Genomic DNA, 57,271 nt, shown 5'->3' with positions numbered 1-57,271 from the left:
CGAACGGCGCGCCGATCTCCACCAGGGCCTGCTCGAACTGGCCTGCAGCCTCATATGCCTCCGCCGCCTTCGGACCTCATTCTGAAACGAGCAGTTAGGAAGAACAGCGCGAAGGCCTGGAACAGCCCGCCGGGGAGGATGAGTCCGGCGAAGGTGTCGGTGAGTCCCAGGTCCTTCACGAGGACGAAGTTGGGCAACAGCGTGAACACAGTGGGCACCATCAGGGCGCTGATCAGGATGTTGAACACCAGGTCGCGGCCACGCCAGTGCAGCCGGGAGAACGCGTAGGCGGCGGCTGCCGAGAGCAGCACGATGAGCGCCGTCTGCACGGACGCGTAGATCAGCGAGTTGCGCAGGTAGATCGCGATGTCGAGAGTGGCGCCGGAACCGCCCTGGGCCTGTGCCTCGGCGGTGGAGGCGATACCGAGGACGCGTTCGAAGGCGCCCCACGTGAAGCCCACCGGCAGGGGCGACGAAGGGTTGGTCGCGAGCTGGTAGTTGTTCGACAGCGCGGTGCGCAGGATCCAGTAGAAGGGGAAGAGGGTGACGAGGACGATGCCGCCGAGGTAGGTCCAGGCCACGGCCCTGCCGGGCGACAACCTGCGGGTGTCCTTCCGGGTCGGGCGACGCGGGACGGCCGCCGGGCCGGGTGCGATGGTGACAGCCACGATGGCGGCCTCCTTCAGTTCAGGTCGGATTCATTGGCTCGGGCGAGCCGCAGCTGGGTGAAGGTGACCGCGATGAGCAGGGCGAACAGGGCCAGCGACATGGTGCCGGCGTACCCGAAGTCGAACTGCCGGAAGGCCTTGCGGTAGATGTACATCTGCAGCACGTTCGAGGCGTTGGCCGGGCCGCCTTCGGTGGTGACCTGGACGATGTCGAACACCTGGAAGGAGTTGATCACCGTCAGGACGACCACCATGACGAGGATCGGCCGCAGCAGGGGCACCGTGAGGCGGCGGAACATCTGCACTTCGCTCGCGCCGTCGACCCGGCCGGCCTCGTAGATGGTCGAGGGGATGGTCTGCAGGCCGGCGAAGATCAGCAGGGCGTAGTAGCCCATCCACTTCCACACGCTGATCGCGGCGAGCGAGGGGATCGCCCATCCCCCGCTGCCGAAGAACAGGATGGAGTGACCGGTCAGGTGTTTGAGGGCGATGTTGACGATGCCTAGTGTCGGGTCGAGCATCCACTGCCACACCAGGGCGGCGATGACGTTGGAGATCAGGAACGGCAACAGGATCACGCCACGCAGTACCGACGATCGGGTCACCCGGTGCAGCACCACCGCCGTCACCAGTGAGATCACCGTGCCGAAGGCGACGGACAGCAGGACGAAGTAGGCGGTGACGAGCAGCGAGTTCCAGAAGACGTCGTCCCCGAACAGCTCCCGGAAGTTGGCCAGTCCGACCCACTGCGGCGGGCTCAGGACGTGGAAGTCGGTGAAGCTGAGGTAGATGCCGCGCAGGGTCGGATAGGCGTAGAAGGTCGCGAAGCCGACCACGGCGGGCAGGATGAGCAGCAGGGCGACCGGCAGGTCCCGGCGTCGTGCCGCCGCCGACCTGGTGGCGGTGGTGCGCCGCCCCTTCCTGAGCGGACTCTTCTTCTTGACCGGTGAGGTGGCCGTGGTGGCCACCGCGCCCGGCTCACCGGACCGCGGCTTCACCGACGTTGCGTGGTTGCCCTGTGATGTGACCACCACAGCACCCTCCTTCGTGTGTTGCGTGTCCAACTGGCGGAGCGACGGGCGTGGTTCAGACGGTGATCTTGTCGATGTCGGGCGCGTAGTCGGTGGCGTTGCCGAAGCCGATCGTGTTGTCTCCGGCCTTCAGCGGTACCGGGACGGTGACCGACTGCGGGGCACCCCAGTTGTTGTCGTTGGTGCCGGGCACCGGGATCTGGAGGGTGGTGTCGCCGACGGTGAGGTCGATGACGCGACTTGAGTCGCCGTCCACGTAGTCCAGCTTCAGCAGGTACGTGCCGTCCTTCGGGGCGGTGACGTGGGTGATGGCCACCTCGCCGCCGCCAAGGTTGCCGATCTTCTGTCCGCCGGAGCAGCTGTCGCAGCCGGCGACGGCGGCGTTGCCGGTGAGGGTGTTGCCGGGCGCCTCGGCCTCGTAGGCGCTGGGACCACCGGACGAGGGCGTGGTGATCTGGACGGCCTTGCTCGGAGCCGACGTTCGGCCCTTGGCGTCTCGGGCGACGACGGTGAAGGTGTGGGCGGAGGCGGCGCGCAGGCCGCTGACGGTGGCCGCGGTGCCGGTGCTGGTGGTCACCGGCCGGCCGTCGGCGTAGACGGTGTAGCGGGTGACCGGTGAGGTGCCGGTGGTCACCTTGTCCCAGGCCAGCGCGATGCTCGTGGACGTGGCTGCCGTGCCGTGCACGCCCAGCGGAGTACCGGGGTCGGCACCCTGTCGGCTCGGCGTGAAGGTGAAGAGCCGTGAGCCGTGCGGCGGCAGGTTCTCCGTCAGGTGCCCGGAGACTCGGCCGAGGTTCTTGTGCTGCCACAGGTCACGGACCGCTGCTGTGCCGGTGATGCCCAGGTCGGCGAAGTCCGCGGTGACGTCCGCGTCACCGGAGCCCAGGTTGAACAGTGCGACGGTGTAACTGCCGTCGGGATTGCGGGTGTACCAGGTCTGCTGATCCGTGGTCTGGCTGACCGGACGCGCGGGGCGGCCGGCCTGATCGACGGCGATCACCTCGTCGTTGGCGAGCAGCTTCAGCCCGTACGGGTCAAGCTTGGTGAGGTCGTCACCCGTATACAGCGGCGCCGACTCGATGGCCCACAGCGTCATGTAGCTCTGCCGCTCGGCCTCGGTGAGGCCGTCCATGGCGCCGGCTCCCACGTCCAGGGAGTCGAGGTTGTTCCAGTGCCCCGGCCCCGCGTCGTCGATCCACTGCACGACGTCGTTCCAGCGCACCTTCACGGAGTTGTTCCACGTCACGAGCGTGTTGCAGTAGCACTCGACGTCGGTGTCGACCCGCCAGCCATGGGAGTTGGCCTTCCAGGTCGCGGCCTGGGCGTGACTGAGCGACCAGGACAGCGTCAACTGGATCGGCCGGCCGGTCTGCTGGAGCGCGGTGTGCCAGGCCTTCACGTCCGAGGTGTTGTCGTGGTCCGCGTCGCCCTGCCAGGAGCCGGGCCCCACCCCGTCGACCTTGAGGAAGTCCACTCCCCAGCCTGCCAGTTGGTCGGCGAGAGAGTCGATGTACTTCTGCGCGCAGGGGTTGGCGAAGTCCATCTTGTACGCGGAGTTCCATCCGTTGGTCTTGCGCAGGTCGGGGTAGACGATGTCCGAGGTGGTGCAGCCGGGCGCGCCGTGGATCGCGGTCCTCCCGTCGCCGTACGCGGCGGGGTCGAGGCCCACGGCCAAGTACAGTCCGAACTTGAGACCCTTGTGGTGGAGGTAGTCACCCAGGGACTTCATACCGTGCGGGAAAGTGGTGGAGTTCGACGTGGGCCGGGCGTACTGGTCGAAGCCTTTCGACCACCCGGCGTCCACGTTGATGTACTCGTATCCATGGGACTTGAGCTTCGAGGCCACCACGTCGGCCTGCTGTTTGACATGAGCCTCGGTGAGCCAGTTCACCCCGCCGTAGCCGGGGAAGCCGGTGGATTCCAGACTCCAGCTGCTCCAGCCCATGTACGGCTTGGCGGCCAGCAGGGCTTGCTGGTGGCCGGTGCTCGTCGGCGACGGGGAGGAGTCCGCCGCGGATGCGGCGGTCGGTACCGCGAGGGACATCACGAGAGCGGTGGCGGCCAGGACGGGCAGCTGACGCAGCCGTACGCCGCCCGTTCGAAGTCTGTGACGTGTGGATGACGCGGGTCCAACTGGACGAGCCATGTTTACTCCATCTCGGCGCGAAAGGGCACGGCGGGGCTCTTGGAAGCCCCGGAAGTGCCCATGCACGGTCAGCCGCATGGGGAATTGGTAGCGCGGGCGTTCGGTCCGCCCTGGTGGCCGTAAGGCGACGCCCGTTCAGGAGCGCAGCCACGGAGGACTTGCGCGGCCGGTTGGGGAGGAAACCGGCCGCCACCTGCATCGGTGGACGTCCCATCCACCTGACGTGAGGTGCCGCGAATGTAGCCACGCTTTTCTTCCAGCGTCAACATATTGCGCTGCCCGAATCATCGACATTCGCGGAAGGAATGGAATCAAGAATCGGGCGAGGAGCGCAAAGACGGGCGCTGACCGGCGGGAGACTTCTTCTTCCTTCTTTTCCAATGGAAATGTATGGTCGCCGCATGACGCTCGCCGATCAGCCACCCGCGGCCGCTCTGCTGTTCCAGACCCTGCTCGCGCACGGCCCGCTCACCCGCGCTGAGATCGGGCGTCGCACCGGCCTGTCGCCGGGCGCGATCACGAAGGTCGCCACTCCCCTGCTGACCGACGGATGGATCACCGAGCTGGGCCGCTCGACCGAGCGCACTCATGGCCGGCCGGCCACTCTCATCGCGGTGCGTGCCGAGCGCGCCCGCTTCGTGGGCGTGAAGATCACCGGTGACGAACTCATCGGTGTGCTGGCCGACCTCACCGCACGGACCCTGGCCACCGCCCGGGCCGACATCGCCTCCCGCGACGTCGGTACCGTCGTCCTGGCCATCGCCCGGCTCGTCGATCGGCTGAACGCGGAGGCGGCACCTCGTGCACCGGGTGCTCTGCGCGGCATCGGCGTCACGATCTCCGGAGACGTCGATGGTCACACCGGTACCGTCCAGTACTCCCCCTTCCTCAACTGGCGTCGTGTTCCTCTCGCTCAACTCGTCCAGACGGCCACGGACACACCGACCGTCATCGAGAACGACGTCCGCGCCCTGACCGTCGCGGAACAGTGGTTCGGCGCGGGGGTCGGACTGTCGTCCTTCGCCCTGGTCACCGTCGGCGCGGGCATCGGCTGCGGCATCTCCATCGGCGGCCGGGTCGTCTCCGGTGCCCACGGAGTCTCGGGAGAGGTGGGCCACCTTCCCGTCGGCGATACCGAACGCGTGTGCACCTGCGGCAACACCGGCTGCGTCGAAGCCGTCGCCTCCACCCAGGCCATCACGGAGCAGGCTCGCCAGGCGACGGGCGATCCGGTGCTGACGATGGACGAGGCCGTCCGCCTCGCCCATGCCGGCAACCCCGAGGTACGCGCCGTCTTCGCACGGGCCGGCCGCGCCATGGGCCTGGCGCTGGCCTCCGTGGCCAACCTCATCGGGCCCGAACGCATCATCATCTCGGGCGAGGGCGTGGCTACTTACGACCTCTACGAGGACCAGATCCGTGCCACCTTCGCCGCCCGCGCCTTCGGCGCCGCGGCCGACTGCGACCTCATCGTCAGACCCCTGCCCTTCGAGGAATGGGCCCGTGGCGGCGCCGCCGTCGCCGCGCAGCACGTCTTCGCCCCCGCCAAGTAGCCCGCGAGCACCTCTCGTCCGCAGCCTGCGTCACTCCTGTGTCCGCCCCGCGTGAGCCGCCCTCCGCCCCACCGTCTCGAAAGTGCAAGCCATGCTGAAACCTCTCTCCGGCCAGGACTTCCGCGATGTCCGCGTCCAGCCCGGCATGCTCTGGTACGACCGTCCCGCGACTCGTTGGTTCGAAGCGCTGCCCATCGGCAACGGCCGCCTGGGAGGCATGGTCCACGGCGGCACCGACCGGGAGCGGATCCAGCTCTCCGAGTCGACCGCATGGTCGGGCGGTCCGTCGGCAACGGACCTGAGTCCGACCGCTCGGCAGCAGGTTCCGCGCATCCGCGAGCTCCTCTTCGCGGGAGACCACGCCGAAGCGCAGCGGCTCGCCACCGAGCATCTGCTGGGCGGACCGCGGTCGTTCGGGACCAACCTGCCCCTGCCCGAGGTACAACTGAACTTCCCCGAGGGCCCTTCGGCCCGGGACTACCGGCGGGCTCTGGACCTGGACACGGGCCTCGTCTCGGTCACCTACGAGCAGGACGGAGTCCGCGTCAGTCGCGAGGTGTTCGCCACGAACCCGCATGGACTGATCGCGATCCGCCTCACTTCGGACCGGCCCGGATCGCTCGGCTTTGCCCTGTCGATACAGAACGGCGTGCTTCCCGGGGACTCGACCGCCACGGACTCGTGTGTCGTGTTCAGCGGCCACGCTTACGAGAGCCTGCACAGCGACGGGCGTCAGGGCGTCGCGCTGGAGATCCGCGCCCACCTCGAGGCCGAAGGGGGCACCGTCCACCGCGTGGGCGACGCGCTTCGTCTGGAAGGCGCCGATCGCGCGATCGTCTACGTCGCCGTCGGGACCGACTGGGCCGGGCAGGACCCACGGGCACAGGCCCGGTCACTGCTGTCTGCGGCGCTGGAAGCCGGGTACTCCGCTGTCCGGGCGGCGCACGTCACAGACCATCAGGCGCTGATGCGGCGGGTCTCTCTGGATCTCGGAGCAGCACCGCCCGACATCGCGGCCCTGCCCACCGACGCACGCCGCGAGCGGCTCGCCTCCGGGAAGGCCGACAACGAACTCACAGCCCTCTACTTCCAGTACGGCCGGTACCTGACGGTGGCCGGCTCCCGCCACAACTCCCCCCTGCCGCTGGCGTTGCAGGGCCTGTGGAACGACGGCCTGGCCAGCAGCGCGCCATGGACGAACGACTTCCACCTGGACATGAACACCCAGCAGAACTACTGGGCCGCGGAGCCGACGAATCTGGCCGAGTGCCAGGAGCCGCTGTTCGGTCTTCTCGAGAACTTGGCCACCCATGGCCGGGCGACCGCCGAGCAGATGTACGGCGCACCGGGCTGGGTCGCCCACACGGTGACCAACGCATGGGGATACACCGCACCCGGATCCGGCATCGGCTGGGGCATGAACGTGACCGGCGGGGCCTGGCTCGCCCTCCAGCTCTGGGAGCACTTCGAGTACGGCCGCGACGAGACGTTCCTCCGGGAGCGTGCGTACCCGGTCCTGCGCGGGGCCGCCGAGTTCCTCCTCGCCTACGCGGTCGAGGAACCGGAGCACGGCCTGCTCGTCACGGGACCGTCGGAGTCACCGGAGAACTGGTACCTCGCACCCGACGGCAGCCGGTGTTCCGTGTCCATGGGAGCCACCGCGGACCGGGTCTTCATGGAGGCCGTGCTGCGTATCTGCGCGGAGAGCGCCGAGCTGCTCGATGTCGACGCCGGCCTCCGGACCAGGATCGCCGCCGCGCGCGGACGGCTGCCGCCGTTGCGGATCGGGCGTCACGGGCAGTTGCAGGAGTGGCTGCACGACTACGAGGAGGCCGAGCCGAGCCACCGGCACACGTCCCATCTCAGTGCCTTGTTCCCCGAGCGCCAGATCACCCCACGCGACACACCGGACCTCGCACGCGCCGCGGAAGTCACGATCGAGCGCAGGCAACAGGCCCCGGGCTGGGAGCAGACGGAGTGGGTCGAAGCCAACTTCACGGTCTACTTCGCGCGTCTGCTCAACGGCGAGTCGGCTCTCGAGCACCTCACCAGCCTGATCGCGGACGCCAGCGAGGCGAACCTGATGACGTTCTCCGCCGGCGGGGTGGCCGGCGCGGCGCAGAACATCTACTCCTTCGACGGCAATGCCGGAGGCACCGCGGGAGTCGCCGAGATGCTGCTGCAGTCCGACGGCCGGGACATCGAACTGCTGCCCGCACTGCCTGACGGCTGGCCCGACGGGAGCGTGCTCGGACTGCGCGCCCGTGGCGGTCTCACCGTGGACATCCGGTGGCACGACGGGCGGCTGGCTGCCGCGCGGATCCGCGCTTCCCGAGCCGCGACCGTCAGACTCCGCTACGGCGCCGACCTCCTCGAAGTGCGACTCCTCGACGGAGAGACGCTTGCCCTCGGCCTGGGCTGAGGGCAAGCACCGGTCACGCGGTCACTGCGCGATCTGACCGCCGTCGACGAGAAGGGTCTGCCCGGTCACCGCGGTCGCGTCGAGCGCCACGAACGTCACGGCTGCCGCGATCTCCTCGGCCTGCAGCAGCCGGCGCATCGGGATCTGGTCGATCCACTGCGCCATCCGCTGCGGATCGTCCATCCCGACCGTGTCGAGGATGGGAGTGCGGGTCCTTCCCGGCGCGATGGCGTTGACCCGGACCCCGTACTGTGCCCACTCGACCGCGAGTGACCTCGCCATCTGGGCCACCCCAGCCTTCGCCACGTCGTAGGCGACGTGATACTCGGGATTGGAGCCGATGAAGCCGGCAATGGAGGATATGTTCACGATCGATCCGGACCGTCGGCGCACAAAGTGCCTGCCGAACTCGCGGCAGGCCACGAAGGTGCCGGTCAGGTCGACGCCGAGAATGCGGTTCCACACCTCGTCCGACACATCGAGGGCGGCGTCCTCGTGGGCGATACCCGCGTTGTTGACCAGAACATCGACACGGCCGAAGCGCCGCACGACCTCGTCCGCCGCCGCCGCGACGGCACGGGGATCGGACACGTCCAGGGGCAGGAATTCACCGCCCAGCTCCTTGGCCGCCACCGTGCCGGTCTCCGTGTTGCGGTCGGTGACGACGACCCGTACACCACGGGCCGCGAGAGCCGTGGCAATGGCGCGCCCGATCCCCTGGCCCGCGCCGGTGACGACAGCCACTCTCTCGTCGGTGTGCCTCTGGTGCGACTCGGACATCTCGTTCCCTCCGTCGGTGGATCCGTGGGCGGCCTTCGCGGGCCGCCGGGCTCATCTCATGGGGTGCGCGCCGCGCAAGGGCACTGCGTGCACCGGCCGTCACAGCGTCTTGGCGGACCCGACTCCGGGGATCTGCCAACGCACACGCGCGGCCGGCTCGATCGCGGTCGAGGCACCTGGACTGTGCGGACGCTCCATGAGCCCCTCGCGTACGACGCTGCGCTCGACGAAGGCTTCTTGCGTCCATGGAATGAACTCGACGAGTGGAGGTACCTCGGACAGGACCGTGCCCACCAAGTGCTGGTGCACCTGCATCATGTCGCCGGCGTGCGGTGCCAGGCGCAAGCCCCGCGCCGCCGCATGCCCCGCGATCTGCAGCCACTCGGTCACACCGCCGACTCGGGTGACGTCGACCTGCACGACCCGGATGGCGTCGGCCGCCATGAAGGAGGCGAACTGGTGGTAGGAGTAGATGCTTTCACCGGCCGCCACGTCCAGCCTCGTCGACGACTGGAGGCGGACGTGGGCCTGAAGGTCGTCGGCGTGGAACGGCTCTTCGACCCAGTCCATCGCCGCGTCCTCCAGGGCCGGCATGATCTGGTTCGCCGTCGACAAGTCCCAGCGTTGATTGGCGTCGCACATCAAGGTCACGTCATCTCCGAGCGCCCGGCGGACAGCGCGCACTCGTCGGGCGTCCTCCCGCCAGTCGGGACGCCCCACCTTGATCTTCACCCGAGACCAGCCGTGGTCGACCAGCGAGGTGAGGTCCCGCACCAGTTCACTGTCGGAGAGGTTGAGCCAGCCCGCGTCGGTGTTGTACGCCTCGACGCTCTCCTGCGTGCCGCCCAGAAGCCGCCACAGGGGCATGCCCGCCCGCTGTGCTGCGAGGTCCCACAGAGCGATGTCGACCATGGCCAAAGCCATGTGGACGACGCCGGCGCGGCCCATCCAGTGGGTGGGGAGCCAATACAGGCGTTTCCACGTGCCCAGGATGTCCTCCGACGAGGTGTCCAGCAGGGCGTCGGCATAGTAGGAGAGGATCACGTCGGAGAGGAGCTCGGGCGCGCAGTGAACACCGGAGATCCCTGTCCCGACGCGGCCGTCGGCGGTGCGGATCTCGACCACGGGCACCGTCCAATGCGCCATGGCGGCGGTGGAGTCCGCGATGGGGCGCTTCAGGGGCACGGCGAGGGCATAGGTCTCAACGGAGGTGATCACCGCGCCGTCGTCGCCGCGAAGGAGGTCCGCTCCGTGCGCGGACAGCAGTCCTCGGGCGGTGCCGAAGGAAGTTTGATCGGTCATTGTTCCAGTCGGCCATGGCCGTCGGAACTCGTCAACCGCGAAATGCGAATACGGATGATCTGCCGCGCAGATGGAACGCTGTCCGAAGGAATAGTTCACCGGCAGTGGTCCCACTGTGGAGCGAGGAGGTTCGGCCAATGACTCTCGAACTGGCCTGGTTGCGTACGTGGATCGAGGTCGTGGATGCCGGCGGCTTTACCCGAGCTGCCGAAAAGATGCATTTGTCGCAGCCGCGCGTGTCGGCGCACATTGCGAACCTGGAACGTGAACTCGGCTGCCTGCTGATCGAACGTCGCATAAGACCGCTCACCCTCACCGACGACGGACGTGCCCTGCTGGCCCGGGCGCGGGCGGTTCTCGCGGCCGCCGACGAATTGGTCACCGCGCGCCAGACCGACCTGGGCAACATCACGGGAACCGTCACGGTCGCGAGTTTCGCCAGCGGAAGTTCGGAATTTCTCCCGGCGGTCATCACGGCACTGCAGAAGGCGCACCCGCAGATCCGCGTCGCGGTCCTGGACGGAGACGTTGGCTTCATCGAGGCGGCCCTGTCCGAGCGTCAGGTCTCAGTGGCGCTGCGCCCGATCCGGCCCGAACCCCACGATCATGCGTTCACCATGCGTCCGTTGTGGCGTGAGCCCTTCGTCGTGCTCGCTCCTACCGGACATCCCTTGCTCGAGAAGAACGAGGTCGATCTGGGAGACTTCTCGGACCAGCGCGTCATCACGATCGGTAATCCGCTCGCCAATACGGTCGTCGGTTACGAGGCCGAGGTCGAGTTGAGCATCAAGGACCTGGTCGCGCCGTACGGAACCGTGTCCCATCAGCCGACCACACTCGGCGCCATGGTGCGCGCCGGACACGGACTCGGCATCATCAACTACCTGGGTGCGGTGATGATCCAGCGCGAGGGGATGGAGATGCGTCCCATTCGCAACCTCAACCGATATCGGGACGTGGGAATTTGGTGGCACTCGGAGCGCCCCCTCGGCGCAGCCGCACAGGCGTTCATTCGAGCGGTGGTACAGGCGCCGAGACCTGAAGGCACGACCGCTGTCCCACCGGTTTAGTGGGCTCGGATCCATTCGCGGAACGAATGCCCCTCATCCGTGAATCGCCATTGACGATCACAGGTGACCGGGGTGAGGTTGGTCGGAAGTCGCCTGCCACGGGACGGCAGTCGGGTTCTTGGCTGTGGAAGGTAACGAGCGGAGTCGCAATGGCCAATGTCCGAACGTACTCGAATGTTGATGTGGCAGTGCGCAGCGAGACGTCAGACGTAGGTGAGGGGCCGGTGTTCGATCCCCGCACCGGACATCTCCTCTGGGTCGACATCTACGGCCGCAAGGTGTTCGAAGACGATCTGTCCACCGGCCGTCAGACCGTCACGGATGTCGGCATGATGGTCGGCGCGGTCGCGCCCCGCGACGCACACGACGGCTTCGCCGTCGCGGTGGCGGATGGGTTCGGTTTCGTCTCCGGCACCGGGCTGACGCTGGTGGATCGTGTGCTGCCCGAACCGAACCTTCGGATGAACGACGGCAAGGTGGACTCCCACGGCAGATTCTGGGCCGGCAGCAACGACATGGAGTTCGCGCCGGGCCAGGGTCGGCTGCACCGTTGGGACGGTGACGCGCCCAGCGTAGTGGTCGCGGACGGTCTCGTGCTGCCGAACGGGTTGGGCTGGAACTCCGAGGACACCGTCATGTACCTCGCCGACAGCTACGCCAATCTGCTGTACCGGGCGGACTTTCACGCCGAGTCGGGAGAACTGGGCCGGCTGGAGGTGCTGGCGAAGACCGAGGGAACCGGCGTTCCCGATGGTCTTGCCGTTGACGTGGAGGGGTGCTTCTGGATAGCCATGCACGGGGGGCGCGAAGTGCGCCGGTACGACCCGACGGGGCGTGTCGTCGGAGTCGTTCCGGTGCCCGTCCTGCAACCGACCAGTTGCGCTTTCGGTTCGGACGGCCGCTTGTTCATCACCTCCGCCCGCAACGGGCTGTCCGCAGAGGAGTTGGAGAGGTCCCCGCTGTCCGGGTCCGTGTTCGTCGTCGAGGCCGGTACGGCGGGAGTCCCGGTCCGGCCGTTCCGATCCTGACGGAACCATCGGTGGCACGGGTACTGACAACCACCTGGGGAGACTGTCGGCGTGGTCCGGCAAGTCGCGAGCCATTGCCGTTTCATGGCACCCAGAGGTCGTGATCGCGGAATGGGTGGAAGACGTCTCGGCGGTCCTGGCGTACGCACACAACCGGGAGCAGTTGGAACACGCGACACGGCCTCAAAACCTCACTGGTCATACATATTCCGAATGATTCACCATCGATAACCGTCTTTCCCTCAGGCGGCATCGGAGTCATACGGTCGATGACGTGAACAGTGAAGTTCGTGATCCAGTGGAGCCGGAACCAGTGGCAGCCGTCCGGCCGCTGGTGCCCCGACCCGGCCTGGACGACATAGGACTGCTCCTCCGAGATGTACCGCGGGGAACTCCCATCGAGATCGCCGACGGCACGACACCAGCAGTCGAGGACATCGGCGCCGGACACAAGGTTGCGCTGCACGACATTCCGAAGGACGCTCCGGTCAACAAATACGGCGAAGTGATTGGCGTGGCCCTGGCCGACATCCCCGCGGGCGCGCACGTCCATGTACACAACCTGGGAGTCGGCCGGTGGGAAGAGCCGGTTGTGTACGCGTCGCCGACGCGCACGCAGCCGGCCGGTGCAGCCCCTACTCCTACACGGGACCACTTTCTCGGATACCGCCGGGTGGACGGCCGTGCGGCCACCCGGAACTACATCGTCGTGGTCCCGACCGTGAACTGCTCCGCCACGGTGGCCCGGATGATTGCACAGCGGGCCGACGACACGCACAGGGGGACACCTGGCCTCGACGGCATCATCGCGCTCCCCCACGACCTGGGCTGCGGAATGGCGAAAAATACTCCGGGTGACGATATCCTGCGGCGCACTCTGCGTGGCTATCTCGGGCATGCGAACGTCGCAGCGGGCCTCCTGATCAGTCTCGGCTGCGAGGTGAACCAGCCTGAGAACATTCTCAGTGACGACCTGCGAACCGAGACGCTCACCATTCAGGAACTCGGCGGCACCGCGCCGACGGTGAACGCGGCGCTCGACCACATCTCGAACCTGGTGTCGCGCATCGCGGAGTCGCGCCGCACACCGATCCCGCTCGCGGAACTGACTCTGGGGCTCCAGTGCGGCGGCAGCGACGCCTACTCCGGGCTGACCGCCAACCCCACACTCGGTGTGGCGGCCGACCTGCTCGTCGCGGCCGGTGGGAAGGTCGTTCTCGGCGAGACCCCGGAGATATACGGGGCCCACCACCTGCTGCGTGACAGGGCATCGAACCCTGAGGCGGCGGCGCGTATCGACGAACTCATCGCCTGGTGGCAGGAGTACGCGGCCGGCAACGGCGCGACTCTCGACAACAACCCCTCACAGGGCAACCGGGCAGGTGGGATCACAACCATATGGGAGAAGTCGCTGGGCGCGGTGCTCAAGTCCGGGACCAGTCCCCTGAACGACGTCGTCGGATACGGGGAGCCGGTCACCGCACCGGGCCTGACGTTCATGGACACTCCCGGGTACGACCCGGTGTCGGCCACCGGCATGGTCGCCGGTGGCGCCAATCTGCTTGCCTTCACCACCGGACGCGGCTCGTTGTTCGGCTCTCGCCCCGTCCCCTGTCTGAAGATCAGCACCACCAGCTGGCTGTATGAGCGGATGAGCGGCGACATCGACTTCGACGCCGGGCCGGCCATGAGCCACCCGGACCAAGTCACGTACGGCGCCGCTCTGTTCGAGGCCCTCGTGGACATGGCCTCCGGTGCCGAGAGCACGTCCGAGGCGCTCGGATTCGGGACGGAAGAGATAGTCCCCTGGCGCATGGGAGCGGTCCTTTGACGGGAACCCGCGTTCCGGGACGTTCGGCGAGGTAACGCATTTCCCCCATGTGCGGCGGGCGACAACAGGGGCCGCCGCACGGCCACCCGTTCCCTTTCGAAACGCGGGATCTCCGCACTCAACGAAGGATCGCGGCATGACGTTTCAGAACAGGACCGCCATCGTCACCGGCTCCGCCTCGGGAATCGGACGGGCCACCGCCTTGCGGCTGGCCGGTGACGGTTTCGCGGTAGCCCTGCTGGACCTGGACCGAACAGGCCTGTCCCGGACCCGGAGCCTGATCGAGGAGGAGAAAGGCACGGCCCACGAGGTTCCGGTGGACCTGCGTCGACCCGAAGACGTCGTCGCAGCGGTGGACGCCGCCGTGAGTGGTCTGGGTTCTCCGGCCGTTTTGGTGAACGTGGCGGGAGTCGGCGTGGCGGCGAACGTGCTGGAGACCACCGACAGGGACTGGGACCAGGTGCTGGGAGTGAACCTCACGGGCCCGTTCTTGGTGACTCGAGCCGTCCTCCCGCACATGATCTCGGGCGGCGCGGGTGTGATCGTGAACATCGCTTCCGTCGGTGGACAGGTGGGCCTCGCACGGCGCGCGGCATACTGCGCGTCGAAGGCGGGGCTGGTCGGGCTGACGCGCGCCGTCGCGGTGGACCACGCCAAAGATGGCGTGCGCTGTGTGGCAGTCTGCCCCGGAACGGTCGAGACGGAGTGGATCGACAAGATCCTCGCCGATGCCCCCGATCCCGCCGCGGCCCGCGCGGCGATGGCGGCCCGACAACTCGACGCCCGGCTCGGCACCCCCCAGGAGGTCGCCGCACTCGTGGCCTTTGTAGCAGGAGCCCAGGGCCGCTTCATCAATGGTGCCGCGTTGACGATCGACGGTGGGATGACGGCAGCCTAGGTCCTGTCGTCAGATTCCCGTCGTCCGCCTGGAGGGCGGGCCCTGCGGCGTCAGGTGCGTGCTCTCGGTGTGCCGGGCACAGGCCCAACAGACGGCGGGCGGCGAAGTCGGCCGGAGACGTCTCCAAGGCGGCATGGTGGCGTGCGCCTTCGTGGCGTCGGCCGTCCGCGAGGCAGAACTTGACCACGTATTTGGGCGGCCGCTGCGGTGCCGGCGTCCGCGAACGCTCCACCACCGCGGCGAGCCGCGCAACGGCGGCGCCGCCGAGGCCCTCCGGGGTCCCCGGTACAGCCCGCCGCCGCTGCGCCGGCTTCGTACGGACGGGGCTCGTCCTGTGGTGCGCGGCGGGAGTGCTGGCCGGCGTTGTGAACCGGATGCCGCTCACTGGGGCTCTCATGCACTGCTACGTCCCCTCCCTGGGGCTCCCGTTGCCGGGCGTCGAGCCCGCACACCGCACGGCCGCCGTCACCGGCCTGCTCCGGGCCGGGGACGCGCCGCCGTCAGACGTGCGGCCGGTCTCCCGTCTCCTGGTGCGGGAACGACTGGTCGGCACCCGGAAAGGTGGGTGCGGGCAGTGTCGCCACTTGCTCCTTCGCCTTCTCCAGTTGCCGCGCCGTGTCGTCGGGCAGGAGCGGCGGCAGCGGCTGTGGCCGCGTGAAGCGGAAGGCCGAGGTGAAGTCGCCGAAGGCCGCGCGGCGCCAGGCGCTGATGTTCGGCTCCTGGACTCCGGTGAACTGTTCCAGGAACCGCAGGGCCGAGGTGTGGTCGAAGGCCTCCGAGGCCACCCAGCCGCCGACCGTCCAGGGCGAGACGATGATCGCGGGGACGCGGAAGCCGCCTCCGATGGGCTGTCCCTGGACGAACTCGTCGGCGGTTCCGGCCGGAGGCGTCGGCGGCGGCACATGGTCGAACAGGCCGTCGTTCTCGTCGTAGTTCAGGATGAACGCGGTCTTGCCCCAGACCTTCGGGTTGGAGGCGATCGCCTCGATCTTCGAGGCGACGAAATCGGCGCCCGCGGCGGGCAGGTAGTCCGGGTGCTCGGACTGGAAGCTCGTCGGCATGATCCACGACACGGCCGGCAGCCGGTCGTTGCGCGCGTCGTCCTCGAACGTGCCCTCCGGCTGCGGGCGCAGGCCGCGCTCGTAGAGGTCGGACCCCGGCGCCGCCGCGCGGAAGTTCGCGAACTGCTCCAGCATGTTGCAGTCGTAGTCGTCGTCCTGCTGGTACACCTTCCAGCTGATCCCGGCCGTCTGGAGCCGTTCCGCGTACGTCGTCCACCGGTACGGCGTGGGGGCCGTGTTGGCGAGGACCGGGCCGCCCTGCGTGCCGCCGGGGTCGAGGGTGCCGGTCATCCAGTACAGCCGGTTGGGCCAGGTCGGCCCGAACACCGAGCAGAAGTAGTGGTCGCAGATGGTGAACGTCTCGGCGAGGGCGAACTGGAAGGGGATGTCCTCGCGGGTGTAGTAGCCCATGACGTACGGGCCGTTGACGCCGTCCGCCTTGCGGTGGGCCGGGAGCCAGCGGTCCATCTTCCCGCCGTTCCACGCCTCGTGCTGCACCGACCAGGCATGACTGGTGGACGGGATCGCCTGGGCGCTGGAGGCGTGGGTGTCGAGGTGGAAGGGGAGCAGGTATCCCTTCGGGTTCACGGCGTCGGGCTGGTAGAAGACCGACCGGCCGGTGTCGAGCTTCAGCGCGGCGGGGTCGGCGAAGCCGCGGACGCCGGACAGCGTGCCGAAGTAGTGGTCGAAGGACCGGTTCTCCTGCATCAGCATGACGACGTGCTCGATGTCACGGAGCGAGCCATGTTCCCGTGGCCCGGCCGCGACGGCCTTCTGGACGCTCGGCGGAAGGAGGGAGAGTGCAGCGGCGCCGCCCAGTAAACCGGCGGCGGAACCCAGGAGTCTGCGGCGAGTCAACCCTGTCATGAACACCCCTTCTTGAGGTTGCGTCATCTCTCCGGCACGCAGGCCGGTCCGCACGCGGACCGACCTGCTGGATCACTCTGCTCGGAGGCACCGGCGTGGGGGCGGAGGCGCACGGTGATCATGGAGACAATGTGCGGCGAAGGGCTGGCTGGGCGACGACCGGCATGGACGGTGTCGCGGGGGCACGGGGATTCACCGAACCGGCGAGGACGGCTTCAGTCGGACGTCCGGCGCAGGATCAGGCAGACGAAGCCGAAGGCGTCCCTGTAGACACGCAGCCATTCGGTACGGTGGGTGGTGGCTGCCGCCAGCGCCTGGGAACTGTCCGGATCATCGGGGTGGTCCAAGGCCCATGAAGCCAGTGACCCCGTCCATGCCCATTCGTAGTCGTCGAGCTCCCGGCGCGTGCTGACGTGCCCGTCGACGGGTGTCCATCCGTCAGAGGTGACGCGGTCCACGGTGGTCGGCAGGTCGGCGAGGTCGCCGAGCATCTCCACGGCGTCGGGGGAAGGCTCCTGTGACCAGAATCCGTCACCGACCAGGACGCGTCCGCCGGGAGCCAGGTGCTTGCGTGCCGCCTCGAGGGTGGCGAGCAGACCGCCGAAGGCATGCGTGGCGCCGACGCTGATCACCAGGTCGAATGTGTGGGGGGCAGCGAAGTCCGCGGCATCCTCGCGATGGAGGACGAGGCGCTCCTGCATGCCGAGGACGCTCGCGGTCCTCCGAGCATGTGCCAGCGCGCTCTCGGAGATGTCGACACCCTCGGCCCGCAGTTGCGGATGCGTGGCCAGGGCGCGCAGGAGCCACTCCGCGCCACCGCAGCCGAGGTCGAGTACACGAGCGCCGCCTCGTGGGATGCCGCGTTCCAGCAGTCGGCGCACCGAGTCGTCGTCGAGCGGGGCCGCGATCGGATGATCCGCATGGGCAAGCCTGGAGATCTGTTCACGGTTCACCGGCGGAGCCTGGCACGGGCAGAGGCCGCGCGCACCTGCTTTTCCTCCTGGGCCGCACCGAACGGATCGGACAGATCGGATGGATTCGACGGATCGGACGGACGGGGGCGGCGTCGACTCGGCGAAGGACGGCCGCAACAACTGGGTTCCACCCGGCCGCGGTCCATTCATAGGCCGCCGGCCGCCGCCAATTATAGGCTGGCGGCCGCCGCGAAGACGGTGCCCAGGTGCGGCCTTGGTGTCACCCTGGAAGGGCGCCACCCGCCCAGGCGCTCGTCCGTCGCGACACCGACTCGTCAGCTTCACCCCAGCGCTCCCACAGAGGACCGGATGCCGACCATTCGTATACTTGTCAAGTACCTGACATCAGCGGCAGTTCTCGCGCTGCTGACCACGGCGCCGACGGCGGTTGCCGCCGTCCCGGAGCCTGTCGCCGCCAAGACCCTCCCCCAGACCACAGCCGCGGCGGCCGACACCTGGCAGCCGCCGCTGTCGACCCAGGGCCGGTACATCGTCGACGCCCGGGGAAACCGGTTCCGGCTGAAGTCGGCCAACTGGGACGGCGCGCAGGGCTCATGGACCGGAAGCGGCAGCATCACCGACCCCGCCAACCACCACGCCGGCCAGGACTCCTACGGCATCCCTCTCGGCCTCGACCGTGCCCCGCTGCCCGAACTGCTCGCCGACTTCCACGAACTCGGCATCAACAGCATCCGGCTGCCGTTCTCCAACGAGATGATCCACGCGACAGCACCCGTGCCGGACGTGGCCGTCGCCGCCAATCCGCAACTGCGCGGCAGAACGCCCCTGCAGATCTACGACGCCGTCGTGGCCGCCCTCACCCAGGACGGGTTCGCGGTCGTCCTCAACAACCATACGAACACCTCCCGTTGGTGCTGCGGCATCGACGGCAACGAACGGTGGAACAGCAGCCAGTCCGCCCAGCAGTGGACGGACGACTGGGTCTTCATGGCCCGCCGATACGCCACCGACTCCCGCGTCGTGGGCGCCGACCTCTACAACGAGGTACGCCGCGACGTACTGGACGACCCCAACTGGGGCGCGGGCGACGCCCACGACTGGTACGCCGCCGCCCAACAAGCCGCCGACCGCATCCTCACCGAGGCCAACCCCAACCTCCTCATCGTCATCGAGGGCATCAACTGGACCGGCATACCCGTCGACGGGCTACCGCACGACCGCCCCACCCTCACCCCCGTTCGGACCCTTTCGCACACCCTCGTGGACGCCCACAAGCTGGTCTACTCCGCCCACTTCTACGGCTACACCGGCCCCCACCACAGCGGCGCCACCGGAATCGGCGAGACCCACGACGCCCGCTACCAGGACCTGACCCGCGACCAGCTGTACCAGGCCCTCGCCGACCAGGCCTTCTTCGTCACCACGGAAGGGCAGCACTACACCGCGCCGGTGTGGATCAGCGAATTCGGCATCGGCGCCAATGAGACGGGCACCGCGGCCCGCACCTGGTTCGGCAACATCACCGACTACTTCGCCGACCATGACGCCGACTTCGCCTACTGGCCCCTGGTCGGCTGGGAGGGCCACGACGACTGGGCCCTGCTGCGCTACGACACCGCGGGGCGACGGTACGGCATCCTCGACCAAGGCGACTGGCGCGGCACCGCCTGGAGCCACCTCATGACCTCTCCCACACGTACCGGGACCATCACGCCGGTCCCTGTCTGGCGCATGCTCACCACCGACCACGGCGACCAAGTGCAGTCTCTGCGGGTACGGTCCGGCGGCGACTGGGATTCGGGGGCCTACAAGGCCGCCTGCCCCGACGGCCTGCGGCTGATCGGCCTCAGCCACACGTCCGGGCGCGGCCTGTGCACCGACATCGCCGCCGGCGACCTGCGGACCGCGGGCAACGCCCAGACGGTCGTCACCGACGAACGTCACGTCCCCGCGGGCGGCGACTGGGCCAGTGGCTACACCAAACTCCAGTGCCCTGCGGGGCAGTTCCTCATCGGCTACAGCCGCCGCGACGACCGCTTGTCCGCGGCCCTGTGCGCGCCCGGCCGCGCCCCGCTGGGGGCTACCGGACGGACTGTCTGGTTCGACCGCTCCGACAACCGGCCCGCCGACCTGGCGGGCGGCGACTTCGCCTACGGCGCGTACAAGGGCCAGTGTTCCGCCGACGAGTACGCCGCCGGTATCGCCTTCACCACCCGCGTGGGCAGCACCGCGGGCCCCGCCGCCCTGTTGTGCAGTCCGCTGAAGCCCTGAACCCTTCGCCTCCGGATCGCCGCAGATGGGTGAGGCCGAAGGTCACGCGCCCCCAGTGGCCGGCCCGGAGAGATCCGCTCTCCGGGCCGACCACATGCGGGTCCACCTCAATGACGACCTGAGCTACCGAACGGCGTAGCCGGAACCTGCCACCACGGGTGCCACGTCGGCTCGCGGGAATGCAATCGAGCGGGGCGCGCCGGGCACGCCGGACCGGCCCGGGGCCATTTGCGGGGTTACCGTCGGCGGCATGGACGGTGATCGCCAAGGGTGGCGCCAGTGTTTGCTCAGCGGGGCGGTGTTCGCCGTGTGCATGGCCGGCACCACGCTGCCGACTCCCCTCTACGGCCTCTACCAGGAGAAGTTCGGGTTCTCCGAGCTGACGGTCACCGTCGTGTACGCCGTGTACGCCTTCGGGGTCATCGGCGTGCTGCTGCTGACGGGGAACTCCTCGGACGCCGTGGGCAGACGTCCGCTGCTCCTGTGGGGCCTGGCATTCTCCGCGGCGAGCGCCGTCTGTTTCCTGTGCGCCACCGGGCTGGGCTGGCTGTACGCGGGGCGGCTGCTGTCGGGACTGTCCGCCGGTCTGTTCACCGGGGCTGCCACGGCGTACGTGATGGAGTTGGCACCGTACGGCGGCGCCTCCCGGGCCACGTTCGTGGCGACGGCCGCCAACATGGGCGGCCTCGGTTGCGGCCCGCTGCTCTCCGGAGTGCTCGCGCAGTACGCCGCCTGGCCTCTGTACCTCCCGTTCGCCGTGCATCTCGCCCTGGTGGCCTGCTCGGCCGGCGTCCTGGTGTGGCTTCCGGAGACCGTGCGGGAACGGCAGCCGCTGAGCTCCGTACGGCCGCAACGGCCCGGCCTGCCCGCGCAGGTGCGGGCGGTGTTCGGGCCGGCGGCGATCGCCTCGTTCGTGGGGTTCGCGCTGTTCGGGGTGTTCACGTCGGTCAGCCCGGCGTTCCTCGCGCAGTCGCTGAACGTGCACGACCTCGCCGTGAGCGGGCTGGTCGTCGCACTGGCCTTCTTCGCCTCGACCGCGGGGCAGCTCGCCATCGGCCGGGTCGGGGTGGGGCGATCGCTGCCCCTGGGCTGTGCCGCACTCCTCGCCGGGCTGGCGCTGCTGGCGGGCGCGCTGCGGTGGGACCTGCTGGTGCTGGTGGTGCTGAGCGCGCTCGTCGGCGGGGGCGGGCAGGGGCTGGCGTTTCGCGGGGCGCTGTCCGCGGTGGCCGGGGCGTCTCCCGCGGACCGGCGCGCCGCGGTGATCTCGATGCTGTTCGTGGTGGCCTACGCGGGCATCTCGGTGCCGGTGATCGGTGTGGGGCTGCTGACGGGTCCGATCGGTCTGGAGGGCGCGGGGCTGGTGTTCATCGCGTGCATGGCCGTCCTGGTCTCGACCGCGGCCGTGTACCTGCTGCGGCGGCCGGTACCGGCGAAGACGTGAGCGCGTTCGGACGCGGTGTCGTATGCGACCTGTTCCTGTCTGCGCGTTGGGCCACGCCCACTGCCCGATCTGACATGTTCGGCGCGGAAGGGCTCCCTGGTCAGGTGGGATTCGATTCGGACGGCGGCGACGGTGACGGCGTAGGGATCCGGCTCTCGCTGCGCGGGGGATCCGCCGGGCCCGGGCTCGCCGGCTCGTTGCCGAAGGCGCGGCGTGCGAGGGTGTCGCGCAGTGTCGCCAGCCGGTTGATCTCGGCGTCGAGGGCGGCCAGTCCGCGGCCGACAACGCCGGAGGCGGGCGCACCGGGTTCGACGACGGTGCGGGGCAGGGCTGCGGTCATGTGCGGCCTCCTGGGCGGGTTCGGGGCGGCGGCGCCACGCAGGTCCGCCGCCGGAGTGCGCTGACGCTAAACCCTGACGCGTACGTCAAGGTCAAGCCCGACCCTGTTCACATCCTGCCCCCGCTACCGAATCCGGCCCCTTCGACACTCAGATGTCGAAGGGGCCGGAAGCATGTGCAGCCCTCCAGGTGACGAGAGCTCAGGCGCGGCGTGATCGGCTGAATCGGCGTACGAGTGGGGCCTCGACCAGGGCGTAGAGCGCCCAGGACAGCAGGACCGTGACGGCGGCCGTGCCGACCAGCATCGCGACGCCTGTCGCGGTCGAGTACATCTCGTGGGTGCCGAGGGCCTTTCGGAGCGTGGACAGCGCTGTGTAGTGCAGGAGGTAGAAGGCGAAGGAGATCTCGCCCAGCCAGACCATCGTGCGGTTCCGGAACAAGGTGAAGCGGCCCTCGATGTCCGCGGTGGCCGCGGCGGCGATCAGCAGCGCGATCGGCAGGATCATCGCGGCGCGCTGACCGTAGAGATAGGGCACATGGAAGGTCAGCACGTACCCGCCGGCCAGCAGCAGGCTCGACCAGAACATGCCGATGTTCCGCCAGCGCCCGTGCTTCACCGCGAGCGCCACCAGGATGCCGAGGGCGAAGTCGACCATACGGACCGGGGGCAGCACGTAGCTGAACCAGTACTGCGAGACCGAGAGGTCCTGGCCGCTGGGCACCCGTGGGGTCTTCGGGAACAGGGCGTACGCCAGCGCGGGGGTGGCCCACACCGCGGCGATCGCTCCGGTGATCCAGTACTTGAGGTGACGGGCGTCGATACGCCTGAAGATACTCAGCAGCAGGGGGAAGCTCAGGTAGAAGACGGCTTCCACGGCCAGCGACCAACTCGGAGAGTCGACACTGAAGTTGGTGAAGTAGCTGGGCACCCACACCTGCACCATGAACAGGTTGGCGAGGGAGACATGGGTGGAGGTGTAGGAACTGGCGAACAGCAGCATGGCAAGCGCCCAGGCGACCACGTAGTTCGGGTAGATCTTGACGAACCTGCGCCGCCAGAACCCCGTCGTGGTGTCGCCGCGCCGTGCCGACCAGGTCAGTACAAAACCGCTGAGCACGAAGAAGAACGACACGCCGAGGCCGCCCGCCTGCGAGGTCCAGTCGGCGAGGCGGTATTCGGTGCGGTCGTCGGACAGCAGCCGCAGCGGGGGTATCGGAAGGAAGGCGTGGTGGGCGAACACGGCCAGCGCGGCGGGGAACCGCAGGCCGGTGAGGGAGGGCAGCCGGGAGACGCGGGGGCGCTTCGGCTCGGCGGCTTCGCCGCTCTCGTCGGCCGGCGCGGAGCCGGTCAGTACTTGCTCAGTGGCCACGGGATTTCCTTTCTCGAGTGTCGTCCCGCAGCGGCCCGGTCCTTTGAGGTATGCGAGATGGGTGCTGTCCGGCGAAGGGGGTGACGCGGCGGGTTGGGGGTGAACGACGGCCTGGGGAGAGGCGGCCCGCTCTTTGTACAGGCGCATGCTCGTGGCTCACTCAAGAGTTGTTGTTGGATTGAGCTCGTTCGGCTTGCGGTGAGGTCGACTCGACCGGCCCGACCGCGAAGCCTCGTCATCAGCGTCCGGAGAGGTTCCTGAATGCGCTTCACAGCCGACTTCATCGCGGAGACCTACCAACTCGGCGCCGGACCATGGGCGCTGACACCCGTCACCCGTGGCGCGCTGGGCCAGATCTGGAGGTTCTCCGGGAACGGCTCCTCATGGGCGGTGAAGGAGCTCCTCTTCGGCTGCGATGAGGAACAGGTCCGCCGGGAAGCCGCGTTACGGCAGGCCGCGGAGGACCTGGGGATCGCGTCACCGCGGCTCTTCCCCAATCGCCACGGTGCCTACGTCTCACACGTCACCGCTTCTTCGGGCGGGTCCTACGTGAAGCTGTACGACTGGATCGACGGCGCCAAGGCGGACGCGTCCGATCCGGGCATCCTGGACTGGTTCGGCCGGACCATGGCCCTCCTCCACACGGCAGGACAGGGCGCGAGTGAGACGCCGGATTCCTGGTACGAGCGGTGCCCTCAGGACGTCGAGTGGAAGGCCCTGCACAAGCAGGTTCGTCAGGCCGGCCTGCCGTGGGCGGAGGAGTTGGGGCGATTCATCGACACTTCCGCGGGAGAGTTGGCTCGCTGGGTGACACCGGCCGACGCAGGCGATCTGGTGACCTCGCATCTTGACCTGCAGCCCCAGAACGTTCTGGTGGGCCGGGACGGTCCGGTCCTCCTCGACTGGGACAACGCCGGGGTCACCTCGGCGGAACGCGAGTTCGCACGCGCCGTGTACGTATGGTCGGGCGGCAACCACGTGGACATCGATTCCGCCCGGCGGCTGGCGCGGGCTTATCGGAGTGCCGGAGGCGGTGCCGCCATCACGGGTCCGCGGTCGTTCTCGATGCTCTTCGCGACGGCCCTGAACTTCGTCCACGTACAGGCCGAGTGCGCCATCGACCGGACCGTGACCGCCGCGCAGCGCGAGTTCGCAAGCAGGCAGGTCGTCGCTTCCTTGCGCGGCATGCCGGACCTGGAGGTCGTGTCCCGGCTGGCCGCGCTCGATGCCGTGCGGTGACCAGGTGTGCCGCTCAGCCAGGAGCCGCGGCAACCCGTACGCGATGGCTCTCGCTGTCGGAGAGGAACGACGCCAGTTCCCGCCCCTGTTCGGCGACGGCGGTGCGCTCGACCGAGGAGAAGCGGCGCAGTGGCGTGACGTTCACGGCGCCTGCCTCGACGTTCCAGGTCGCGGCGACCCGGCCGTCGACGAGGACGACGCGGGCGCCCGCGACCGACAGCCCGCGGTGGGCGTCGCCGACGATCCGGCCGCGGTCGTGGTAGCCGAGGAGCGCGTTGTCGAACGCCGGCAGGAACCGGACCGGGGCGGGTGTGTCGGGGTCGGGGCGCGGCATGTCGGGGAGGTCCAGCAGTTCCCGGCCTCGCTCGTCGCGGAAGGTGACCAGCTCCTCGCGTACCGCGGCCACCGCGGCCGGCAGCCCAGCGAGGCCGCACCAGGCGCGCAGGTCAGCCGAGGCGGCGGGGCCGAACGCGGCCAGATAGCGCCGTACGAGCGCCTGGCCCACGGGATCGGAGCCGTCCTGGGTCGGCGGGTCGATCTCGCGGCCCAGCCAGGACGAGAGCGGCACGTTGCGCACTCCCGCCTTCGTGCGCCACAGCCCGCGCGGTGGCAGTTGTGCCATCGGGACGAGGGCGGCGATCAGCATCTCCCCCAGGGCCCGCGGTCCCGGTGCCGGCCAGCGCTCGGCGAGCGCCCGCGCGAGCTCGGTCATCGAGCGGGGCTCGTCGTCGGCCATCACCGCCCGGCCCGCTGCCGCGAGTTCGTCGAGGTCTACGCCGTCCAGCTCGCGGCGGTAGGTGCCGAGCACCCGTTGGCGCAGCATGGCGTCGTGGCGGGACCGCCAGGCCAGGGCGTCGTCGGCGGTGAGGAGGTGGACGGTGCGGCGCATGAGATGGGTCCGCACCACACTCCGCCCGGTCAGCAGGTCCGAGAGTCCCGCCGGGTCGAACGCCCGCAGCCGGGACCAGAGCCCGACGAACGGCTCCTGCGGTTCCTGTGCCTGGAGACCGCACAAGTGCGCGACGGCGTCGAGGACCGGTAGGTCGGCGTGATCGAGCAGCAGTTGTCGGGCGAGCGTCGCGCGATTGAGGGCCCGGGTGTCGAGAACGGTCATCGGGTCACGCCGCCGCAGGCTCGTCGGCCGATCGCCGGCGCGGTGACGCGCGGGGTGATGGGTGTGGGGTGTCCCATGGTGCGGGGGCCGATGACGGCCGCGCTGCCGACGATCTCCTCCGACTCACTGCCGGTGCCCAGGCAGTAGGGACTGACGTGGATGCCGGTCCGCCCCTTTTCGCGCATCTTCACGGTGACTCCTTTCCCTTCGATTCCGTTCAGGTGTTGATCGATTCCGTGCGGTCCCGCGGTCGGGACCGGGCGGCGGCCGGCGGGCAGCCGCCGCCCGGTCGACGTCCGTCACCGGTCAGGTCGACGTCTGCCCGTCGAGCGTCTCGCGCAGGATGTCCGCGTGCCCGGCGTGCTGGGCGGTCTCGGCGATGACGTGCATCAGCACCCGTCGCACGCTGCGCACCGCTCCAGGCTCGTTCCAGGGCGCCTCCGGCAGCGGGTGTGTCGTGGACAGGTCGGGCAGGGAGGCGATGACCTTCTCGCTCCGGGCGGCGACCTGCTCGTAGCGCTCGACAATCCCTGCCAGCGTCTCGCCGGGCAGCATCCGGAAGTCGTTCTGGTGGTCGATCGCCCACTGCGGGAACTCGCGTGCGGTACCGGCCGTCAGGTCGGCCCAGGTGACACCGTCGGGCAGGTCGAAGCGCATCGCCGACGGACCGTCGACCGCGAAGCGCATCCATGCCTCCTCGATGGACGCGACGTGCTTGATCAGGCCGCCCAGACACAGCGCGCTGACCGTCGGTTGCTCGCCGGCCTGTTCGTCACTGAGCCCGCGCGTCGTGTTGGTCAGGACGGCTCGCGCGGTCGCGAGCTGGGCGAGCAGGTCGGCCCGCTCGTCGTCGAGCGTGGAGGACGTGGAGGACGTGGAGGGCGTGGAGGGCGTGGAGGGGGTAGCGGGCGTGGTCGTGACGGTCACGGTGATCGGGTCCTTCTCTTCGCTGGTGTTGTCCTGCTGTTCATCGCTGTTGTCCGGCATGGAAGAACAGTCGCAGGAGAAGCGGTCAGGTCGTGTCCGCTTCTCGAGGCAACATGGGAGTCATGCAGAAGACCTCAGCGCGGCTGCTGTCGCTGCTCTCGCTGCTCCAGGCACGCCGGGACTGGCCGGGGGCCCTGCTGGCCGACCGGTTGGACGTCAGCCCGCGCACCGTGCGCCGCGACGTCGACCGCCTGCGCGAGCTCGGCTACCCCATCGTGGCCACCAAGGGCCCCGACGGGGGGTACCGGCTCGACGCCGGCACACAACTGCCCCCGTTGCTGTTCGACGACGACCAGGCCGTCGCCCTCGCCGTCGCGCTCCAGATCGCCACCACCACCGGCGCCGGGATCGAGGAGGCCGCGGCGCGCGCACTGAACACCGTCCGCCAGGTCATGCCCGCACGGCTGCGCCGCCGCATCGAAACCCTCCGGATCACCGCCGTCGAGCGGCCCGTGGCCCGGCCTGACCCACAGGTCGACAGCAGCGTGCTCATGACGCTCGGCGACGCCGTCCACGCCCGCGAAGTGCTGCGCTTCGACTACACCCCCGCGTCCTCAGCGGGAACCGGCGACGGCGACCCCGCCGACGCCCCGCCGCGCCGGGTACAGCCCCACCACCTCGTCACCTGGGGCGGACGCTGGTACCTCGTCGCCTGGGACCTCGACCGCGACGACTGGCGCACCTTCCGTGCCGACCGGATCAGCCCGCGCACCCCCACGGGCCCCCGTTTCACCCCACGAAAACTGCCCGGCGGGAACGTGGCCGCCTTCGTGACCAGCAGGTTCCGGGGCGCGGACGGCTCCGGCGGCGCGGACGGGTCCGGCGGGTCCGGCGACTGGCCTTGCCGAGGCGAGGTGATCCTCGACCTCCCCGCCGACGTCGTCCTGCGTCACACCCGTGAGGGCATCGTCGAGGAAGTCAGCCCGGACCGCTGCCGCCTCGTCCTGGGCTCCTGGTCGTGGGCCGGCCTGGCGGCCACCCTCGGAAGGTTCGACGCCGACATCGAGGTCGTCGGGCCGGCCGAACTCAAGGACGCCTTCGCGCACTTGGCCCGCCGCTACGCCAACGCCGCGACCAACATACTGGCGCAGGAAACCCAATAGAACAAAACCGATCATTTACGTCAGAACGCCATCCAAACGACACCCGGATCCGTATCTGATTCAAGGCACATCCCACTGGGAGGAATGCCATGGCCATCTTCAGCGATCTCTTCCCTGCCAGACACGGTGACCACGACCACGACCACGACCACGGGAGGGACGACCACTCGGGTCACGACGAGCACTCGATGAACAGGCATCACGGCCGTCACTCCGACTTCGAGGACCACCGGTCCGGTCACGACGAGTGAAAGCCGGAGCGGACCGGCGTCCGGAGGACCGACCGGCGCCGGTCCGCTTCGTCGTCCGAGCGACGGTCGGCGGACGGATGACGGACGGATGACGGACGCATGCGATGAAGCGTGTCCCGGGCCATGCTCTGGAGCGACTGCTGTCGGTGGGCGAGGAGTCCGCGCCCCTGGTGACGGCCGCGCCGCCGGTGCCGCCGCGCGAGGTGTTCCGGCGCTTTTGGCCCTACACCCGCGGCCGACGGCGCTGGCTCGTGCCACTCGTGCTGTTCAGTCTCGCCGGTCCCCTGGTCGACGCGGCCGAACTGTGGCTCTTCAAGGTCGTGGTGGACGACGTGCTCGTCCCTCGGGACCTGCGACCGTTCCTCTGGATCGCACCGACCTACCTGGGGCTGGTCGTCGCCTCCGGCGTTCTGGGGTTCGCCGACGACATGACGGCCACGTGGGTCGGCGAACGCTTCCTGCTGGCCCTGCGCGCCGACGTGTTCCGGCATGTCCAGCAGCTCTCGCTCGGGTTCTTCGAGCGGCGGCGGCTCGGGGACGTACTGTCGCGCGTCACGGGTGACGTCGACGCCGTCGAGACGTTCCTGCTCTCCGGTGTGGCGGACGCCCTGTACCACGTGATCCGGCTGGGCGTCTTCCTCGGGCTGCTGTTCTACCTGCGCTGGGACCTGACGCTCCTCTCACTCGTCATCGTGCCGCTGTTCTGGCGCGCCGCCCGGCACTTCTCCCGGCTGGTCAGGGAGGCGTCCCGGGAGCGCAGGCGGCGCAGTGGCTCGCTGAGCGCCGTCGCCGAGGAGTCCCTGGGGAACGTGGCCCTGGTCCAGGCGTACAACCGGCAGGGCTGGGAGGAGCGCCGCTTCGAGCGCGAGAACGTCGGCAAGTTCCGGGCCTCGATGACCACGGCACGCATCCGTGCCGTCTATCGGCCGGTGGTCGAGCTCATCGAGGTGTCCGGTGGCCTCGCCGTCATGGGCCTCGGCACCTGGAAACTGGCGCAGGGCCAGCTCACGCTGGGCGGACTGCTGGTCTTCCTCGCCCTGATCGGCAAGCTCTACAGCCCGATCCGCGACCTGTCCCGCCTCGGCAGCACCTTCTACGCCGCGTCGGCCTCCGCGGAACGGATCATCGAGTTGCTGGACCAGCGCCCCCAGGTCGTCGAGTCCGCCGACGCCCGCCGGATCGGCCGGGCCCGCGGTGAGGTCGAGTTCGAGGGCGTGTCCTTCCGCTACCCCGGTACGCCGGCCTCGGCGCTGTCCGAGGTGTCGTTCCACGTCTCCCCCGGCGACACCCTGGCGCTGGTCGGCGCGAGCGGCGCCGGCAAGTCCACCGCCGCCAAGCTGCTGTTGCGGTTCTACGACCCCGACCGGGGCACGGTCCGGCTCGACGGGGCCGACCTGCGGGAACTGGCCCTGTCCGACGTGCGGGAGAGCCTCGCGGTGGTCCTGCAGGAGACGCTGGTCTTCCACGGCACGGTGCGGGAGAACATCGCCTACGGCCGGCCCGGCGCGACGGATGCGGAGATCGTCACGGCGGCCCGCGCCGCCGACGCCCACGACTTCATCCGGTTGCTGCCCGATGGCTACGACACGATGGTCGGCCAGCGCGGCCGGACGCTGTCCGGCGGACAGCGCCAGCGCCTCGCGATCGCCCGCGCGATGATCAGGGACGCACCCGTGCTGCTGCTGGACGAACCGACCACCGGCCTCGACACCCGATCGGGCCTGCGCGTCATGGACCCGCTGCGCCGCCTGATGGCCGGGCGGACCACCGTCGTCATCTCGCACAACCTGCTCACCGTCCGCGACGCCACGCAGATCGTCGTACTCGATCACGGACGGGTCCTGGAGACCGGGACTCACGACGACCTGCTCGCGCACGGCGGTGTGTACGCCGGTCTCCACCGCTTGCACGCCGTGCCCGGCCCCGTCCGGGCAGGCGGCCCGCTGCCGGGGACGGTGCCGTCGTGACCGGGACGCGCACCCGGGTGCGGGCGCCCGCGGCGGGGGAACCCGCTCCCCCGCCCCTGGCCCCGGGCACCCGTCCCGCGCCGGGCTACGAGATCCTGCGGCACCTCATGCGCACGGGATGGCTGGACCTGTACGACACGTGGAGCGAGGAGCGGGCCTGCCGGTGTGTCGTCAAGGTCGTACGTCCGGACCGCCGCGACGAGGCCCGGCCGCGGGCCCGGCTGCTGCGGGAGGGCCGGTGGCTGTGCGCCTTCAGCCATCCGCACCTGGTCCGCGCGTACGAGACCCTGGAGTGGCCGGAGCCGCTCGTCGTCCTGGAGACGCTGACCGGGGAGACGCTGTCCCATCTCGTCCACCGTCCGCGACGGCGACCAGCGGCCGGTGACGTGGCCCTCCTCGGCGTGCAGTTGTGCTCCGCGGTCCACTACCTGCACGGCCGGGGCCTGCTGCACCTGGACCTCAAGCCGTCCAACGTGGTGGTGGACTGTGGCCATGCGAAGGTGCTCGACCTCAGCGTGGCGCGGCCGCCGGGGCGCGCCCCCGCCGGGTTGGGCACGCTCCGCTACCGCGCACCGGAACAGGCGCGCGGCGGCCCGCTGACAGCCGCCGCCGACGTGTGGGGCATCGGCATCACGTTGTACGAGGTGGCGAGCGGCGACGTGCCGTTCGACGGCCGCGGGACCGCGGAGCGCACGGATGACGGCGATCACCACGGGTGTCCGCGGCTGGAGGTGAGCGCACCGCCGATCGGCTCGCGGCGCCGGCTGCCCCGCCCGCTCGCGGCGGCCATCGACGGCTGCCTGGGCATGGACGCGTCGGGCCGGCCGACGGTCACCGAACTGGCCGCGTCGCTCGGCGCGATCCTCCCGGCGTACGGCCCCCGTACGCCCTCGGCCGAGAACCCGGGAGCCGGGGACGTCGCTACGTTTCCCCGCCCGTCGTGAAGCCGGCGGTGGCGAGCACGGTGCCGTCGGGCGCCGTCAAGCGGGCGCCGGACAGGGCCGCGGGGTCGACGGGGGTCGGGCCGCCCCAGAACCCGCGGCCCTCGTGCAGGGTGAAGGTGCCCATCCGGACCGTGCCGCCGTCGCGCCGCTCCAGCAGGCAGGAGACCATGCCGCTGTACCGGGAGTGCGCCTGGGTGAGGTCGACGGTCAGGTAGATCCAGCCCGGGGAGCCGGTGTGGGCGTACACCTCGCCGGCCGACTGCCTGGGGGCCGCGACCGAGGTCAGATCGCCATGCAGCAGGTCGGCCTCGTCGCCGGCGGACCGGGAGGCGCCGGCCACCACGTTCTCGATCTCCGTTCCGATCGCCCAGCCGCCGAATCCGATGGCGAGGACGAGCGCGGCCACCGCGGAGGCGAGCCGGAGCCGGAGCCGGCCGCCGAAGCCCCTGCGCCGGGCGCCCGAGGCACGAGCGCGCGACCGGCCGTCCTGGGGCGGCGTCGCGTGGGTCAGCGCCTGCGCCACCCGGGTCTCGAAGCCGACCGGCGGCTCGCAGCCCGGCAGCAGTCCGATCAGCCCGTCGCCGACGAGGGTCAGCTGCTCGACGTACTCGCGGCAGTCCGCGCATCGGTCGAGGTGCGCGACCGCCGCGGCCCGCTCGCGTCCCGGCAGTATGCCGAGGGCGAGTTCGGCGCCGATCTCCCGCAGCTTCTCGCAGGTCATGTCATTGGACATGGTCGCCTCGCTTCGGGGACGCGAGTGTGGTGCGCAGCTTCGCCATCGCGGTCCTGATGCGCGTCTTCGCGGTGCCCAGTGGGATGTTCTCCCAGTCGGCAACCTGCTGGGCCGTCATGCCGTAGATGCTCGCCATCACCAGCGCGCGGCCCTGTTCGCGGGGCAGTTCCGCCACCGCCGCCCGCAGCCTGGAGGACACCTCGTCGGCCAGGACGTGCTGTTCGGGGGTGTCACTGACGACTCCCAGGATCACGTCGAGGTCCTCGGGCGCCACCGGTTCCGGCCGTCGCGTGCGGACGGCGTCGATGGCGAGGTTGTGCGCGATGGTCGTCAGCCAGGTCTTCACCGAGCCGCGCCGCGAGTCGTAGATCTGGGCATGCCGCCAGGCACGTTCGAAGGTCTGCTGGGCGATGTCCTCGGCGAGTTGTGTGTCCCCGGTGACGGCGACGGCGACACCGAAGACCGTGTGCTGGAACCTCCGTACGAAGGTGACGGCCAGCTCCGGGTCGCCCGTGGCCAGCCCGGACAGCAGAGCCTCGTCCGGAAGACGGCCCACGGGGAACCGGAATCTCGACATACCCATATATACGGTCCGCCCTCGCCAGGAGATTGCCCGGCTGTCACGGGACCTCACCCTCCGATTCTCCCGCGCTTCCGCCCGCGCGGCGCGGGCAGCGGGCGGGCAGCGGGCAGCGGGCAGCGGGCAGCGGGCAGCGGGCCGATGATCAGGCCGCCGGGCCGGCCTGGGGCCGAGCGAGCCTTCGGTGGCCTGGTGGGACGCTCAGTGGCCGTAGGGTGGCTCGAAGCACCCGGTCTCCGGGTACGGACCGTTGGTCGTCACCTCGTAGTTGGACTTCTGCACAAACGCCGTGACGCAGGCATCGCCGTGGACGCGAAGGCCGACCAACGCCCCCTCGGGCGTGACCTCGCGACCGTCCGTGAAGCGCGAGTTCATGGCCCGAACGATCAGCGTCCCGCCGAGCGGCTTCCCGTTCGACCCGGTCCGCTCCTCTTCGTAGCCGAGGTGGAGCAGTGCCGCGCGCACCGTCGCGGGGTCCCACTTCTTCTGTTCCCACAGCCGCTTCAGGACCGGCCTGATGCGGTCGGCTTCCCTCCCCGCGTCCATCGCGTCGGCGGGCGACATGGCTCCCGGGCGGCGGTAGCCGTTGTTCTCGTTGTAGTGGGGAGCGCCGTCGCCGGCCCCCGGCTCCACGTACGGGGAGGCTCCCGATGCGCCGGCAGCGGCGCTCCGAGATGTGCCCGTAGGGGCTCCGGCCGTCGAGCCCGTGGCGCGCTGCTCACCACAGCCGCTGAGACACAGGACGGCGACGAGGGCCAGACCCGTCATCGTTCGGCTGCCGGGCCGGCCGGACATCGAAAGAGGCATGGCATGACTCTGCCATGCCGGAGATGCTGTCGGTGGCAGGACCGCAGCGCCGGCCGAACGGCATCTCCTGGGGGTACTCGCTGCGCGTGACCGCCGGACCGCATGCGGCAGCCGATCTCGAGGAGGCTGCCGGCCAGTGGTAAGACTGGGTGACTTAGGTCGTAGAACCACGTCTTGTTGGTGCTGAGGAGGCGGGCATGTTCGATGAGGCCAGCGAGAACGAGCTCCTGCTCGCCGCGATGATGCAGCTCGGTGCGAAGGGCGGCTCGATAGGAGCTGCCGCTGGAGGGGCTGCCACCGGAGTGCACGGTTTGGGCAGAGCAGGGGCGCGGGGCGGTGCTCGTGGAGGCGCGCGAGGCTTCAAATGGACAAAGAAGGACGTCAGTACCACTCTTGTCGAGTTGTCCGGAACGGTGACGGCAGTCACCCAGCTGGTGCACACGACTCTGGCCGGCATGGGGAGTCTGATAGGCGCGGAGGCCCGGGACAACGGGGGCATCGTCGTACGAGCGATGGTCGGTGTAGGGATTGGGGGCCTGAACCCCACCGTGGTGACCGCTGTTGTGGCCGCAGGTCCCGAAGGCGTAGCGGTGGTGGAGTTGCGCGCCGCAGGTCGTGAAGGGCTCATCAAACAACACCCTGCCGAAAAGGCGCTGGCCAAGATCACCGCTCAGCTCAATGCCGCCTCGCGGTAACGACGGTGGCATCGAATGCGCCCGCCGATCGAGGTGGCCTCCTGCGCGCACCGACCGTGACCGCATTGCTCGCACCGGTAACTGCGTTCATGGGCACGGCAGTTGATATGCGAAGCTGTCGTCAGCCGCTCGCGGGCAAGGTGGCCGGGGCAGTCGTCGAGAGGATCGCAGTGTGAGTCAGGACGGCTTCCGCACCGAGCAGATAGACACCAGCAGGCCGCACCCTGCGCGGATCTACGACTACCTGCTGGGCGGCAAGGACAACTACGAGGTCGACCGACAGGCCGGCGACCAACTCGCCTCCGCGGCACCCGAGGTGCGGATAGGTGTGCAGGCCAATCGCGCCTTCCTGCAACGCGCCGTCCGTTACGTCGTCGGCAGCGGCGTCCGCCAGATCCTCGACGTCGGCACCGGGCTGCCCACCGCCCCGAACGTGCACGAGACCGCCCAGGAGGTGGCCTCGGACGTGCGCGTCGCGTACGTCGACAACGATCCGATCGTGAAGGCGCACGGCGACGCGCTGCTCAGCCGCTCCGGCGCGACCAGTATCGTGCTCGCCGACCTGCGCGACCCCCGGGCCATGATCGACCACCCCGACGTCCGCCGAGTCATCGACTTCGAGGAGCCGGTCGCCCTGCTCCTCGTCGCCATCCTCCACTTCATCACCGAGGCGGAGAAGCCCGGTCAGGCCGTCGCCGCCCTTCGCGACGCGCTGCCGGCCGGCAGCTTCCTCGTGCTCTCGCACGCCACGGGCGACTTCGCCGACCGCAGCGAGGCCCAGGCCGTCTACAACAACGCCACCGCCACGCTGAACCTGCGGACCCGCGCCGAGGTGGAGCGGTTCTTCGACGGCTTCGAACTGGTCGAACCCGGCCTGGCCCAGGTCCCGTTCTGGCGCCCGGACACCCCGCCGCCGGCACGATCCGGCGAGATCGGCTTCTACGGGGGCGTGGCTCGCAAGATCGGCTGAACCGGCGACCGGCCTCTTCGGCCGATGAGGTGGCCGGGCGCCGGCACGAACAGGATCATGGAGGGATGACTGATCGCCTGCCCTCCGCATCGCCAACCGTGGTGCGGCTCACGGAGTACACGACGTCCGAGCAGACCGAAATCCTGGGTGCCGGCGCCGATCCCTTCGGCGTCGCGGACGCCGGCTTGACGTGGTTGCCCAAGAAGGATCATTTCGGCATCAGGCAGAAGGGCCGCCTCGTCGCGCACGCGGGTCTGCTGCAACTGCCCATGCTGATCGGCGGGTTGAGCACACAGGTGGTGGGCGTCGGCGGAGTCGCTGTCGCTCCTGACCTGAGGGGGCAGGGACTGGCACGGTCAGTCGTGTCGGCGGCCCTGGACCACGCACGGACGATGGGGCCCGAGTTCGGTCTCCTTTTCTGCCGACCGCCTCTCGTCCCCCTCTACCGGAGACTCGGCTGGCGCACGCTTGAAGGTGACGTCCAAGTTGACCAACCCGAGGGACCCGTGATCATGCCGCTGCGGACCATGTGGACGCCACTGCGCGACACGACTTGGCCTACCGGTCGGGTTCGCCTGCTCTCGCTCCCCATGTGACCGAGGGCGCCGGCGTGTGATGCGCGGTCGCGGGAATTCGGTGAGGGACTTCTGTCGGTGGGCAGCGTCTCCAGCTCACAAAATGTGGTGGCGTTGCCCAAACCACTCACGGATTCGCCTGCCCAGAGCAGGCGGAAATCCCGTTGGGTGAGTACTCCCCACCCCGTTCGGGGCCGGTCCGTACCTGTTGAGCAGTTGGCCTCATACCGGGCGACCGGCTCGATGCCGAGCGCACCCGGGACCTCGTTCACGCCGAGTTCACTCCGAAGAGTTGTTTCCCCGCCGGTCGAGGCGAACGGAGCATGCGTCACGTCCCTCGGGGGAGAACCAGTGGCGTACGCGAAAGCCGACATCAAGGAGGCCGCGCGTGTCCGATGTCGTCTTCACCGCGGACTTCGCCTCGACGCGCCAGTGGGTCGCGGGGCATTCCTGGGCCTATCCCGACGGCGGCCCCGTCAACCCGGACGACGACAAGCTCGACCACCTGGTCACCGACCCCGACCACAGCCGCACCGGCACCTTCCGCGCCACCCGGCGCCCGGACGGCAGCTGGAACACCGGCCTCCTGACGACCGAGGACAGCGAGGACGGCTTTCTCCTGTGTGCGGGGGACGTACTGGAGACCCGGGTGAGACTCCCCACGCAGATCGGCGCCTGGCCGGCCATCTGGACATGGCGGGACGGAAACCAGGAGGTCGACGTCTTCGAGTACCACCCCGACCATCCCGATCTCCTGGAACTCTCCAACCACGTCCGCGGCGGACACCGGTACTACCGCGACGAGGCCGTCCAGCCGGGTGCCTGGGTGGACCTGCGCGTCGAGTTCGGTGCCCGTTCCGTCGTCTGGTGGGTCAACGGCAATCGCGCCTACGCCGACCGGCGGGGCGTAGGGAGGAGCTGGCACGCCTACCTCATCGTCAACCTGTCCGTCTGCGCCGGGCGTTACCACCCACCGCCTGCCGCCGGGGTCTCCGAGATGGCGTTCGAGGTGGCACAGCTGGTCGTCCACAGACCGGGCGTGGTCGGCTAGGCCCTGTCGTCACACGACCGGCCGCGACACCCGTCGCACCCCGCTCGCCGCCCGCCTGTCGAAGATCAGGCGGGCGGCCGCAGGTCGGTCCTGACGGCGCACGCGTGTTCCGTGCACGCGTGCTCAGTGACGCGAGCCTCAGCCGACCTCGATGAGCAGGTCGCCGCCTTCCACCTGCTGGATCCGGTTGATGGCCAGCCTGGTCACCCGGCCGGCCTTCGGGGCGGTGATGGAGGCTTCCATCTTCATCGCCTCGATGGTGGCCACGGTCGCGCCGGCCTCCACCTCGTCGCCCTCGGCGACCGCGAGGGTCACCACACCGGCGAACGGCGCCGCCACGTGCCCGGGGTTGGCCCGGTCGGCCTTCTCGGTCACCGGTACGTCGGAAGCCGCCGCGTTGTCACGGACCTGGATCGGCCGCAGTTGGCCGTTCAGGGAGGACATCACGGTGCGCATACCGCGTTCGTCCGCCTCGCCGATGGCCTGGAGCTCGATGAGGAGCCGCACGCCGGGCTCCAGGTCGACGGCGTACTCCTTGGCGGGGCGCAGCCCGTAGAAGAAGTCCTTGCTGTCCAGCACGCTGGTGTCGCCGTAGGCCTGGCGGCGGGTGTCGAAGTCGCGCGTCGGCCCGGGGAACAGCAGCCGGTTGAGGGTGGAACGCCGGGACTTCTCCAGGCCCGTACGGTCCTCGGCGGTCAGCTCCGGTACGGGCTTGGCCTCCGCTCGGCCCTGAAGCGCCTTGGTGCGGAAGGGCTCCGGCCAGCCGCCGGGCGGGGTGCCCAGTTCGCCGCGCAGGAAGCCGATGACGGAGTCGGGGATGTCGAACCTGTCGGGTGTCGCCTCGAAGTCCTCCGGCGCCACCCCGGCACCCACCAGGTGCAGGGCGAGGTCGCCGACGACCTTGGAGGAGGGGGTGACCTTGACCAGGTGGCCGAGGATGCGGTCGGCCGCCTCGTACATCGCCTCGATGTCCTCGAAGCGGTCGCCGAGGCCGAGGGCGACCGCCTGGGTGCGCAGGTTGGACAGCTGGCCGCCGGGGATCTCGTGGTGGTAGACGCGTCCGGTCGGCGAGGCCAGGCCCGCCTCGAAGGGCGCGTAGATCTTTCGGACGCTCTCCCAGTACGGCTCCAGGTCACCGACGGCCCCCAGGTCCAGGCCGGTGGGCCGGTCGGAGTGGTCGGTGGCGGCGACGATCGCCGACAGCGACGGCTGTGAGGTGGTGCCCGCCATGGAGGCGACCGCGCCGTCCACCGCGTCGGCGCCGGCCTGGATCGCGGCGAGGTAGGTGGCGAGCTGGCCGCCCGCGGTGTCGTGGGTGTGCAGGTGCACCGGCAGGTCGAACTCGCGGCGCAGCGCCGACACGAGCGTGGCCGCGGCGGGTGCCCGCAGCAGTCCGGCCATGTCCTTGACGGCCAGGACGTGCGCGCCGGCGTCCACGATCTGCTCCGCGAGGCGGAGGTAGTAGTCCAGGGTGTACAGCCGCTCCGACGGGTCGGACAGGTCGGAGGTGTAGCACAGGGCGACCTCGGCGATCGCCGTTCCGGTCTCCCGTACGGCGTCGATGGCCGGGCGCATCTGGCCGACGTCGTTGAGCGCGTCGAAGATGCGGAAGATGTCGATGCCGGTGGCCGCGGCCTCCTGGACGAAGGCGTCGGTCACCTCGGTCGGGTAGGGCGTGTAGCCGACGGTGTTGCGGCCGCGCAGCAGCATCTGGAGGCAGATGTTGGGCACGGCATCGCGCAGGGCCGCCAGACGTTCCCAGGGGTCCTCGGCGAGGAAGCGCAGGGCGACGTCGTAGGTGGCGCCGCCCCAGCATTCCAGGGACAGCAGCTCGGGCAGGGTCCGGGCCACGGCCGGGGCGACGGCGAGCAGGTCCTTGGTGCGCACCCGGGTGGCGAGCAGGGACTGGTGGGCGTCGCGGAAGGTGGTGTCGGTGACGCCGATGGTCGGTGACTCGCGCAGCTGCCGGGCGAAGCCTTCCGGGCCGAGTTCGACGAGGCGCTGCCGGGAACCCGCGGGCGGCTCACCGGCGGGCAGCGGGGGCAGCTTGGTGACCGGGTCGATCAGCTCGGGGCGTTCGCCGTGCGGCTTGTTCACCGTGACGTCGGCGAGGTAGGTGAGCAGCTTGGTGCCGCGGTCGGCGGAGTGGCGGGCGGTCAGCAGGTGCGGCCGCTGTTCGATGAACGACGTCGTGACCCGCCCTGCCTGGAAGTCCGGGTCGTCCAGTACGGCTTGGAGGAACGGGATGTTCGTGGCGACGCCCCGGATGCGGAACTCGGCCACGGCACGCCGGGCCCGGCCGATCGCGGACTTGAAGTCCCGGCCCCGGCAGGTGAGCTTGACGAGCATCGAGTCGAAGTGCGCGCTGATCTCCGTACCCGCGTGGGTGGTGCCGCCGTCCAGACGGATACCCGAACCGCCCGGCGAACGGTAGGCGCTGATACGGCCGGTGTCCGGGCGGAAGCCGTTCGCCGGATCCTCGGTGGTGATACGGCACTGGAGAGCGGCACCGCGCAGGGTGACCGTCTCCTGGGAGAGTCCGAGATCCGCCAGCGACTCGCCCGAGGCGATGCGCAGCTGGGCCTGGACCAGGTCGACGTCGGTGACCTCCTCCGTCACCGTGTGTTCCACCTGGATGCGCGGGTTCATCTCGATGAAGACGTGGTTGCCGTCGCGGTCGAGGAGGAACTCCACGGTGCCGGCGTTGCGGTAGCCGATCTCGCGGGCGAACCGCACCGCGTCGGCGCAGATCCGGTCCCGCAGCGCCGGATCGAGGTTCGGCGCGGGCGCCAGCTCGATCACCTTCTGGTGGCGGCGCTGCACCGAGCAGTCACGCTCGAACAAATGGATGACGTTGCCCTGTCCGTCGGCGAGGATCTGCACCTCGATGTGGCGCGGATCGACGACGGCCTTTTCCAGGAAGACGGTGGGGTCGCCGAACGCCGACGTCGCCTCGCGGGAGGCCGCCTCGATGGACTCGCGCAGTGTGGCCGGGTCCTCGACCCGCCGCATACCGCGCCCTCCGCCGCCCGCGACCGCCTTGACGAACACGGGAAAGCCGACGTCCTCGGCGGCGCGGACCAGTTCGTCGACATCGGTGGAGGGCGCCGAGGAGCCGAGGACCGGCACGCCGGCCGCCCGGGCGGCCGCCACGGCGCGGGCCTTGTTTCCCGTCAGCTCGAGAGTGGCGGCGTCCGGGCCGACGAACGTGATGCCCGCCTCCTCGCAGGCGCGTGCCAGTTCCGGGTTCTCGGACAGGAACCCGTAACCCGGGTAGACGGCGTCCGCACCCGCCTTGCGTGCGGCACGGACGACCTCCTCCACGGAGAGATAGGCCCGCACCGGATGCCCCGGCTCGCCGATCTCGTAGGCCTCGTCGGCCTTGAGCCGGTGCAGCGAGTTGCGGTCCTCGTAGGGGAAGACGGCCACGGTTCGCGCGCCCAGTTCATAGCCAGCGCGGAACGCGCGAATCGCAATCTCGCCGCGGTTGGCGACCAGCACCTTGCGGAACATCCTGGATCCCTTCGGCCTGCCGGTGACGAGGACCATGCTGTCGGTGACGCCCCCGTTATGCCATGTGAGCCGGGCCACTCCCGCCCATGTCCCTCTCGGAACACCGCGAATTCGGGGTGGGCCGTCCAGGGCGGACGTGCGTCGTCGCCCGCACGGGTGGTTCCCGCCACCATCATGGTGCCCCGCATGCTCCGACGGATGCGTACCTGGCGCTGTACGACGGGGTCTCGGGCGGTGTCCTGGTGCACCTGCGTCAAGAAGCGGCCGTCGGCCGAGGTTGGCAGATTGTCGCCGTTGACCCGTATGTACGGCACATGACAGCGTCGGCCCTGCCCGGGCGGCAGGCCCCGGGCACATCCGCGGAGGGGACCGATCGGCATGGGCGGCAGACGGGCCACGTACACGGTGGCGGCGGCCACGACAGCGGCGCTTCTTCTCGGAGTCTCGGGCACGGCGGCCACGGCCGCCGCCGGACCTTCCCCGACCGCAACACCCCCGGCAGCGATGCACGCCTTCGGCCAGAGCGACTTCTCCCCGGAGGAGGAGGCGCACCTGCGGGAGGTGGCCGCCTCCATCTGGAACGCCGACCTGGCCGCCGGCTGGAACATGAACCCCGACGTCGCCGACGTCCTCTCCCAGGCGACCGGGGAGATCCTCCGGTGCTCCGAGGCCTTCGCGCTGGTGCCCCGGCCGCCCGGTTTCCTCCCGGGCATCGGCTATCTGCTCAGCTACTGGAAGAACCTCAAGGACTACTTCCTCGTCGTGAAGGACAACCGGACCTACCGGGCCTGCGTGGTGACCGCGGCAGCGAACTACCGGTCGGCGATCGAGATGGCGTCGATGGGCATCTGACCTGGCGGCCGTGACGCTCCGTCACAGACCGTTCCAGGTCTCCTGGTCCTGGGCCATCGGTGGCAATGAGGCCCGCGCCCGCGTGTGCCTCCCGTCCGGTTCCCTCACCGCACTGCACAATCGCCCCTGCTCAAGACGTACGGAGACGTCTCGGCGGACTGAGAGGTCAGGGCTGATGGACAGAGCGGGACATCCCGGTCGCAGAGTTCTTCTCGTCGGCGGTCTCGTGGCCGCCACGGCCACGCTTGCGGGGTGTGCGCCGACGAGCGCCGCCCCGTCGGTGACCAGCGCTTCGCCGGAACCGCGGCCGACCACGCCGGCCGCGGCGTTCACCAGACTGATGGAAGGCAACAAGCGCTGGGTGAGCGGCGATCTTCGACATCCCGACCGGGATCCGGACCGGCGCGAGTTCGTGGCCGAGATGCAGGAACCCTTCGGCTCGATCCTCTCCTGTATCGACTCCCGGGTGCCGCCCGAACTCCTCTTCGACACCGGGCTGGGTGACCTGTACGTGATGCGCACGGGCGGGGAGGCCATCGGCCCGGTGGTCACGGGTTCCGTGGAGTACGGGCCCATGACGAGCGGCACTCCGCTCATCGTGGTCCTCGGGCATCAGCGTTGCGGCGCCATCGAGGCGGCGTACAAGTCCATCCGTGACGGCAAACCGCTGCCCGGCAATCTGGAGGCGATCGCCAAGGCCCTGCGTCCGGCGTACGAGCAGGCGGTCCATGGGGGCGGCGGCGACCCGGTGGATTCCATGGCCCGTGCGCAGGTCACGCTGACCGCTGCCGACCTGCGCTCCAACCAGGACCTGGCCCCCCTCGTGCAAAAGGGTGCCCTCGCCGTGGTCGGCGCCTACTACTCGCTCGACACCGGCAAGGTGGAAGTCCTGGCCGGAGCGCCCGTCTGACCGGTCCGAGCCGCTGGCGGAGGGAACGGCCCGCATGACAGGGTCAGCCTGATCGGAAACAGGCAGGCGATGAGGGTGAGTTCATGGATGCACAGACGTGGGACGCGCTGGTGGAGTCGATGAAGAGCGCGTACGCCGCGGGGCTCGCCGAGGGTGCCGTGCCACGGCCGGTCATCATGCCGCTGGTGCGCGGCGAGTTGGTCGGTCTGATCTGGGTGCGGCCGACCGAGCCCGGCAAGGACGCGCTCACCGCAATCGCCGAACTCGCGAACATCGCCGCGGCGGCCGACGCCGACGAGATCGTTCTCGCCTGGGAGACCCACGACGTCGCCACCGTCTGCCAGTTGCCGATCACCGGCCCGGTGCCGTGTCTGAACATGGTGCACGCCACGAAGGACGGCCATGTGCTCCACCAGTTCCCCTACGCCGAGCAGCCCTCGGCCCGCTCCCCCGAGGGCCGGAACTCGGCCGAGCCCGCATGGCAGCCCGCCATCGAGCCGCAACCGGGCGGCGAGTTGGTCCTTCCCGTCCAGGCCGCGGTCGACTACTCCTTCATCCCGCTCGAACTGGACCATCCCTCCCCGTTCGGCGTCACCGTCGTCCTCATGGAAGAAGACGGCTACAACGTCCGCCTGAACGAGGCGTTCGCTCACTGACCGCGCTTCCCGCTCACCCGACAGCAGGAGGCCGTCAAAGACGCGGCCCTGTCCCGCGTACATGGTCAGCCGCACGCTCGACGCGCTCGCCGGGCCAGACACAGCTGCCCGCACCGACCTCGCCGGGCCGCACCGTACGGCCCGGCATCAAGTTGCTGCTCGAAGGCCTGCGGCTGGGCCCCGCGCACGTCGTCAGCCGTACCACCGGCCTCCCCAAGGTTGGCGACCTCGTCCGCCTCGGCGACGACGTCTGCGTCCGTTTTCGTGAACGGGCCGGGCTCCGACCGGTAGGGCGGCACCCGCGCCCGCCAGGAAAGGGCGCCCACGAGAGTGACACCTGAACCGCGCTCCGCTCCGTCGCCACGACCTGGTGATCCACCCGGTGCGGGCACACCTCGCCCGGGTGGATCATGAGCAGGGGTCGCGTTCGGGTGACGTCGCTGCGGAGGAGACGTCACACTCGGTGGGGCGTAGGCCTGTCGTCAGGAGGTGGGCTGGCACGTGCGGACATCCAGCCGCATCCGTCCCGGGGCGGTCGCGTCGTGGCTGCGCGACCGCGATCCCGAGCTGGCGGCGACCCGGCGTGCCGGGCGGACGGCGCTCGTCATGCCCGCGCTGTTCGCCCTGTGCAGCCAGGTCGTCGGGTCACCGACGATGGCGACCTTCGCCGCGTTCGGTGCGTTCTCGATGCTGCTGCTCGTGGATTTCACCGGTCCGATGGTGCAGCGGCTACGCGCCCACCTCGGCCTCGCGGTGGCCTGGGCCGTCCTGATCTGTCTGGGTACGCTCGTGGCCGACGAGACCTGGCTCGCGGTCGCCGTGATGTTCGTCATCGGTTTCCTGGTGCTGTTCTCCGGGGTGGTCAGCTCCGTCCTCGCGGGCGCCTCGACGGCGCTGCTGCTGGCCTTCATCCTCCCGGTGACCTCGCCCGTCCCGTTCGCGGACCTTCCCGCCCGGCTCGCGGGAGCGGGCCTCGCGGCAGCCGCCTCCATGCTGGCGGTCACCCTGCTGTGGCCCCGTCCCAGCGGGGACCCCCTCAGCGCACCCGCCGCCCGGGTCTGCTGTGCGGCCGCCGGGCAACTGCGCACCGACGCGTCCCTCCTGGCGGGTGGCCCTGCCGCGCCGAGCACCGGACAGTGCCGTACCAGAGCCGACGAGGCCGCCGCCGCGGCGGCCGAGCTGCGCACCGTCTTCGACGCCACCCCGTACCGCCCCACCGGTCTGTCCACCAGCTCGCGCGCCCTCGTCCGTCTGGTCGACGAACTGACCTGGCTCAGCAGCATCCTGGCCGACAGCGCGCCCCCGCTCGACGGTCGACCGGCCTGCGACATCGACGCCCAGTCCGTACGGCGGGCCGCCGCGGCCGTGCTCGACGAGGTGGCCGGGCTGCTGGACACCCCGCGCGGCTCGCCGGACGGGCTGCACACAGCCTCGGAGAGCCTGCGCAAGGCCATGGCCGACATGGAGCGCAACGCCACCACCCGGCTGCCCGTGGGCCGGGGCGGCGTCGGCACACCCTCGCGGGTGCACCCCGTCATCGGAGCGCTGGACCTTTCGTTCCGCGCGCAGGAGCTGGGTTTCGCGACGCTGCAGATCGCGGACAACGTGGCCCTGGCCGCGGCCGCCGAACGCCGCAGCTGGTTCGAACGCCTGCTGGGCCGCGAGCCCGACGCCGTGACCCGACCGCTGGCGGCGGCGCGCGAGCGGGCCGCCGCCCACCTTCAGCCGCAGTCCGTCTGGCTGCACAACAGCCTGCGGGGAGCACTCGGCCTCGGCATCGCGGTCGGCCTCGCCAACGTGACCAGCGTCCAGCACTCGTTCTGGGTGCTCCTGGGAACCCTGTCGGTACTGCGCTCGAACGCCCTCAACACCGGGCAGAACGCGGTCCGCGCCCTGGGCGGCACCCTCGCGGGTTCGATCATCGGCACCGGGCTGCTGCAACTCATCGGCCACCACGGCACGGCGCTCTGGTTCCTGCTGCCCCTCGCCGTGTTCCTCGCCGGCATCGCCCCCGCCGCCATCTCCTTCGCCGCCGGTCAGGCGTCCTTCACCATCACCCTCGTCATCCTGTTCAACATCGGCCAGGATCCCGACTGGCACATCGTGCTGCTGCGGATCCAGGACATCGCCATCGGCTGCGCGGTGAGCGTGCTGGTGGGCCTGTTCTTCTGGCCACGCGGCGCCACGGCGGCCGTCGACCGGGCGCTCGCCGAGGCGTACACGGACAGCGCCCGGTATCTGGCGGGCGCGGTGCAGTACGCCATCGGCCACTGCGGCACCACGCCCGCGTCGGCCGAGGTCGCGCTGCGGGAGGGCGTCGAAGCGGCCGCGGCCGCGCACAGGCTCGACGACGCGTTCCGCAGCTATCTGGCCGAACGCGGCGCCAAACCGGTACCCCTGGCAGACATGACCACCCTGGTGACCGGCATCGTGGGGCTGCGCCTCGCGGCGGACGCGGTCCTGGGGCTGTGGAGACGCGCCGGCGAACGGGACAGCGAGCCGAACCGGGCGGAAGCCAGCCTCGTCCTGCTGAGCGCCGCCGGCCAGATCTCCGGCTGGTACCGGGATCTGGCCGCCGGTCTCGGGCACAACGCCTCCGTCCGGGATCCGCTGCCGCGCAACCCCGCGGCCGAGGCGCAGCTGGTCGAGTCCCTCCGCCGCGACCTCAGCGACGAGCGCGGACAGGCCACGGACACGGCCGTCCGCATCATCTGGACCGCCGACCACCTCGACGCCGCCCGCCGGCTCCAGCCGAGCCTGGTCGCCGCGGCGAGGCCCGACGGTCCGTCCTGACCCCCCGGCGGTGCCCCGGATCAGACCGCGGCCTTCGAGGGCGCCGGCAGGCAGCCGGGTCGCGGGCGGTGGCGCTGAGGGTTCCGTCGACGGCTCCCCTCGGCCGCCCCTGAAACGAACCAGTGCCGGCATCACCATCAATGGGCGGCCGCCAGGAACCCGCGGGCGGTGAGGACTGAGTCCCGGCTGCGCAGCCTGCACAGCCTCCGCCGCCGAGATCGCCACCCGTCTCCCCGTCTCCCCGTCTTCCGGCTGGAAGGCAGGGAGCTCCCTGCACCCCCCTTCTTTCACGACGTGAACTCACCTAAGCCGGAAGGACTTTCCCGACTTCACCTCTTGACGTGCGGAGTGACGGGGAGCACATTGTCCGCGCAGCTGCTTTGAGAGCGCTCTCAAAGAGCGTCGGAGCGCTCTCACCACCACCCGCGCACACCACTCCGTACCCGAAGAGGCACCCATGAGTGAACCCTCCGGCACACCGGTCAGACGCGGCTCCCTACGGCGCGTCGTCGTCGCCGTGTTCAGTGCCCTCGGCCTCGCGGCCGCCGCCGCGGCGGCCGCCTCCCTCCCCGCCGACGCGTCCGCCCCCACGCCCCCGTCCGGCTGGTCCCAGGTCTTCCTCGACGACTTCGACGGAGCCGCCGGCTCCGGCGTCGACAGCTCGAACTGGCAGTACACGACGGGCACGAGTTACCCCGGCGGGCCCGCCGGCTTCGGTACCGGCGAGGTCGAGACGATGACCTCCGGCACCAACAACGTGGCGCTCGACGGCGCCGGAAACCTCCGGATCACCCCACGGCGCGACGCCGCGGGCAACTGGACGTCGGGCCGCATCGAGACGAACCGCTCGGACTTCCAGCCGCCCGCCGGTGGCAAACTCCGCGTCGAGGCCCGGCTCCAGATGCCGAACGTGACCGGCGCCGCCGCCAAGGGCTACTGGCCCGCCTTCTGGATGCTGGGTGCCCCGTACCGCGGCAACTGGTGGAACTGGCCCGGCGTCGGCGAACTGGACATCATGGAGAACGTCCAGGGCATCAACAACGAGTGGGCCACCATGCACTGCGGCACCAGCCCGGGCGGCCCCTGCAACGAGAAGTCCGGCATCGGCGGCCAGAAGGTCTGTGAGGGCACGACCTGCCAGGGCGGCTTCCACACCTACGCCGTGGAGTGGGACAAGTCGACCAGCCCCGAGGAGATGCGCTTCTACCTCGACGGCGTCAACTTCCACACGGTCAGGCAGAATCAGGTCGACGCGACGACCTGGGCCAACGCCACCAACCACGGCTACTTCATCATCCTGAACGTCGCGATGGGCGGCGAGTTCCCGGCGGCCTTCGGCGGCGGCCCCGACGGTGGCACGGACCCCGGCCATCCGCTCGTGGTCGACTACGTCCAGGTGCTCCAGTCGACCGGCGGTGGCGGCACGACCCCGCCGCCCACGACCCCGCCGCCCTCCGGCAACCGTGACGCGTACAGCGCGATCCAGGCCGAGTCGTACGACGGCCAAGGGGGCGTCGCTACGGAGACCACCACTGACACGGACGGCGGCCAGAACATCAGCGCGCTCGCGAACGGCGACTACGCGCTCTACAAGGGTGTCAATTTCGGCACCACCGCGGCCAGGCAGTTCTACGGGCGGGTCGCGAGCGGGGCGGCGGGCGGTGTCAGCGGACTGGTCGAGGTGCGTCTGGACAGCCGTACGAGCGCGCCGATCGGCAGCTTCGCGGTGGCCAACACCGGCGGCTGGCAGGCGTGGAAGACGGTCCCCGCGAACATCAGCGCCGTCACGGGAACCCACGACGTCTATCTGACCTTCACCAGCGGCCAGCCCGCGGACTTCGTGAACGTCAACTGGTTCGACTTCGGTCACTGACGGGAGAGTTGACGGATGATCGCATATCTCCCGGCCAGGCCCAAGAAGTCACGCCCGGAGGTCAGGCGGCTGGTGACGGCGGTCCTGACCGCCCTCCTCACGGTGCTGGCGCTCGGCCTGGCCGGGGCGGTGCCCGCGAAGGCCGCCGCCGACTACACCCAGGGCGTCACCTCGACCGGCGCCGGTTCGGTCCGGATCTGGTTCAACCCGACCACCCCCGCGTCCCTGGTCGACGCGCACTACCTGTCGGCCGGCGCGGGCCAGCAGAACTTTCGGATGACGAACAACGCGGGCACCTGGCAGCAGAACGTCAGCGGCCTACCGAGCGGCTTCACCCTGGAGTACTGGTTCACGTACGAGAAGAGCGGCCCGCTCCACGACACCCCGCACTTCACCCACGTCATCGGCGGAGGAGGAGGCGGCAGCTTCCCGATCACGTTCCGGAACAACACCCGTGGCACGTACGCCAACGCACAGATCTACGTCACCGTGCTCGGCCAGGTGACGCCCGGTCAGTGGTCGTACATGAAGGCCGACGGGACCATGACCCACATCAACCACCTGGACGCGAACGCGCCCGGACACCTGACCAAGAACGGCGTGAACTACCCCGACATGTCGTTCACCCTCGCCCAGTCGGGCGGTTCGGTACCTTCACCGACGCCGATCCGCGGCGGGCGGATCTACGTCTCCCTCGGCTCCCCGCTGTACATCCCGGTCTCCCCGGACGACCAGGGCTGGGGCGGCCCCGACCTGCGCAACCCGAACGACCCCAACACCGACGTCTACTACGACTGGTACGAGTACACGTACGTCTTCGGGCAGGTGGCCTTCGGCGGTAACACCACCCAGGTCGACCAGTTCGGCTTCCCGATGACCTCACGTCTGACGCAGGCGTCGAGCGGCTACGACACCACACGGGGCATCACGCTGACCCGCGCCCAGGTGATGTCCCAGTACGCCGCCTCGGTGGGCGCGGCCTTCAAGCCGCTGCAGAACACCTACCGGATCATCGCGCCGCGCTCCTCCAACCTCTTCCTCGCGGGAGGCTCCCAGGCGAACTACCTCCAGTCGACCATCGACCAGACCTGGTCCTACTACTCCACGCACCCCTTCAGCCTGACCCGGCTCGGTGAGACCTTCACCGGCGGTGTCTCCGGGACCACGCTCACCTTCACCAAGAACGGTGCCGGTCCCTATGCGCTCCAGAAGCCGTCCTCCCCGGACGTCGTGGCCTGCGCGGGCGCGCTGGCCTCGGGCAGCGACCCGGAGAAACAGCTCGGCGCGGAGTTCTGCGCCGCGTTCAACCGGGGCGTGGCCCTCGACACCTCGGCCTGGTACACCCCGTCCGCCTACTACACCGGAGGCATCAAGAACGACTACGCCGCCTTCCTCCACACCGTCGGCCTCGACCAGCGCGCCTACGCCTTCCCCTACGACGACATCAACGACCAGTCGTCCGTGCAGATCCTGGGCAACGCGAACCCGCCGACCGGGCTGACGCTCGGCATCGGCTGGTGATCCACACGCGGTGAAGAGGGGGCGGCCTCGGAGGTCCGGCGTCGGAGAGCCAGGCGCTGTCGTCCGGGCCGCCCCCTCCCCCAGCACGAGCGGGTTCTCCATGAACACGAGCGGGTCCTCCATGAAGACGCCCGAGATGCGACTCTGCCACCCCGAGCGCGCCGCACCTGGTCTACCGTGCCCGGCACCCCCGCGGTCCAGTGGCTGAGGCCCCGTCAGCGGGGTGTGGTGCGCAGGTCGATGCCGCGGCGGTGTGCGTCCGAGGCCACGACCTGGGCCGCCAACTGGGACAGCCGCTGCCGGTCGGTGCCCGGGAGCGGCGCGACGGACAGCTCGATCCGCTCGGTGAACTGTGCCGCGAGCTGTTCGATGAGCTGTCGGCCGGCATCGGTGATCGACACCTGGAACGCGCGGCGGTCGTTCGCGCTGACGGTGCGCGTGACCAGGCCGCGACGCTGTGCGCGGTCGACCAGGCCGCTGATCGAGGACTTGTCCAGGCCGAGCAGCCGACCGAGCTGGTTCATCGTCGGCTCCCGGTCCCGCAGCACCCCGAGCAGTCGCGCCTGGATGATCGACAAATCATGCTGCCCGGCGATCTCGTCCAGGGCGTTGTGCACCAGAAACGACAGCTGGGCGAGGGCGTCCACGTCCACCAGCCCGGGATCCTCACCTGGGCGTGACGGAGCGTCCGGGGGCGGCGTGTCGTTGGGCGAAGTCATGCTCCGATTCTACTTGCAAAGGTACGTGACGCGAACTACTTTAGTACGTGCCACGAACCAATCTTGGTGCGTCGCCTTCGAGCGTGCTGAAACCGCCCGGACAACTACTGCCGACGGAGAGCTGAGCCATGACTCACACCCCGGACACTGACGTGCTCATCTGCGGAACGGGAGCGGCCGGATTAACCCTCGCCCTCGACCTCGCCCGCCGGAATGTCGGATTCCTACTGATCGACAAGGCGGCGCATCCGTTCATCGGCTCGCGCGGCAAGGGCATTCAGCCCCGAAGCCAAGAGGTGTTCGAGGACCTCGGCGTGATCGACCGGATCGTCGCCTCCGGCGGTGAGTACCCCGTTCAGCGTTTCCACACCGACGAGGGACCGGTCGACAAGGCCACCGTCGAGATGTCGGATCCGACGCCGGAGGAGCCGTACCAGATCCCGCTGCTCGTCCCGCAGTTCCTGACCGAGCGCCGGCTGCGGGAACGGCTGACCGAGCTCGGCCACGCCCCGCACTACAGCCACGAACTCGTCGGTTTCGACCAGGACGCCGACGGCGTCACCGCGCGGATCGCGAGCCCTGACGGCGAGCGGACCGTGCGGGCCGCCTACCTGATAGGCGCCGACGGCGGATCGAGCTTCGTCCGCAAGGCCCTCGGCATCGGCTTCCCCGGCAAGACCCTCGGCGTCCGGGCGATCGTCGCGGACGTACTCGTCGATGGCGTCTCGTCGGACGCCTGGCACCGTTGGGGCGAGGACACGGCGGCGCAGGTGTCGATGTGCCCGCTCTACGGAACCGACATGTTCCAGCTCCAGGCCCCGATTCCGTTCGATGTCGACATCGACCTTTCGGCCGAGGGCCTCACCTCGTTCTTCCGCGACCGCACCGGCCGGAACGACGTCGTGATCCGTTCGGTGTCCTGGGCGTCCGCGTTCGAGATGAACGCCCGGCTGGCCGACACCTACCGGCGCGAGCGCGTGTTCCTGACCGGGGACGCGGCTCACTGCCATCCGCCGACCGGCGGACAGGGCCTCAACACGAGCGTCCAGGACGCCTACAACCTCGGCTGGAAACTCGCCGCGGTGCTCGACGGCGCTCCGGAATCGTTGCTGTCGACCTACGAGAAGGAGCGCCGGCCGATCGCCGAGGCTGTCCTCGGCCTCTCCGAGAGGCTGCTCGAAGCGGCCAAGAACCGAAACACCCATCGGGGCCGCGAGGTGAGTCAGCTCGATCTCGGCTATCTGGACTCGCCCTTGTCGATGACCGGTCCGGACCGCGACAACGGCGTCCTGCCCGGCGACCGCGCGCCCGACGCGCCCGTGACCGGCGCGGGTGGCCTTCCCACGCGGTTGTTCAGCCTGTTCCAGGGGCCCCACTGGACCCTGCTCGGCTACGACGTCGACGATGCCCCGGCGCCGCCGCCGCGCAGTGGCCTGCACATCCACATCGTCGGCGGCGGGGGCGACATCCTCGACACCGGCGGCCATGTCCACAGCGCATACGGGCTGTCGGCCGAGCAGTGGGTGCTGGTCCGTCCGGACGGGTATGTCGCGGCCGTGGTCGGCACGGCCGACCTCGGCTCACTCGCCACCTACCTCGACGCCGTCGGTATCCGCCCCGTGGCGGTGACGCAGCCGCACCGCACAGAAGCGAGCGCCGACATGCCCGCACCGAGCCCTTCGGCCGTCCCCCGCACCCGACGTGAGCACCGGCGGATCCGCGGCGCCGCCGAGCAGCGACTCGCCACCGCCCAGCGCGAGCTCCATCAGCTCTCGCGCCAGGTCCAGCGCGACCTGCGCAGCGTCCGCCGGCAAGGGGAGACCACCGCGATCGTCGCCCGCTCGAACTTCGCGGAGCTCGCGGTCCAGAGCATCACCCGGTTGGCGGCCAGCCTCCGCACCGATCCCAGCGACCGAAGCGGCCGGAGCGACCAGTAGCTCCACGGCCGCACCCGCGTCGGCGAGGCGAATGACCCACACGGGTGATCCTCCACACAGCGCGTCAACTCCGTTGCAGCGGCCCACCACGGAGCACGGTCGCGGTCCCGTTGAGGGACTCACGGTGGGGCATGCGTGGTTGAGCCGTTCGCGCTCAGCCGGAACTGGAAGTGTCGGACACCTCGTTCGCGGCGCGACGGTACTCGGCATTGATGCGCTGCGCTTCCTCGAGTTGGTCCTCGAGGATGACGATGCGGCAAGCGGCCTCGACAGGGGTCCCCTTGTCGACGAGCTCGCGGGCGCGAGCGGCGATGCGGAGTTGGTAGCGGGAGTACCTCCGGTGCCCACCCTCCGAGCGGAGCGGAGTGATCAGGCGGGCTTCGCCGATGGCCCGGAGGAAACCGGGAGTCGTGCCGAGCATCTCGGCGGCCCGGCCCATCGTGTACGCGGGGTAGTCGTCGTCGTCCAGGCGACCACTCAGTGGAGTATCTGCTGTCATTTCACCTCGTTGTGCAACGCGTCGAGGGGCCCCGATGCCGTACGGCACCAGGGCCCCGAAGGAAATTGAACACCATCTGTCGGCACTACTGCTCTGCCGACCTCTTGTTTCCGCTACCTGGCCCCCGTGAGGGGCGGGAATGCGGGGATCGCGGTTGCGTGACCGGGGACCACCTTCCATTCCGGGGTCTTGCGGCACCCGACCTCGTGCTTGTCGGCCGGGCGATCCCGATGGCGTCGGCTCCTTCCGTTCCTCCGCTGGATCAACTCACTTGTCAGGCGGCGCGACCGTCCGTCTCGTCACCGTCCTACGGACGACTCGGCTTCGAGACTCCAGGGCCACCCCGACCTGCGAACTTCTGCACTACGAGAGAAACACTAATCACGCCGCCGCCCAATGTCTACTCTGTCAAACACAGATTTTAGGTTGCCCGAGGCATGGATATCCTGTGTCGCACGGGCCATATGGGCAGGTGGTGGCGGAGAGACTGCGGTCGACAGACTCCAGCGCACGGATCGCGCAGCGATAGAATCGGCTCTCATGTCGAACCCTGACGAGCTGCTCGTGGATCTCTGCGCCCTGGTGGAGTCCGAGCAGAGCAATCAGATGTCATTGACCGTGGTGGTCGGCGGTGCCGTCATCACCGGGCGGCTGGCTCCCGAAGCCGTGTGGAGGGAGCGTGTGTCGGAGGTCCTGAAGGACTCGGACCGGCTGGGCCCCTTCTCCGACGTCTTCTCCGCCGACCGGACAGTGGGCCGGCCCGAACCCGGCGAGGCCCCCACGCATCTGCACTTCCACCTCGCCCGGATCCTGCAGGGCAGCGTCGGAATTCCCGAGACGGGCGGAATGTATCGCGTCGCCATCAAGGACGTCAGCGCCTGGACCGTGGGCGACTTCAGCTACTCCGACCAGTGAGGCACCGTACCCGGACCGTTCTGGCCGCCCGGGAGCCGTCGACCGGCCGGTGACACGCGAGGGGGCCCTGCCGACGCGCGTCGGCAGGGCCCCCTCGCTGTCCTGGTGTCAGCTTCCGTCGGTTCTCACAATCCCAGAGGCGTGGGGCTGCCGAGCATCGCCGACGCGGTCTGCAACGGCGTAAGGGCCCGCATGGCGGTCGCCGGCTCACGGGTGGCCTCATGAGTGCCTCGGCAGGTGAAGCCGAGGCGCGTCATGGCCCGGGTGACTTCCCCGCTGGTGAAGTCACGGGGGTCCTGCCGGGTGATGACCACGCCCACTTGCTTGGCGGGGTAGTAGCGGCGGCCGATGAGCACGGACTCCCCCGTGATGGGCTGCGGCTTGACGCCCTTCATGGAGGCAAGCACCCCGCTCTTGGTGAGGTCGAAGGGGAACCGGGCGATGACGCAGCGCATGATGCCTCGCAGGGAAGGGAGAAGGGAGAGGGAGGAACGGGGCTGATGCCGATCGGGTGAGCCGGATCAGCGGGAGACGGTTCCGGCGAGGGCGCCCGGTCCGCGGCCATGCGGTCCGCCGGCGTCGAGGACGTCCCGTACACGGATCCGGTCCGTATAGGCGGGGCTGTCACGGACCACGGCGAGTTGGGCCCGCGTGACCGAGCCTGTGCAGTGTTCGTCCTGGTCGCAAAGGAGCAGGTACTCGACACGGGCACTGGTCATGAGGAACAGGGCCACCTCGACGGTGATGTCGTCACCGACCCGCGGCCCGGATGCGTCCAGGGCGTCGAACACGGTTGTGGGAGCGGGACCGACCAGGCGCTGCTGCGTCTGAACCAGTGTCAAAGGGGGCCTCCTGAATGGATGGATGAAGTTTCCGATCGCGAAGGTTCTAGGCCGCCGCTGAGGCCGCGGACGACCGCGGCGTGCGGCGTGCCGCCTCGCCGGTGGAGCGGCCCTGGCCGGTACGGCCGCGCCGGCCCCGGGACGGGGAAGAGGAGCCGCGCCGAGGACGTTCCACGACCGGCGCGGTGATGGTGACCGCGATTCCCGAGGGGGCCTGGGCGCCGGTGATGCGACTCAACTCGGCTTCGCCCGAGCGCACTTGGGTGGTCTGGGGGGTGATGCCGGCGGCAGTCATCAGTCGGCTCATGTCGCGTCGCTGTTGAGGCGTCACCAAGGTGACGACGCTGCCGGACTCGCCGGCGCGGGCCGTGCGGCCGCCCCGGTGCAGATAGTCCTTGGGGTCGCTGGGCGGGTCCACGTTCACGACCAGGTCGAGGTTGTCGACGTGGATCCCGCGCGCCGCGACATTGGTCGCCACCAGCACCGTCACATGCCCGGTCTTGAACTGGGCCAGGGTCCGCGTGCGCTGCGGCTGGGACTTGCCTCCGTGCAGGGCCGCGGCGCGGACGCCGCTGTTCAGCAGGTGCTCGGTCAGCCGGTCCACCGCGTGCTTGGTGTCCAGGAACATGATCACCCGGCCCTCGCGTGCCGCGATCTCGGTGGTCGTCCGCTGCTTGTCCGCGCCGTGCACGTGGAGGACGTGGTGCTCCATGGTGGTGACCGCGCCCGCGGACGGGTCGACGGAGTGGACCACCGGGTCGGTCAGGTAGCGGCGGACCAGGAGGTCGACGTTGCGGTCCAAGGTGGCCGAGAACAGCATCCGCTGCCCCTCGGGACGCACCTGGTCGAGCAGCGCGGTGACCTGGGGCATGAAGCCCATGTCGGCCATCTGGTCGGCCTCGTCGAGGACGGTGATGGCGACCTGGTCCAGACGGCATTCGCCGCGGTCGATGAGGTCCTTGAGCCGGCCCGGCGTCGCTACGACGACCTCGGCCCCGCCGCGCAGCGCACTGGCCTGCCTGCCGATCGGCATCCCACCGACCACCGTGGCCAGACGCAGTCGCACGGAACGGGCGTACGGAATGAGCGCGTCGGTGACTTGTTGGGCCAGCTCTCGGGTGGGCACGAGGACCAGGGCCAGCGGCAGCCGCGGTTCGGCGCGCCGACCGGCCGTACGGGCCAGCAGGGCGAGACCGAAGGCGAGGGTCTTGCCGGAGCCGGTGCGGCCACGGCCGAGTACGTCACGGCCCGCGACGGAGTTCGGCAGGGTCGCCGCCTGGATCGGGAACGGTACGGTCACGCCTGCGTGGCCGAGTTCGGCCAGCAACGGCGTCGGCAGGGCGAGATCGGCGAACGCCTCGACGGCGGGCAGCGCCGGGGTGATCGTCGTCGGCAGCGCGAACTCACCTTGCGGTGCGGTCTGTTGGCGTCCGTAACCCTTCGCACGGCTGGGAGCACCGGAGCGGCCGGAGGATGCGGCTCCGAAGCGGCTACCGCTCCTTTGGGAACCAGAATTTCCGGCGCGGGAGCGGGTACGGGCGAAGCGATCATTTGTACGCGTGCGGTTCATGTGGAACCTTCCTTGATGTGGCACGTATCAAGGAATTCCCGCAGCGAATGAACAGCGCAGAGAATCGCAAGAACGAGCCGAAGATAATGCGGAGCCGAATCGGTCGGATCGGATCGGTCAGATCAGCCGGATCAGTCAGATCAGCCGGATCGGCAGGGAATGCTCTCGGAATACGTCATCGAAGAGAGCGGCGCGATCTCGACAGTGAGATCGGGCATTCCGGGAGTGAGGTCTTGGCGGATGTGCATCCGGAGCGTTGGGGTGGAGCATCCCCCGGGGGTTGTGGAGCTTTCCCAAGGGGCGGGGCCTCGGCGCCCCTGGATCATGCCGTGGGTGACGTCACCACGGCCCTGACGGAGCGACTGCGCCCCGGAAAGCGGCGAGCTGGGGCCCGCACCCCAAGGTGCGGGCCCCAGCTGCGAAGTACGTGTCAGCGTCAGGCGGGAACGATGTTCTCGGCCGTCGGGCCCTTCTGACCCTGTGCGATGTCGAAGGTCACCTTCTGGCCCTCCGACAGCTCGCGGAAGCCCTGGGCGGCGATGTTCGAGTAGTGGGCGAAGACGTCCGCGCCGCCGCCGTCCTGCTCGATGAAGCCGAAGCCCTTTTCCGCATTGAACCACTTCACGGTACCGGCTGCCATGTCAAATCTCCTTCGGGACGGTGTTCGGAGTTCCGCACTGTGCGTACTCCGCGTCGCCGTGATGATTATCCCGCCGGAAGAATCGCCGGAGCTGAAAAAGAGCGCCACCGGCAGATGAAACCGGTGAGGGCACTTGCAAGATTTCGGGAACCACAACTGCAACTGAGATCTACAGTAGCACGTTGCGATCGATCATGTGCGGTAAATAATCGCGATCCGCTGTCGATACAGGAAACCTCGTAGCACCTTCCGCCATTTTCTCACCTCACGGGCACAGATATTGACTCGCCCCGAGGGGCGAACGGAGGACGCGGCGCGGCCGGGGCTGCGGCTCCGTCGAATCGTTCCTGTCGTCGCATCCGGATTCTGGTTCCGCGCAGCTGAACTCCCGCCATGCATGGCGCCACGGCAGACCGGTCTGACGACCGAGGCGTTTCGCCCCGTTCCGTGCCGCCACCGCATCGAGTCGATCCGCGACCCGGTGGAACACCACGTCCGGAAGTTGATGGGGCTTCAAACTGCGGTGCAGCACCGACCGCGTCGCCGACCTCGTCATAGCCGTCCTCAGCCTCCACCTCGCCGCCTCAGGGTGAGGTTGGAAAGAGCTTGTCACTGGTGACTGCGATGATCGCCGTTGCTGGCGTGAGCGCGCCGGCATCACGACCTGGGGTGGCTCGAATGGATACGTGGCAGGAGCTCTCAGCTCTGGCGGAGAAGCGGCTGAAGACGGTGTCGGCGGGCGAACGTGCCGTGTTCGCCGCCGGTGTCGCCGAACGGCTTATGCGCTGGCACGAGGCACTGCCTGAGGACGAGCAGGCACCGTTCACTGTGAGCCTGCGGCCGCTGCTGAACTCCGTGTGGGAGGGCGTTCTTGGTGACTCAACGGCCTTCTCGGCAGTCAAGCGTGGTGTCGCCGAGTACATGCTCAGCGAGTACTGCCACAACGACGGCCAGGACGGGCCGGAAGACGCGGACGAGTCCGCTGCGGCGGCGGCGCTGCATGCCGCGCATGCCTACCTGTTCGGCTGCCAGGATTTCGCCATCTGGACCAGCGGCCGGGCGGTGGAGGCCATTGACCAGCGTCTCCAGTACCTGGCTGACCAAGAAGGAGACGACCACCTTCCCGACCCGGACGAGGCACTCGCTGCTGAACTGCGGCGGCAGCTACGGGATCTCGGCCTCATCACACGCTACTCAGAGGATCTTCGCTACTCCCGTATGGGACTGGCCATCGACACGTCGATCCGACTCCGGGTCGAGCTACGCGCTCCTCTCTCCAGCCAGTCGACGGAGTGAGGTGTGGCTGACCCAGCGTTCCGTGGCGCCGGCCGACTGCGACGGATACGGCAACCAACCACCACGAGCGCAAACGACGCCCCGGCCGGCCCTCAAGGCCCCGGAGCGTCGTCGTGCAGACCTACCGGAGACGTTGCCAACCGGCTCGCGATGTCCCGCCCAGGCACCGGTGTGGAAGCTCCCGTCGGACCAGGTCCGGGGCGCGGCCGGGTCAGTCGGGGGACCTCGCCGGCAGCCATGGTTCGTGCCATCTCGGGTATCCGGCGACGAGCTTGCTCGCTCCCGCCGGTCCCCAGGTCCCCTGCCGGTAGCGCTCGGGGTCGCCGGGCGCCTCCAGCAGTGGCTGGACGATTCGCCACGTCTCCTCCACCGAGTCCTCCCGGGTGAACAGGCTGGCGTTGCCCTGCATTGCGTCACTGAGCAGGCGCTCGTACGGTTCGGGTGCCTCACCCAGCTGGGCCGCGAAGAGGAGGTCAAGGTCCACCAGCTGCGTGTCCTGCTTGCCCGGCTGCTTGGCCTGGATACGGAAGTTCACGCCAGGGCTCGGATCGATCCGCAGGATCCACTGGTCGGGCTCGGGCGCGAACCGCTCCGCGAACGCAAGCCGCGGCGGGCGCTTGAACATGATCCGGATCTCGGTCACTCGCTCGGGGAGCGACTTGCCGGCGCGGATGAAGAACGGCACCCCGGACCAGCGCCAGTTCTC

General features: G+C 69.6%; 49 protein-coding genes (1 of these 49 running past the window's edge). 26 read left to right on the top strand and 23 right to left on the bottom strand.

Annotation, left to right across the window (positions count from 1 at the left end; translation table 11 throughout):
• Positions 1 to 50: 50 nt before the first annotated feature.
• From ACIQTP_RS37245 to ACIQTP_RS37235, 3 genes are read right to left on the bottom strand one after another with little or no spacing between them, the layout of a single operon-like run.
• On the bottom strand, positions 51 to 668 hold the full coding sequence (locus ACIQTP_RS37245; protein WP_403408312.1) for a carbohydrate ABC transporter permease: 618 nt from the start codon (positions 666 to 668) through the stop codon (positions 51 to 53).
• Positions 669 to 682: 14 nt separating this feature from the next.
• The gene (locus tag ACIQTP_RS37240; protein ID WP_403408310.1) at positions 683 to 1,702 is read right to left on the bottom strand and encodes a carbohydrate ABC transporter permease; all 1,020 of its coding nucleotides are present in this window, start codon (positions 1,700 to 1,702) and stop codon (positions 683 to 685) included.
• A gap of 52 nt (positions 1,703 to 1,754) precedes the next feature.
• A complete protein-coding gene (locus ACIQTP_RS37235; protein WP_403408308.1) occupies positions 1,755 to 3,845 on the bottom strand; it encodes a fibronectin type III domain-containing protein in 2,091 nt (696 codons plus the stop codon).
• Between the two features lie 401 nt (positions 3,846 to 4,246).
• Between ACIQTP_RS37235 and ACIQTP_RS37230 the strand changes: the two genes are divergently transcribed.
• The gene (locus ACIQTP_RS37230; RefSeq protein WP_403408306.1) at positions 4,247 to 5,398 is read left to right on the top strand and encodes an ROK family protein; all 1,152 of its coding nucleotides are present in this window, start codon (positions 4,247 to 4,249) and stop codon (positions 5,396 to 5,398) included.
• A gap of 91 nt (positions 5,399 to 5,489) precedes the next feature.
• Complete coding sequence (locus tag ACIQTP_RS37225; RefSeq protein WP_403408304.1) at positions 5,490 to 7,820, top strand: glycosyl hydrolase family 95 catalytic domain-containing protein; 2,331 nt, start codon at positions 5,490 to 5,492, stop codon at positions 7,818 to 7,820.
• Between the two features lie 21 nt (positions 7,821 to 7,841).
• Here the strand turns inward: ACIQTP_RS37225 and ACIQTP_RS37220 are convergent, their stop codons facing one another.
• Both ACIQTP_RS37220 and ACIQTP_RS37215 read right to left on the bottom strand, forming a co-directional pair.
• The gene (locus ACIQTP_RS37220; RefSeq protein ID WP_403408302.1) at positions 7,842 to 8,600 is read right to left on the bottom strand and encodes an SDR family NAD(P)-dependent oxidoreductase; all 759 of its coding nucleotides are present in this window, start codon (positions 8,598 to 8,600) and stop codon (positions 7,842 to 7,844) included.
• 99 nt (positions 8,601 to 8,699) lie between these two features.
• Positions 8,700 to 9,902, bottom strand: a complete 1,203-nt coding sequence (locus tag ACIQTP_RS37215; RefSeq protein ID WP_403408300.1) for a mandelate racemase/muconate lactonizing enzyme family protein — start codon at positions 9,900 to 9,902, stop codon at positions 8,700 to 8,702.
• A gap of 137 nt (positions 9,903 to 10,039) precedes the next feature.
• Here ACIQTP_RS37215 and ACIQTP_RS37210 point away from each other — a divergent pair, with 137 nt between their 5' ends.
• The 4 genes from ACIQTP_RS37210 to ACIQTP_RS37195 all read left to right on the top strand — a co-directional run bounded on the left by ACIQTP_RS37210 (position 10,040) and on the right by ACIQTP_RS37195 (position 14,729).
• Entirely contained in the window at positions 10,040 to 10,972 is a 933-nt protein-coding gene (locus tag ACIQTP_RS37210; RefSeq protein ID WP_403408298.1) for a LysR family transcriptional regulator, read from the top strand.
• Positions 10,973 to 11,121: 149 nt separating this feature from the next.
• The gene (locus ACIQTP_RS37205; protein ID WP_403408296.1) at positions 11,122 to 12,000 is read left to right on the top strand and encodes an SMP-30/gluconolactonase/LRE family protein; all 879 of its coding nucleotides are present in this window, start codon (positions 11,122 to 11,124) and stop codon (positions 11,998 to 12,000) included.
• A 313-nt stretch (positions 12,001 to 12,313) separates the two neighbouring features.
• A complete protein-coding gene (locus ACIQTP_RS37200) occupies positions 12,314 to 13,831 on the top strand; it encodes a UxaA family hydrolase (protein ID WP_403408294.1) in 1,518 nt (505 codons plus the stop codon).
• A gap of 136 nt (positions 13,832 to 13,967) precedes the next feature.
• Positions 13,968 to 14,729 (top strand): SDR family NAD(P)-dependent oxidoreductase, encoded by a 762-nt coding sequence (locus ACIQTP_RS37195; RefSeq protein WP_403408292.1) that lies wholly within the window; start codon positions 13,968 to 13,970, stop codon positions 14,727 to 14,729.
• 500 nt (positions 14,730 to 15,229) lie between these two features.
• Here the strand turns inward: ACIQTP_RS37195 and ACIQTP_RS37190 are convergent, their stop codons facing one another.
• The gene (locus ACIQTP_RS37190) at positions 15,230 to 16,657 is read right to left on the bottom strand and encodes an alkaline phosphatase family protein (RefSeq protein WP_403408290.1); all 1,428 of its coding nucleotides are present in this window, start codon (positions 16,655 to 16,657) and stop codon (positions 15,230 to 15,232) included.
• Positions 16,658 to 16,872: 215 nt separating this feature from the next.
• The gene (locus ACIQTP_RS37185; protein ID WP_403408288.1) at positions 16,873 to 17,610 is read right to left on the bottom strand and encodes an SAM-dependent methyltransferase; all 738 of its coding nucleotides are present in this window, start codon (positions 17,608 to 17,610) and stop codon (positions 16,873 to 16,875) included.
• A 330-nt stretch (positions 17,611 to 17,940) separates the two neighbouring features.
• Here ACIQTP_RS37185 and ACIQTP_RS37180 point away from each other — a divergent pair, with 330 nt between their 5' ends.
• Complete coding sequence (locus ACIQTP_RS37180) at positions 17,941 to 19,863, top strand: glycoside hydrolase family 5 protein (protein ID WP_403408286.1); 1,923 nt, start codon at positions 17,941 to 17,943, stop codon at positions 19,861 to 19,863.
• Between the two features lie 250 nt (positions 19,864 to 20,113).
• Positions 20,114 to 21,304, top strand: coding sequence for an MFS transporter (locus tag ACIQTP_RS37175; protein ID WP_403408284.1), 1,191 nt, complete (start codon positions 20,114 to 20,116; stop codon positions 21,302 to 21,304).
• Positions 21,305 to 21,404: 100 nt separating this feature from the next.
• On the opposite strand, the gene ACIQTP_RS37170 is transcribed toward ACIQTP_RS37175, so the two are convergent.
• Both ACIQTP_RS37170 and ACIQTP_RS37165 read right to left on the bottom strand, forming a co-directional pair.
• Positions 21,405 to 21,644, bottom strand: a complete 240-nt coding sequence (locus ACIQTP_RS37170; protein ID WP_403408282.1) for a hypothetical protein — start codon at positions 21,642 to 21,644, stop codon at positions 21,405 to 21,407.
• A gap of 199 nt (positions 21,645 to 21,843) precedes the next feature.
• The gene (locus ACIQTP_RS37165; protein ID WP_403408280.1) at positions 21,844 to 23,013 is read right to left on the bottom strand and encodes an acyltransferase family protein; all 1,170 of its coding nucleotides are present in this window, start codon (positions 23,011 to 23,013) and stop codon (positions 21,844 to 21,846) included.
• A gap of 261 nt (positions 23,014 to 23,274) precedes the next feature.
• Here ACIQTP_RS37165 and ACIQTP_RS37160 point away from each other — a divergent pair, with 261 nt between their 5' ends.
• A complete protein-coding gene (locus ACIQTP_RS37160; RefSeq protein ID WP_403408278.1) occupies positions 23,275 to 24,252 on the top strand; it encodes a phosphotransferase enzyme family protein in 978 nt (325 codons plus the stop codon).
• Positions 24,253 to 24,265: 13 nt separating this feature from the next.
• Here the strand turns inward: ACIQTP_RS37160 and ACIQTP_RS37155 are convergent, their stop codons facing one another.
• From ACIQTP_RS37155 to ACIQTP_RS37145, 3 genes are all read right to left on the bottom strand, one after another.
• Positions 24,266 to 25,366, bottom strand: a complete 1,101-nt coding sequence (locus ACIQTP_RS37155; RefSeq protein WP_403408276.1) for a winged helix DNA-binding domain-containing protein — start codon at positions 25,364 to 25,366, stop codon at positions 24,266 to 24,268.
• On the bottom strand, positions 25,363 to 25,557 hold the full coding sequence (locus ACIQTP_RS37150) for a hypothetical protein (RefSeq protein ID WP_403408274.1): 195 nt from the start codon (positions 25,555 to 25,557) through the stop codon (positions 25,363 to 25,365). Before ACIQTP_RS37150 ends, ACIQTP_RS37155 begins: the two co-directional genes overlap by 4 nt.
• Before the next feature lie 115 nt (positions 25,558 to 25,672).
• Positions 25,673 to 26,353 carry a DinB family protein gene (locus tag ACIQTP_RS37145; RefSeq protein ID WP_403408272.1) on the bottom strand — a complete coding sequence of 227 codons (681 nt, stop codon included), beginning with the start codon at positions 26,351 to 26,353 and terminating at the stop codon, positions 25,673 to 25,675.
• 62 nt (positions 26,354 to 26,415) lie between these two features.
• Between ACIQTP_RS37145 and ACIQTP_RS37140 the strand changes: the two genes are divergently transcribed.
• The 4 genes from ACIQTP_RS37140 (at position 26,416) to ACIQTP_RS37125 (ending at position 30,618) form a co-directional block, all read left to right on the top strand.
• A complete protein-coding gene (locus ACIQTP_RS37140) occupies positions 26,416 to 27,456 on the top strand; it encodes a helix-turn-helix transcriptional regulator (RefSeq protein WP_403408270.1) in 1,041 nt (346 codons plus the stop codon).
• 89 nt (positions 27,457 to 27,545) lie between these two features.
• Positions 27,546 to 27,707: a hypothetical protein gene (locus ACIQTP_RS37135; protein WP_403408268.1), complete on the top strand. Its 162-nt coding sequence runs from the start codon at positions 27,546 to 27,548 to the stop codon at positions 27,705 to 27,707.
• A 104-nt stretch (positions 27,708 to 27,811) separates the two neighbouring features.
• Complete coding sequence (locus ACIQTP_RS37130; protein ID WP_403408266.1) at positions 27,812 to 29,674, top strand: ABC transporter ATP-binding protein; 1,863 nt, start codon at positions 27,812 to 27,814, stop codon at positions 29,672 to 29,674.
• The gene (locus tag ACIQTP_RS37125; protein WP_403408264.1) at positions 29,671 to 30,618 is read left to right on the top strand and encodes a serine/threonine-protein kinase; all 948 of its coding nucleotides are present in this window, start codon (positions 29,671 to 29,673) and stop codon (positions 30,616 to 30,618) included. The genes ACIQTP_RS37130 and ACIQTP_RS37125 overlap by 4 nt, the downstream gene beginning before the upstream one ends.
• Here ACIQTP_RS37125 and ACIQTP_RS37120 read toward each other — a convergent pair.
• The 3 genes from ACIQTP_RS37120 to ACIQTP_RS37110 all read right to left on the bottom strand — a co-directional run bounded on the left by ACIQTP_RS37120 (position 30,596) and on the right by ACIQTP_RS37110 (position 32,738).
• Entirely contained in the window at positions 30,596 to 31,351 is a 756-nt protein-coding gene (locus ACIQTP_RS37120) for an anti-sigma factor family protein (protein WP_403408262.1), read from the bottom strand. The genes ACIQTP_RS37125 and ACIQTP_RS37120 overlap by 23 nt on opposite strands.
• Entirely contained in the window at positions 31,341 to 31,928 is a 588-nt protein-coding gene (locus ACIQTP_RS37115; RefSeq protein WP_403408260.1) for an RNA polymerase sigma factor, read from the bottom strand. Before ACIQTP_RS37115 ends, ACIQTP_RS37120 begins: the two co-directional genes overlap by 11 nt.
• A 204-nt stretch (positions 31,929 to 32,132) precedes the next feature.
• A complete protein-coding gene (locus tag ACIQTP_RS37110; RefSeq protein ID WP_403408258.1) occupies positions 32,133 to 32,738 on the bottom strand; it encodes a hypothetical protein in 606 nt (201 codons plus the stop codon).
• 197 nt (positions 32,739 to 32,935) lie between these two features.
• Between ACIQTP_RS37110 and ACIQTP_RS37105 the strand changes: the two genes are divergently transcribed.
• From ACIQTP_RS37105 to ACIQTP_RS37090, 4 genes are all read left to right on the top strand, one after another.
• Positions 32,936 to 33,433 (top strand): hypothetical protein, encoded by a 498-nt coding sequence (locus ACIQTP_RS37105; RefSeq protein WP_403408256.1) that lies wholly within the window; start codon positions 32,936 to 32,938, stop codon positions 33,431 to 33,433.
• Positions 33,434 to 33,605: 172 nt separating this feature from the next.
• A complete protein-coding gene (locus ACIQTP_RS37100) occupies positions 33,606 to 34,403 on the top strand; it encodes an SAM-dependent methyltransferase (protein WP_403408254.1) in 798 nt (265 codons plus the stop codon).
• A 65-nt stretch (positions 34,404 to 34,468) separates the two neighbouring features.
• A complete protein-coding gene (locus ACIQTP_RS37095; protein ID WP_403408252.1) occupies positions 34,469 to 34,999 on the top strand; it encodes a GNAT family N-acetyltransferase in 531 nt (176 codons plus the stop codon).
• 367 nt (positions 35,000 to 35,366) lie between these two features.
• Positions 35,367 to 36,029: a beta-glucanase gene (locus ACIQTP_RS37090; RefSeq protein ID WP_403408250.1), complete on the top strand. Its 663-nt coding sequence runs from the start codon at positions 35,367 to 35,369 to the stop codon at positions 36,027 to 36,029.
• 138 nt (positions 36,030 to 36,167) lie between these two features.
• Here ACIQTP_RS37090 and ACIQTP_RS37085 read toward each other — a convergent pair whose 3' ends face one another.
• Positions 36,168 to 39,542: a pyruvate carboxylase gene (locus tag ACIQTP_RS37085; RefSeq protein ID WP_403408248.1), complete on the bottom strand. Its 3,375-nt coding sequence runs from the start codon at positions 39,540 to 39,542 to the stop codon at positions 36,168 to 36,170.
• 378 nt (positions 39,543 to 39,920) lie between these two features.
• Between ACIQTP_RS37085 and ACIQTP_RS37080 the strand changes: the two genes are divergently transcribed.
• The 6 genes from ACIQTP_RS37080 to ACIQTP_RS37055 all read left to right on the top strand — a co-directional run bounded on the left by ACIQTP_RS37080 (position 39,921) and on the right by ACIQTP_RS37055 (position 48,147).
• Positions 39,921 to 40,394 (top strand): hypothetical protein, encoded by a 474-nt coding sequence (locus ACIQTP_RS37080; protein WP_403408246.1) that lies wholly within the window; start codon positions 39,921 to 39,923, stop codon positions 40,392 to 40,394.
• Positions 40,395 to 40,734: 340 nt separating this feature from the next.
• Entirely contained in the window at positions 40,735 to 41,304 is a 570-nt protein-coding gene (locus ACIQTP_RS37075; RefSeq protein ID WP_403408244.1) for a carbonic anhydrase, read from the top strand.
• 83 nt (positions 41,305 to 41,387) lie between these two features.
• On the top strand, positions 41,388 to 41,960 hold the full coding sequence (locus ACIQTP_RS37070; protein WP_403408242.1) for a hypothetical protein: 573 nt from the start codon (positions 41,388 to 41,390) through the stop codon (positions 41,958 to 41,960).
• A gap of 501 nt (positions 41,961 to 42,461) precedes the next feature.
• Complete coding sequence (locus ACIQTP_RS37065) at positions 42,462 to 44,753, top strand: FUSC family protein (protein ID WP_403408240.1); 2,292 nt, start codon at positions 42,462 to 42,464, stop codon at positions 44,751 to 44,753.
• Between the two features lie 457 nt (positions 44,754 to 45,210).
• Positions 45,211 to 46,626 (top strand): glycoside hydrolase family 16 protein, encoded by a 1,416-nt coding sequence (locus ACIQTP_RS37060; protein ID WP_403408238.1) that lies wholly within the window; start codon positions 45,211 to 45,213, stop codon positions 46,624 to 46,626.
• A 15-nt stretch (positions 46,627 to 46,641) separates the two neighbouring features.
• Positions 46,642 to 48,147 (top strand): glycoside hydrolase family 64 protein, encoded by a 1,506-nt coding sequence (locus ACIQTP_RS37055; protein WP_403408236.1) that lies wholly within the window; start codon positions 46,642 to 46,644, stop codon positions 48,145 to 48,147.
• A 215-nt stretch (positions 48,148 to 48,362) separates the two neighbouring features.
• Here the strand turns inward: ACIQTP_RS37055 and ACIQTP_RS37050 are convergent, their stop codons facing one another.
• Positions 48,363 to 48,866, bottom strand: a complete 504-nt coding sequence (locus tag ACIQTP_RS37050; protein ID WP_403408234.1) for a MarR family winged helix-turn-helix transcriptional regulator — start codon at positions 48,864 to 48,866, stop codon at positions 48,363 to 48,365.
• Positions 48,867 to 48,994: 128 nt separating this feature from the next.
• Here ACIQTP_RS37050 and ACIQTP_RS37045 point away from each other — a divergent pair, with 128 nt between their 5' ends.
• Positions 48,995 to 50,803 (top strand): FAD-dependent oxidoreductase, encoded by a 1,809-nt coding sequence (locus ACIQTP_RS37045; RefSeq protein ID WP_403408232.1) that lies wholly within the window; start codon positions 48,995 to 48,997, stop codon positions 50,801 to 50,803.
• Positions 50,804 to 50,957: 154 nt separating this feature from the next.
• Here the strand turns inward: ACIQTP_RS37045 and ACIQTP_RS37040 are convergent, their stop codons facing one another.
• A complete protein-coding gene (locus tag ACIQTP_RS37040) occupies positions 50,958 to 51,302 on the bottom strand; it encodes a MerR family transcriptional regulator (RefSeq protein ID WP_403408231.1) in 345 nt (114 codons plus the stop codon).
• A 540-nt stretch (positions 51,303 to 51,842) separates the two neighbouring features.
• Here ACIQTP_RS37040 and ACIQTP_RS37035 point away from each other — a divergent pair.
• Positions 51,843 to 52,217: a hypothetical protein gene (locus ACIQTP_RS37035; RefSeq protein WP_168499649.1), complete on the top strand. Its 375-nt coding sequence runs from the start codon at positions 51,843 to 51,845 to the stop codon at positions 52,215 to 52,217.
• Between the two features lie 125 nt (positions 52,218 to 52,342).
• Here the strand turns inward: ACIQTP_RS37035 and ACIQTP_RS37030 are convergent, their stop codons facing one another.
• The 4 genes from ACIQTP_RS37030 to ACIQTP_RS37015 all read right to left on the bottom strand — a co-directional run bounded on the left by ACIQTP_RS37030 (position 52,343) and on the right by ACIQTP_RS37015 (position 55,269).
• Entirely contained in the window at positions 52,343 to 52,672 is a 330-nt protein-coding gene (locus tag ACIQTP_RS37030) for an SCO5918 family protein (RefSeq protein ID WP_403408230.1), read from the bottom strand.
• A 66-nt stretch (positions 52,673 to 52,738) separates the two neighbouring features.
• Positions 52,739 to 53,059 (bottom strand): hypothetical protein, encoded by a 321-nt coding sequence (locus ACIQTP_RS37025; RefSeq protein ID WP_403408228.1) that lies wholly within the window; start codon positions 53,057 to 53,059, stop codon positions 52,739 to 52,741.
• A gap of 46 nt (positions 53,060 to 53,105) precedes the next feature.
• Positions 53,106 to 54,629, bottom strand: a complete 1,524-nt coding sequence (locus ACIQTP_RS37020) for a DEAD/DEAH box helicase (protein ID WP_403408226.1) — start codon at positions 54,627 to 54,629, stop codon at positions 53,106 to 53,108.
• Positions 54,630 to 55,065: 436 nt separating this feature from the next.
• Positions 55,066 to 55,269 (bottom strand): cold-shock protein, encoded by a 204-nt coding sequence (locus ACIQTP_RS37015; protein WP_030872951.1) that lies wholly within the window; start codon positions 55,267 to 55,269, stop codon positions 55,066 to 55,068.
• A 615-nt stretch (positions 55,270 to 55,884) separates the two neighbouring features.
• On the opposite strand from ACIQTP_RS37015, the gene ACIQTP_RS37010 reads away from it, so the two are divergent.
• Positions 55,885 to 56,565: a hypothetical protein gene (locus ACIQTP_RS37010; RefSeq protein WP_403408224.1), complete on the top strand. Its 681-nt coding sequence runs from the start codon at positions 55,885 to 55,887 to the stop codon at positions 56,563 to 56,565.
• Positions 56,566 to 56,776: 211 nt separating this feature from the next.
• On the opposite strand, the gene zwf is transcribed toward ACIQTP_RS37010, so the two are convergent.
• Positions 56,777 to 57,271, bottom strand: partial view of a glucose-6-phosphate dehydrogenase gene (gene zwf, locus ACIQTP_RS37005; RefSeq protein WP_403408222.1) — the final stretch only. 915 nt of this gene lie beyond the right edge of the window; 495 of the gene's 1,410 nt are visible here — the last part of the coding sequence; the start codon falls outside the window, past its right edge; it ends in the stop codon at positions 56,777 to 56,779.

This window comes from Streptomyces sp. NPDC090798 (genome assembly GCF_044768965.1).
In the GTDB taxonomy this organism is placed as follows: Bacteria; Actinomycetota; Actinomycetes; order Streptomycetales; family Streptomycetaceae; genus Streptomyces.
This window is presented reverse-complemented; position numbering and strand designations above follow the sequence as displayed.

Coding starts and splice junctions, on each gene's coding strand:
- ACIQTP_RS37235 (WP_403408308.1), bottom strand. CDS start 3,845: ATGGCTCGTCCAGTTGGACCCGCGTCATCCACACGTCACAGACTTCGA.
- ACIQTP_RS37230 (WP_403408306.1), top strand. CDS start 4,247: ATGACGCTCGCCGATCAGCCACCCGCGGCCGCTCTGCTGTTCCAGACC.
- ACIQTP_RS37225 (WP_403408304.1), top strand. CDS start 5,490: ATGCTGAAACCTCTCTCCGGCCAGGACTTCCGCGATGTCCGCGTCCAG.
- ACIQTP_RS37220 (WP_403408302.1), bottom strand. CDS start 8,600: ATGTCCGAGTCGCACCAGAGGCACACCGACGAGAGAGTGGCTGTCGTC.
- ACIQTP_RS37215 (WP_403408300.1), bottom strand. CDS start 9,902: ATGACCGATCAAACTTCCTTCGGCACCGCCCGAGGACTGCTGTCCGCG.
- ACIQTP_RS37210 (WP_403408298.1), top strand. CDS start 10,040: ATGACTCTCGAACTGGCCTGGTTGCGTACGTGGATCGAGGTCGTGGAT.
- ACIQTP_RS37205 (WP_403408296.1), top strand. CDS start 11,122: ATGGCCAATGTCCGAACGTACTCGAATGTTGATGTGGCAGTGCGCAGC.
- ACIQTP_RS37195 (WP_403408292.1), top strand. CDS start 13,968: ATGACGTTTCAGAACAGGACCGCCATCGTCACCGGCTCCGCCTCGGGA.
- ACIQTP_RS37190 (WP_403408290.1), bottom strand. CDS start 16,657: ATGACAGGGTTGACTCGCCGCAGACTCCTGGGTTCCGCCGCCGGTTTA.
- ACIQTP_RS37180 (WP_403408286.1), top strand. CDS start 17,941: ATGCCGACCATTCGTATACTTGTCAAGTACCTGACATCAGCGGCAGTT.
- ACIQTP_RS37175 (WP_403408284.1), top strand. CDS start 20,114: ATGGACGGTGATCGCCAAGGGTGGCGCCAGTGTTTGCTCAGCGGGGCG.
- ACIQTP_RS37170 (WP_403408282.1), bottom strand. CDS start 21,644: ATGACCGCAGCCCTGCCCCGCACCGTCGTCGAACCCGGTGCGCCCGCC.
- ACIQTP_RS37160 (WP_403408278.1), top strand. CDS start 23,275: ATGCGCTTCACAGCCGACTTCATCGCGGAGACCTACCAACTCGGCGCC.
- ACIQTP_RS37155 (WP_403408276.1), bottom strand. CDS start 25,366: ATGACCGTTCTCGACACCCGGGCCCTCAATCGCGCGACGCTCGCCCGA.
- ACIQTP_RS37145 (WP_403408272.1), bottom strand. CDS start 26,353: ATGCCGGACAACAGCGATGAACAGCAGGACAACACCAGCGAAGAGAAG.
- ACIQTP_RS37140 (WP_403408270.1), top strand. CDS start 26,416: ATGCAGAAGACCTCAGCGCGGCTGCTGTCGCTGCTCTCGCTGCTCCAG.
- ACIQTP_RS37135 (WP_403408268.1), top strand. CDS start 27,546: ATGGCCATCTTCAGCGATCTCTTCCCTGCCAGACACGGTGACCACGAC.
- ACIQTP_RS37130 (WP_403408266.1), top strand. CDS start 27,812: ATGAAGCGTGTCCCGGGCCATGCTCTGGAGCGACTGCTGTCGGTGGGC.
- ACIQTP_RS37120 (WP_403408262.1), bottom strand. CDS start 31,351: ATGTCCAATGACATGACCTGCGAGAAGCTGCGGGAGATCGGCGCCGAA.
- ACIQTP_RS37115 (WP_403408260.1), bottom strand. CDS start 31,928: ATGTCGAGATTCCGGTTCCCCGTGGGCCGTCTTCCGGACGAGGCTCTG.
- ACIQTP_RS37110 (WP_403408258.1), bottom strand. CDS start 32,738: ATGCCTCTTTCGATGTCCGGCCGGCCCGGCAGCCGAACGATGACGGGT.
- ACIQTP_RS37105 (WP_403408256.1), top strand. CDS start 32,936: ATGTTCGATGAGGCCAGCGAGAACGAGCTCCTGCTCGCCGCGATGATG.
- ACIQTP_RS37095 (WP_403408252.1), top strand. CDS start 34,469: ATGACTGATCGCCTGCCCTCCGCATCGCCAACCGTGGTGCGGCTCACG.
- ACIQTP_RS37085 (WP_403408248.1), bottom strand. CDS start 39,542: ATGTTCCGCAAGGTGCTGGTCGCCAACCGCGGCGAGATTGCGATTCGC.
- ACIQTP_RS37080 (WP_403408246.1), top strand. CDS start 39,921: ATGGGCGGCAGACGGGCCACGTACACGGTGGCGGCGGCCACGACAGCG.
- ACIQTP_RS37075 (WP_403408244.1), top strand. CDS start 40,735: ATGGAAGGCAACAAGCGCTGGGTGAGCGGCGATCTTCGACATCCCGAC.
- ACIQTP_RS37070 (WP_403408242.1), top strand. CDS start 41,388: ATGGATGCACAGACGTGGGACGCGCTGGTGGAGTCGATGAAGAGCGCG.
- ACIQTP_RS37060 (WP_403408238.1), top strand. CDS start 45,211: ATGAGTGAACCCTCCGGCACACCGGTCAGACGCGGCTCCCTACGGCGC.
- ACIQTP_RS37055 (WP_403408236.1), top strand. CDS start 46,642: ATGATCGCATATCTCCCGGCCAGGCCCAAGAAGTCACGCCCGGAGGTC.
- ACIQTP_RS37050 (WP_403408234.1), bottom strand. CDS start 48,866: ATGACTTCGCCCAACGACACGCCGCCCCCGGACGCTCCGTCACGCCCA.
- ACIQTP_RS37045 (WP_403408232.1), top strand. CDS start 48,995: ATGACTCACACCCCGGACACTGACGTGCTCATCTGCGGAACGGGAGCG.
- ACIQTP_RS37040 (WP_403408231.1), bottom strand. CDS start 51,302: ATGACAGCAGATACTCCACTGAGTGGTCGCCTGGACGACGACGACTAC.
- ACIQTP_RS37035 (WP_168499649.1), top strand. CDS start 51,843: ATGTCGAACCCTGACGAGCTGCTCGTGGATCTCTGCGCCCTGGTGGAG.
- ACIQTP_RS37030 (WP_403408230.1), bottom strand. CDS start 52,672: ATGCGCTGCGTCATCGCCCGGTTCCCCTTCGACCTCACCAAGAGCGGG.
- ACIQTP_RS37020 (WP_403408226.1), bottom strand. CDS start 54,629: ATGAACCGCACGCGTACAAATGATCGCTTCGCCCGTACCCGCTCCCGC.
- ACIQTP_RS37015 (WP_030872951.1), bottom strand. CDS start 55,269: ATGGCAGCCGGTACCGTGAAGTGGTTCAATGCGGAAAAGGGCTTCGGC.